This window comes from Cobetia sp. BL01 (assembly GCF_056493605.1).
Genome location: NZ_JBVBEE010000002.1, coordinates 403,035 through 460,705 on the forward strand (window position 1 = coordinate 403,035; position 57,671 = coordinate 460,705).

Consider the following 57,671-nt stretch of genomic DNA (forward strand, 5'->3'; position numbering starts at 1 on the left):
TCAAGGACACCCTCGAGATGCGGGATGGCGAGCTGTCGGCGCTGAATGCCCGCCTCGCCACCCTGTCCAGCCGACTGGGGCTCGATGCCAGTCAGGCGGGGGGCGTGATCGCACTGCAGCGTGATGCTCGCTACCAGGCGCTGCTGACGCAGGCAGCGGAGCAGGCGGCCAGTCTCGATGAAGCGCGCGGCAAGTGGGGCGAGCGCAACCCGGAAGTCATCAATCTGGCCGCGGGGCTCGCTTCACTGGAACGCTCGCTGGCCTCACGCATGCGGGAGTTGCTGCCCCGCCAGACCTCACGCAACCAGAATGCACTGCGGGCCGCCGCCGGCCATGCCAACCAGGACAGCCTGGTCGGTGAGCTGATCACCCTGGACACCCAGCGGCGCGGCGTGATCAGCGAGCTCGAGACCGGACGCGCCAATCTGGCAGCTCGCCAGCAACGACTGGACAACAGTGTCGCCAAGGCGGCCCAGCTGCAGGACCTGCTGCGCGAGCAACAGGTCGCCACGGCGGTCTACACCACGGCATTGGCCAAGATCGACATCGGCCAGATCGACCCCTTCGCCAGCTACCCGATGCTGCAGATCCTCGACCCGCCGCCACTGCCCGAGAAGGCTGACTCGCTGGGCATCAAGCTGGCCATCGTCGGTGCGCTGGCCGCGAGCGTCTTCAGCATCATCGGCCTGATCCTCCTGTGGGTCAGAAAACCCTACCTGCTGCGCTTGCAGCAAAGCGTGTGAGCCGCCGATGTTTTCCCTGAAGGCCGGGCCAGAGGCGGATGTCCGCCCCGAGACCCCGGAAGAGCGCATCATCTGGTTCTCGATCACCGCGACCTACCTGTTCTACCTGATCGGTGGACTCTACGTACTGGCCCCGGTGCTGGCCTGGTCTCTGGTGATGCGCGCCGCCTGGCTGCACCTCAAGGGCCGTCAACGCTTTCCGCGCCTCCCCTGGCCACTGTGGGTATGGATCATCGGCATGCTGGTGATGGAATTCTCGCTGCTGGCCGGCCATCTTATCGAGAATCTGGGCACCGGCAAGCTGATCAAGTCCTCCATCGGCTGGGCCAAGGGCTGGGCGCTGCTGGCGGTCTTCCCGATCATCGGCTGCCTGGCGATCCGCCCGGCGGTGATCATCCGCGCGGCCATGCACGTCTGCCTGCATACCATGCTGTTGCTGCCGGTGTTCGTCGGCGCCTGGCTGGCAGGGCTGCCCCAGGTGCCCTTCGTCTCGCCACTGCAGGCCATCGGGGGGCCGGGACCGGAATTCTTCGCCGTTTCCCTCTACGAGATCGACCCCGGCAGCGGCATGCCACGCTGGCGACTCTTCACCCCCTGGGCACCGGCGGTGGGCTTTGTCGCCAGCATCTATTTCGCCTGCGCCCTGCTGGAAAAGCACCCGATATGGAAGGCGATCGGCATCGGTGGCAGCGTGCTGATGATCCTGATGTCCGGCTCGCGCATGGCGCTGGTGTCGCTGGTGTTGATCAGCGCCGGGATGTTCCTGCTCAAGCGCCTGCACAAGCCGTGGCTGTGGTTCAGCTTCTCCGGCGCGAGTCTGATCGGCGGCTTTCTCGGCGCGCCGATTCTGGAAGCCATCGACAATTTCATCGCCGCCTTCAAGGGCTCACGGGCGGACTCGACCCGCGTGCGCGCCGCGCTGGGGCGCATCGCGGTGGACCGCTGGCGCAACGAGGCGCCGTGGTTCGGCCACGGCATCGTCGAGCGCGGCCCGCACCTGGTGGAGTACATGCCGATCGGCTCGCACCACAGCTGGTATGGACTGCTGTTCGTCAAGGGCATCTTCGGTCTGTTCGCGCTGTTGATTCCGATGCTGGTCAGCCTGCTGCATCTGCTGCGCTTCGTGGTCGGCCGGCCTGTCGTGCAGCTGGGACTGATCATGGTCGGGCTGCTGTTCGTCTACTCCTTCGGCGAGAACCTGGAGATCCTGGCCTATCTGATCTGGCCGGGGCTGATCCTGATCGGCAAGGCACACCAGCTGGCGAGCCTGCCCGCCAGTGAGGGGCATATCCACAACAGGGGGCCGGTGGATGTGGAGGCATCTCATCCCGAACCCGATGCCCACCCCGCCAGCGCAGGCAACGGTGATGCAGCGAAATGACCCGATAGTGGAACAGGACTGCGTCAGATCACGCCAATTCATCAGTCCATTGCGCTAGAGTGGCGACACAAGTCATCAATCCGCATGACTGACAAGATCAGATGCCTGCACAGGGCACGACAAGGCAGGGAGCCAGGCGATGGGAGTGATCACGCGACTCAGGACACGCCTGTCAGGTGGCGGAGAAGGCGGCAATGGCCAACTGATCCGCAACCTGGCATGGATGGGCATGTCGCAAGGGGTTCACCGCATCGCCCGACTGGGTGCCACCCTGGTGGCCGCACGCATGATCGCGCCGGAATCCTTCGGTATCGCCGCCATCGTGCTCACCGCACACGAGATCATGCACGCCATCTCCAATGCCGCCGTGGTGCCTGCCCTGGTACAGGCCGGTCGCGACGGGTATGAGCGTCTGTGCCGCGATGCCTACTGGTTCAATTGGGTGGTGTGCCTTGGCCTGATGGTGCTGCAGATGGCACTGGCCCCGCTGCTGGCCTACCTCTATGACGCTCCCGATCTGACCCTGCCGTTGATGGCGCTGGCGCTGATCTTCCCGATGCTGCCCCCCGCCGCCATCAACGCGGCGCGCATCCTGCGCAGCAACCGCCTGCACGTCACGGCCCGCATCGAGATGGGCCAGAGCATCGGCGAGGCACTCGGCGTGATGCTGCTGGCCGCCATGGGAGCCGGGTTCTGGGCCTTGATCCTGCCCAAGCTGATCGTGACGCCCATCTGGACATTGAGCTACCGCTGGTGCGAGTCATGGCGCATCGATGAGCGCCCCTCCACGCTGTGGTCGCGTCCGCTGATGCGCTTCGCGCGCCCGATGATGGGCGTCGAAGTGGTCTCGGTGCTACGTCAGCAGATGGATTACCTGCTGGTCGGCGCCCTGTTCGCCATGGACGTGCTCGGGGTCTACTTCTTCGCCTTCAATGCCGGACTCGGTATCAGCCTTGGCCTCCTGCGCGCCTACTCCACCGCCATCTTCCCGCAGCTGTGTGGCGACATGACCTCGCGTGAGCGACTGGCGCGCATGCACCACGGCATGCGCCTGTTCGCGCTGATCGCGGTGCCCGCCATCATCGCCCAGAGCCTGCTGGCGCCCTGGTACGTGCCGATCCTGTTCGGGGAGGCCTGGGTCGAGCGTGGTGCCCTGCCGATCCTGATCCTGATCTGCCTCTCGGCCCTGCCGCGCATTCTGCTCGACAGCTGCGGCCAGCTGCTGCGCGCCCAGGGCATGCCCGGGGCAGACCTCAAACTGCAGATCTTCATGACGCTGATGCTCGGCGCCGGCATGTTCGCTGGCGTGCCCTTCGGCATCAACGGCGTCGCGGCCGGCATTCTGGTCGGCATCAGCCTGGCCGCCCTGCCCGGCTATCTGTGGACACGCCGGCTGATCCTCACTCAGGACGGCTTGATGGCACATACATCGACCCGGCCACCAGACTCGCCAGACACACCTCACGCAGCATCCACCGCATCGCTTTCCCCAGACAGGGACGTCCAGGAGGCCAGACCATGACCCCGACCTTTTCGGTCATCATGCCGATCTACAACGTCGAACGTTTCGTCGCGGCCGCCATCGACAGCGTGCTGGCGCAGGAGGATGGCGATCTTGAACTGCTCATCATCGATGACTGCTCCCCCGATGGCAGCCGGGCGATCTGCGAAGCCTATGACGACCCGCGCATCACACTGATCTCTCATCCGGTCAATCGCGGGCTAGCCGGGGCCCGCAATACCGGCGTGCGCGCCGCACAGGGCCGTTATCTGGCCTTCCTCGACTCCGATGACATCTGGGAGCCCGCGAAACTTGCGCGCCACCGCGAGCACTTCGAGGCACGCCCCGAGGTAGGGTTGTCCTTCTCGCGCTCGGCCTTCATCGATATCGACGGCGCACCGCTGGACTACTTCCAGATGCCAAGCCTGACCGACATCACGCCGGGGCTGCTGTTCTGTCGCAACCCGGTGGGCAATGGCTCGGCGCCAGTCATCCGCGGCGAGATTCTCGAGGCCATCGCCTTCGACTGCGAGGTCAAGGGAGTTGGCGTGCTGCCCTGCTACTTCGATGAAAGCCTGCGTCAGAGCGAAGACATCGAGTGCTGGACACGCATCGCCCTCAAGACCGGCACCACGGTGGAAGGCATTCCCGAGCCGCTGACCCGCTACCGCCTCAATGAAGGCGGGCTTTCCGCACAGCTGGAGCGCCAGTACCAGAGCTGGCTGGCGATCGTCGAGCTGACACGCGCCTATGCGCCCGACTTCATCGAACAATGGTATCCCCGCGCCCAGGCCTACCAGCTGCGCTATCTGGCACGCCAGGCGATTCGACTGCGTGACGGCAAGGCCGCCTGGGATTATGTCCGCCGCGCCATCAAGGCCTGGCCAGGCATCTGGAAGGCCGAATTCGGCCGCACTGCGGCCACGGCAGGCGCCGCACTGATGCTGCGCGTGATGCCCGAGCGCCTTTATCTGCGCTGTGAAGGGCTCGCCCAGGGCATCATCGGCAAGGCCCAGAAGAAGAAGATCGACAATGATCCACGCCCACGGTCCGTCACGCCAGAACGCCAGCAGGACGCTCACGAAGCGGAGTCGCCATGATGAGTCAATCCATCGATCAGACGCTTTTCACCACTGAGCACGTCAGGACACTGCCACACGTCAAGGTGCTGGGCGTGCCCTTCGTCAACACCAGTCTCGAGACCTGTCTGCGCCTGCTCAAGAGCTGGATCAGCGACCCGCAGCCGCGCACGGTCAATTTCGTCAATGCGCACTGCCTGAACGTGGCACAGCATGATCGCTATTACCTGCAGGTACTGCATGACAGCGACCTGCTGCTGCCGGATGGCAGTGGCGTGAAACTGGCCTGCCGCATGCTCGACCAGGAGCTGGAAGCCAACCTCAATGGCACCGACCTGCTGCCGCATCTGTGCGACATGCTGGTCGCGGATGGCAAGCGGCTGTTTTTGCTCGGGGCCGCGCCAGGCGTCGCCGAGCGGATGGCGGAGAAACTCAAGGAGCGCTGGCCAGATCTGGAGATCAGTGGCGTGCACCATGGTTTCATCGGGCCGGAAATCATCGAGGACGTTCTGGCACAGATCAATCAGGGCACTGACCTGCTGCTGGTGGCGATGGGCGTGCCCGCTCAGGAAAAATGGATCGCTGCACACCGAGAGCGCCTCCAGGTGCCAGTGGTGATGGGCGTCGGCGGTCTGTTCGACTTCTATTCGCAACGCATTCCGCGTGCGCCAGGTGTCGTGCGCAAGCTTGGCATGGAGTGGGCCTGGCGTCTGCTGATGGAGCCACGCCGCATGTTCAAGCGCTATGTGCTTGGCAATCCGAGCTTCCTGCTGAGCGTGCGCAAGTATGGCGAGGAGGCCATCCCCGGCCGAGGCCTGTGGATGAAGTCACGCTCCAACTGGCGACATTTTCGATGGCGAGTGAGCAACTGGCTGACCCCACGCGCACGCCGCACGATGGACATCGTCGGCGCCATCGGTGTGCTGCTGGTGCTGTCACCGTTGCTGCTGGGCACTCTGCTGGCCATTCGCCTGGAATCCCCCGGGGCCATCCTGTTCGGACAGGAGCGCATCGGTCGGCATGGCAAGCCTTTCAAGCTGTGGAAGTTCCGCTCGATGTATATCGACGCGGAAGAGCGCCTGCGTGAACTGCAGGCCGCCAACGAGAGTGAGGGCGGTGTGCTGTTCAAGATGAAGCAGGACCCGCGGATCACGCGGGTGGGACGCGTGATCCGCAAGCTGTCCATCGATGAACTGCCGCAACTGTGGAACGTGCTGCGCGGCGAGATGGCGCTGGTGGGGCCGCGCCCCGCGCTCGCCCGCGAGGTGGCGTTGTATGAGGCTCGCGCCCGCATGCGCCTGGATGCCACCCCGGGGCTGACCGGCCTGTGGCAGGTGTCCGGACGCTCCGATCTGTCCTTCGAGCAACAGATTCATCTGGATCTCTTCTACCTGCACCGTCAGGGCATCAAGGAGGACATCAAGCTGCTGTTGCGCACGATTCCTGCCGTCCTGACCAGTCGCGGAGCCTATTGATGCGTGATACCCACCTCGCCACTCGCCCTGCAGCGCGTCACTCTCACGATGCATGCCAAGGAGGTCTGCGATGCATGTGATCCTGTTGGCAGACCGCCTCGGTCAGGAGATCGCGCCGATTGACCGCCGTTATTCTCCGGCCCTGCTGCCGATCGCCGGCCGCAGCGTGCTGGAACGCAATCTCGATCTGCTGGTCGGGCGCGGCGTGACGCATATCAGTCTGATCATCGCCCGTGACCCCGAATGGTTCCGGGCACGACTCGCCGATGGCTCACGCTGGGGGATCGAGCTCGACATCCTGCCGATGCCCGGGGAGCGCGACCCGCGTGAGCAGCTCAAGCGCCTCGGGGCCATGGCGGCCCTGCCTGCCCCGGTACTGCGCGCCGATGTACTGCTGATGCCGGAGTGGTTCATGCCCGACAGTCTGGACATCAGTGAGCTGGCCATGACGCTTGAGGCACCGCTTTGCCTGCCATCCTCTCTCAAGGACCCGGCCCTTGGCCGATTGCATTGGCGTGATGTGCGCGACAACTCCCGGCTGGGGCCAGCCCTGCTGGGCTCGCTGTCGCATTACCACGCCCTGGTGATGCAGGCTCTGGCGACCGACGACACACGCCTGTCACCCCATGGGGAGCGCGGTGTGCTGCCCGGCGAGCAGGACCTGCACCACGTCTATTATGCCGCCGGCGCGACGCGCCTGGATGAATCGCGCCTCAGCGGGGGCTTTGCCGGCATCACCACCCATGTGGAGCCCGGCGTGCTGCTGCAGGGACGCTGCTGTGTCGAGCAGGGCAGCTATGTGGAAGAAGGCGCCATGCTCGAGGACTGCGTCATCCTGCCCTTCACCCGTGTGCATGGTGGTCAACAGATGACCGCCGGCATCCTGTTTGAAGGGGAGGCACTCGATGAGCGCGCCCCCCACTGGTTCAAGGACCGACGCCAGGCGGGAGCAGCCTCTCAGCGTGGCGTGGCCTATCGCAACCCGGCACGCCCTCAATGGCAGGAACGTCTCCTGGCCGGCTTGATCAGCGTGGCGGTCCGGCCTCTGGGAGCGCGCCACAAGGCGCTCGTGCACCGTCTGCGCCAGGTACAGAACGGTCACATGCGCTTGCTGGGCATACTGCCGGAACATGCCCCGCCCCCACTGGACCGAGTCGGCGTCAGCAGCGCCGGGGCTCTCCAGCCTCCTGACTGGCGTGCCACGCCGGACGCCTTCGCCGCGACGCTGGAGGCCATTCAGGTCGGGCAGACCCCGGGCCTGCGCGCAGCCTTGCGGGAAGCCTGGCGGCTACGCCAGCAAGGCAAGCAGCAGTGATCGCCCCCCTACACGCATCCCCCTGAGCCCGCCTCACGATACGAGGCGAGGTACAAAAAACCCCCGCAGTGCCTAAGCACTGCGGGGGTTTTTCCTTCGGGCCTCGTCATACGGGACCTTGGCACACGAGGCCATGTCATGTGAGCGCTTGCGATCACTCGTCAGGCAGCATGAGCGACCCTTGACACCGGCTCAGCGGTGCTTGGCCAACCAGGCAAGCGCGCCTTCGCTGCGCTTCCACTGATCGCGCATCAGGGTGCGATACTGCCAGGCCTCGCCTCGCGTGCCGGGCTCCGGCGCTTCCACCGCCAGACTCACCGGTCGCGGGTGCTCCGCCACCAGCAGGCTGATCAGGTGGGAGTTGGCCTCGCGCACGATCACCAGTGCCTCTTCGGCATCCGCCTGACGTCCCAGACGATAGAGTGCCAGCACATGCCCCATCAGAATGCCCAGCAACGGCATTTCATCCTCGAGAGCACGGCGTGAGATATCGTGCTCCGCCAGGATGACGGCCTCATCATCGCGGCCTTCGCGCAGCAGCTGATCCAGCACCAGCTCGCGCAGACCGAGACTGTCTTCCTCGTCCAGCTTGAGCAGGCGCTCCGCCAGCTGACGTGAGCGCTCGCGCTCACCGCGCTCCATGCCGATCACCAGCCCCAGCCCACAACGCAGCAACTGGGCGTTGTCACCATCCTCCCAGCGCAGCAGGCCGCCGGCCTGTTCGATCTGGTCGAGCCAGCGCTCGAAACGACGCGCCAACGGCACGAAGAAGGTGTCCGACATCCACGGCAGACTGCCGAAACGACTGGCCAGCGCCAGGATCAATCCCTGACAGACCGCAGGAACATCCAGCCATTCGGGACTGGCACACAGCTGTTGCAGCCACTCGTTGGGGTCCTGGGTCTCCCACGGGTCGACATCCAGCGCCAGCGCTGCCTCTTCCTCGATCCGCGCCGGGAATACCGCTTCCCAGAGCCCCAGTGTCACCGCCTGCTCGGCATTCTGACGAAACAGCAGACTGCCGTCGTCCTGAGTCTCCAGCGCCAGACGCGACGGGTGCTCGATCACCTCGAACAACGCCTGCAGCGAGGCCAGTGAATCCGAGAGTGACTCGTCGGAATTGACCATCTGCTCGGCGAGCGTCGCACGCGGGTTCTCGGCCAGATCAGCCAGGAACTCCAGCTGCCCCGGTTCGATATCCTTCTGCTTGGAGAGACGCCGCCACCAGAAGCGCGCACGCTCCTGCGCCTCTTCCGGCTGCCCTTCATGCAGCAGCAGCATGGCTTCGATGTAGGCCAGCGTCGGCGAGTCCGGCAGGGTCTGCTGCGCGCGGACGAAGGCGGCTCGCGCCGAGCCGAGGTCATCACTGTCCAGGTGCAGCAGGCACTGATGCTCCAGTGCCACACCGCGCAGGAAGGCGGGACCACGCTCCAGCACCTCATCCAGCAACAGGGCCTTCTTGCGGGTGAAGCCGCGCTCCTGATAGAGATCCAGCAGCAGCTCGAAGCCAGGCTCGGCCTGCTCCGGAAGGCGCGACCAGTCACTGGTGTCAAACAACGCTTCCATGATCTGCTGGGCACGCCCGCGGCTACCGGCCTCGGCACTGATCAGTCCCGCCTCCAGCAGCGCCTGAGCCGGCGCGAGCCGCGAAGCCAATGCGGCCTTGAGCTGCTCGCCCTTGAACTCGCGCAGCGACAGCATCCACATCAGGTGCTCCGGTATCGGCGGCAACTGGACCTTGTCACAGCACTGCTTGTACTTGCGGCCGGAATCGCACCAGCAGGGCTCGTTGCGACCGGGCGGTGCCAGCGGCTCGCAGGCGAAATCGAGGCGTACCAGCGGCGTCTGGCTCCACAGCACCGGTGCCAGTGCTACCGCCAGCGCCTCATCACCACCGCTGTAATTCACCCCCTCCGAATGCGCCCACTGCATGAAGGCAGGAAAGGATTCATCAGAGCGGATGGCATCAAGTGCCCCACTGGCGTAACTCAAGAGCCGTTCGACCCACTCGGCAAGCATGGCATCTCCCTAGAAAAAACGTTTCACGGCCCCGCGGACATGGCGCCCGACGGGGCCTGCGAAGCAGGAGGCGGAGTCTATCACGATGATGCCTCACGCCTCATCGTTCACTCCCCCAGTCGGGAGACACAGCGATGACCGGCCGCCTTGAGCTGCTCGGACAGGCAGGCGATGTGCGCCGGACCGACCTCGCAGCAGCCGCCGACGATACGCAGTCCCCGCTGCACCCAGCCCAGCGCATGGGCAGCATACTGCTCAGGCCCGAGATCCTCGCGCGCCTTGAGGTCCTTGACGGTACCGCCGGGCTTGAGCGCCGCGATCGACGTGAAGCCGTTGGCATAGGCGCCCGCCGGCAGCGAACTGCCAAGCAGCGTGTCAAGGCTGCCCTGAATGGCCTCCGGCGCACTGCAGTTGATCAGAATGGCATCCACGCCGAGCGCTTCCAGCATGGCGACGGTGTCCGCCAGCGGCTCACCGCTGCGCAGGGTCGCATTCAGATCGTCCTTCACGGTCAACGAGACCCACACCGGCAGGCCACTTTCCAGCGCTGCAGTGGCGGCGGCCTGTGCCTCGTCATGCGAGGACAGCGCTTCGCAGAGCAGCACATCGACCAAGGGCGCCTGCAGCGCCACCAGGGTGCGATAACTGGCCAGCGATTCTTCCTGATCCGGTGCGACATCGGGCCGATAGGTCGCGACCAGTGGCGGCAGACAACCGGCCACGCGGATATCCGTCTCGCCACTCAGGGCGATGGCATCCCGCGCCGCCTTGCCAGCGGCCGCATGCACGGCGCCGATGGTCTCGCCGACTCCCGCCAGCGTCAGGCGTTGGGGCGTGGCCGTATAGGTATTGAGCGTGATGACCCGGGAGCCGGCACGAATGAAATCCAGATGCAGATCTCGCACCAGCTCGGGCTGATCCAGCATGACCTGGGAGGACCACAGCGGTGTCGGCTCACGACCGCTGCGACGCACCAGCTCCTGCCCCATGCCGCCGTCCAGCAGCACGACATCCCCGGCGCGCGCCCCTTCCCCTGCTGGCGCCCCCGTTACTGCGACTTGTTCCACACGACCTCCTGAGCGATTCGATGTCTCTGCAGCATCTGAACTGATGAACTGGCGGCCTACGCCTGGCTGTCAGCCGCGGCGAAATTCTAGCATGGTCAGGCGCGTGACGGCGTGCCGCTCACTGGAGCGAAATGGGTCGCCAGTGCTACTGTTAGCAGCGCCTTTCGCCAGCGATCCCTTGCGCTGCCCCTGCCTACCCCGCAAGCCCATGCCGCGTCCCGCGGACGTGCCCCATTGATTGAAGGAAGTCTGTCTTGTTGCTGCCGAGTCTCTTTCGTCCCCGCGCCAACCCTGCCAATGATGCACCCCAGGTGCGTCTTGAGCGTGAAGGCCGGGACGAGATTCGCCGCATCACCCAGGCCGTCGAGCGCGTGCCATGGTCAGTGAGCCTGATGCAGATCCTGTGGACGGCCGGCCCGGTGACGCTGATCGGTGCCTGGGGGGGCTATCTGCTCGGGTATGGCAAGGAACCCACCTTCGAGAACTACATCTTCTTCATCTCCTACACCGTCATCACCGGTGTCGCGGGGATCGTGGCCAACATCGCCCACAACCTGACCAGTTCTCGCCGCTATGACCGCACCGAGGCCAAGATCGAGCGCGTCATCGATACCGTGCCTGAGCTGATCCTCGCCACGCGCAACCTGATCGTCGAGAGCCTGGAAGGCGATGCCCGTCGCCGCGAAGCCGCTGCCATGCTGCTGCGCAAGCAGGATCTCGCACCGGAAGGCGTGGAGCTGGCGGCGCTGGAGCTGCTGGATGATCGTGACGCCGCCCGCATCATCAGTCAGATCGACGTCTATCGTCGCATCGGTCTGCACGCCCGTATCCGCGACATGAACACCCTGAACCGCGAATGGCTCGAGCCCCAGTTCAATGAGCTGGCGGAGCTGGCGCCCGAGGCCATCGGCCTGCTGCGTGAGCGCTTCGAGGGCCGTGCGCCAGACCTGCACAAGGGCGTGCCTCGTGACGAGAACTTCATCGAGCGTGTGCTGGCCGCCATCGAGCAGGACAACGACCTGCTGATGACGATGCAGGACGTGGAGGAGATGCTGATCCTGGCCTTCGAGTTGATCAGCGGACGCAAGATCCCGCTGCTGACCTTCGAATATCGTGGACGCTGGAAGCTGGCTCGCACGCTGGACAATCTCGAGCACGCCCGTTCCCGCTACCGCATCCGCCAGGCGACGGGGCTTTCACGCCTCAAGGCGCTGACGGTCTATCTGGCGGAGCAGTCCGGCACTCTGGTGGAAGATGCCGCCTCCGGGCTCAGGGCCGAGGTACTGCTGGAGCGCTCCACCCAGGCCATGGACGCGCTCGCCGAGCAGGTGACGCACCTGGCGATCGCCGTCAACGAGGGTGACCGTGAACATCGCAGCGCCCTGCGGACGCGCGCCGACATCCTCACCAACGCCATTCGCCTCTACAAGACGGTCACCAGTGCCTATGAGCAGGTCGGTCGCAGCCACGCCGTCTTCCTCAAGATGTCCAAGCGCTGGGAGAATATCTCCTCGCAGATGTCCGACGATGCCACCCGCCTGCGTGTCGGGCCGGGGCGGCGCGGTCTGCGCATCCAGGAAAAGACCATTGCGCTGGATGACGAGGCCAAGGCGGAGGTCTGCAAGCACCTGGCGGATCACCTCAGCAAGAGTCACATCAAGCGCGTCGACAGCGAGATCGCCTCTCAGGCCCGCGAGACGATCCTGCGCGTCGGCGTCGACAAGGCAAAGGCCATGGCGATCGAGATCGCCCTGGCGCTCGAACCGCACATCCACCTCTCACGCCCGGCCGTCCAGCGCGCCATCAATGGCTCGAATGCCGCCTACTTCGGCCAGCTGGAGCCCAACCAGTCCGCCGCCGCCAAGGCGGCCCTCGGCAGTGCCATGGTGCGCGAGATCGACGACGACCTGTCACGTACCGCCGAATCGCTGGCCATCGCGCTGGTGCGTCACTATCGCGTCGAACTGGAACCGCTGGCGATCGACTTCCTGCGCGACACCTTCGGGGCGCGGGAGGCGACGCTCAACATGCTCAGCAACTACCAGCCGGCGGATCACCACCCGATCAGCTACCTCTCCAACCGCCCGCCGCTGATCCAGACCGCCAACCGCGACTGGTATCGTGCGCTCGTTCAGGCACGCCGTGCCCTCGACGACGATTGATCCCCGCGCCGTGCCAGCGGCATACTGTATGGATCACCATGCAACGCGCCACTGACCGCCAGGATGACCGATGCGCCTGATCATCGCCGAAAAGCCCAGTCTCGCCCGCGCCATCGCCGAGGCCCTGCCCGGGCGCAGCAGCAAGCGCGACGGCTATATCGATGCCGGAGACACTCGCGTCACCTGGTGTATCGGCCACCTGCTCGAACAGGCGCCGCCGGACGACTATGACGAGCGCTTCAAGCGCTGGTCACTGGATCACCTGCCGATCATTCCAGCACAGTGGAAACTCAAGCCACGCAGTCAGGCACGCGGCCAGCTCAAGACCATTCGAGAACAGCTCAAGCTGGCTGACGAGGTGATACATGCCGGCGACCCGGATCGCGAAGGCCAGTTGCTGGTGCAGGAAGTGCTCGAGCACATGCGCTGGCGTGGGCCGGTCAAACGCCTGTTGATCAGCGACATGAACCGCCCCGCCGTCACGCGTGCCCTCAACAAGCTGGATGACAATCAGCGCTGGCAACCTCTGTACGAAGCCGCGCTGGCCCGCCAGCGCGCCGACTGGCTGTATGGCATGAATCTGACACGCGCCTGGACATTGACGGGCCGTCAGGCCGGCCATGATGGCGTGTTGTCGGTGGGGCGCGTGCAGACACCGCTGCTGGGGCTGGTGGTGCGTCGCGACGAGGAGATCGAGGCCTTCGAGCCGCGTGCCTTCTTCCCGTTGTGGATCGAGGCCGGCGTGGCGACCGGCAGCTTCAAGGCCTGGTGGCATGCCCCCAGCTCCCCGTGGCTGCAACGGCTCGCGGCCAAGGGCACTCAACTGCCACTGGATGACAAGGGCCGCCTGCTGGACAGCCGCCCCGCAGAGCGCCTCGCCCGCCATCTGGCGACACTGAAGACCCCGGGCGATGGTCACGTCGAGAGCGTCGAGGCCAGCGACAAGTCCCAGCCCGCGCCGCTGCCCTACTCGCTCTCGGCGCTTCAGGTCGATGCCGCTCGCCGCTATCGCCTGCCGGCCCAGAAGGTGCTCGACACCTGCCAGGCCCTCTACGAGCGACATCAGCTGATCACCTACCCGCGCTCCGATTGCCGCTACCTGCCGCGCGAGCATCATGCCGGCATGGCCAATCTGATGATCAGTGCCTGCAGTGGCGATGATGAGCTTGAGCGTTTCAGTGGCGGCGCGGATTTCAGCCTGCGCTCACGCGCCTTCAATGACGCCAAGGTCAGCGCCCACCATGCCCTGGCACCGACAGGGCGCGAGCCGGACTACGCACGCCTGTCGCGTGACGAAGCTAACCTCTACCGCATGATCACCCGCAACGTGCTGGCCCAGTTCTATCCGGCCTACCGCTATCGTGAGGTCAAGGTCGAGCTGCGTTTCGCCAAGGAGCCCTTCCGCGCCAGTGGCCGCAGCGTCATCGACGAAGGCTGGAAGGTGCTGTTCCAGCGCGCGGCACAGGCATCCGACGACAAGGCCCCGGCAGACGACAAGACCCCGCCTCCTCTGCCCGCCTTGCAGGAAGGCGAGCCGGCCTGCGTGCTCGACTGCGGTATCGAGGAGAAGGAGACCCGCCCGCCGGAGCCCTTCAATGATGCCAGTCTCATACAGGCGATGATGAACATCGCCCGCTACGTGGAAGATGATGCGGTACGCCGGACGCTACGTGATGTGGATGGCCTGGGCACCGAGGCGACACGTGCGGGCATGCTGGAGACACTGATCAATCGCGGCTACCTGGTGCGCGATGGCCAGGCCATGCGCTCCACGCGTATCGGTCGAGCCCTGATCCATGCGCTGCCGGACGCCGTCTCCCGCCCCGAACGTACCGCCCTGTGGGAGCAGCGCCTGAGCATGATTCACGAGCAGGGCGATCCGGCAGCGCCTTTTCTGAGCGAGCTGGTCGATGACCTGCGTGCCCTGCTGGCTGACAGCTCGGCCAGCCGCCTGAGCGCTGCACTGGCCAGTGTGGGTGGCGCGACACCGCGCAAGAATTCCGGGGCACGCAAGGGCAATGGTGCGCGGCGCAAGAGCGGAATCTCTCGACGCAGCAAGACCGGCACGAGCAAGACCAGTACGAGCAAGACCGGCACAAGCAAGGAAGCCGGCTCCGGTAGCACCCGACGCTCTAGCGGCACTCGCAAGCCGGCCGGCTCCCGCCGCAAATCCCCCAGCCAATGAGCCACTTCGCCTCTGTGCCCGCTCACCCATGATGGGAAATCACGCATGACGACTTCCACGCCGGCTGACGACAATCACACACTCTCGACGGCTTTCGATTCACTTTCCCAGCGTCCTGCCGCTGCAGGCGATTGGCTGTGGATCGTCGGCCCCGGGGCCATCGGTCGATTGCTGGCGGTCACGCTCGCTCACGCCCGCCTGCACGAAATGGCAACGCAGGGAAGGAGCACATTGCCAAACCTTCTGTTGGTGGGTCGCCGGGCATCCGTCAGCGAGATGGTGACGATCGATATGACCTCACCAGAAGGCCAAGCTGTTAGCGCAGAGATAACTTATGCCTCGATTGACCAGCTGAAAACCTCTCCATATCCGCCACCTGCCGCGATCTGGCTGACCACCAAGTCACATGCCATCGAGTCCGCCTGGGCACACGTCGCGCCGCTGATAGACTCACGGACACCGGTTACCTGTTGGCAAAACGGGCTGAGCGCACAACCCTGGTTGGGAGAGCAGCACCCTCAACTGCTGTGCGCCAGTACTACCGAGGGTGCCTGGATTCCGGAATCGACCGCGCTTGCCACGCACACTCTCCCAGAACGCCTGGCCGTGCAACACGCCGGCCATGGCCAGACCTGGCTGGGCACCTGGTCATCGCAGGCCGACCCGACATCCTCCTCCTCTGCCATGGCGGCCGCAGAAAGGCAGGTTGCCTGGCTGCAGGCGGCTGGCCGTGAGTGTGACCTCAGTGCCGACATCGGCACTCGCCTATGGCACAAGCTGGCGGTCAATGCCGCCATCAATCCACTCGTGGCACGCTTTCGGATTCGCAATGGACAGCTGCGTGATCGTCCCTTTTCCCTGATGGTGCGCCAGGCCGTCGACGAGATCACTCGTGTGCTGGAAGCCGAGGGTATCGCCCCGCCAACGAATGGCTGGCAGGCCCTGGTCGACCAGGTCATCCGTGCCACGGCGAACAACCGTGCCTCGATGCTTCAGGATGTGCTGGCAGGTCGCACCACGGAAGTGGAGGCCATCCTTGGCCCGTTGCGACACGCTGCCCTCCGTCACGGGCTGTCACTGACCGATGACCTGCCTTTGCTCGAGCAACTCCACACTCACCTGAGCAGTCAACAGCCCTGAGCGCTTAGCGCTGGATCCCCGCCCCCTCCTTAGCCATAGCCTCAGACCTGTGACTGCTGGCCCGCCTCGACGTCATTCTCTGGCATTCGGCCAAAAAAAGACCCGCCTCGCGAGAGACGGGTCACAAGCAACAGCCAAGCTGTCGAGAGAGAGCAGCAATGTTCGGTCTTGCGCGTCAGGCCACCGATTGCCGTATGGCAACCCGCTGACCTGACGAAAATCAGTGGTGGAAACGCTCGGACGCTTCGCGCGCCAGCTCACGAATGCCATCCCAGTCGCCTGCATCGATCAATTTCTGCGGCGCCACCCAGCTGCCGCCGACACACATCACGTTCTTGAGTGCCAGATAGTCACCGGCATTGTTGAGCGTGATGCCGCCGGTCGGGCAGAAGCGTGCTTCGCTGATCGGGCCACCGAAGGACTTGATGGCATTCACGCCACCCGCGGCCTCGGCCGGGAAGAACTTGAAGCGGCGGTAGCCGTACTGCCAGCCGGTCATCAATTCGGACACGGTCGCGACGCCCGGCAGCATCGGCACGCTGCTGGTCACGCCATACTGATAGAGCGCTTCGGTGGTACCCGGCGTGACCACGAAATCGACGCCCAGCTCTTCCACCTTGCGATACTGTTCCGGCGTGAGCACGGTGCCGGCACCGATGCTGGCATTGGGCAGCGCTTCACGCATGCGGCGAATCGCCTCGAGAGCGCAGTCAGTCCGCAGGGTGACCTCGAGAACGGTCAAGCCGCCTTCATAGAGCGCCTTGCCCAGCGGCACGGCGTCCTCGATGTGCTCGACGGCGATCACCGGCAGCACGGAAGCCTTCTGGCAGATGCTGTCGATCTCGGTCGTGCGCGTCGAGGGAAGTTGTTTTTCGAAGCTCATGGCGTTCTCCTTGCGCCGCAGCGCTGATGTTGTCTAGTACGCCACGGCGCTGATGTGGTTGATAGCGCCGTGGCCGATAGGATCAGGGGGCCCAGTACAGCGCCAGGGGCGCGGACAGGAAGGCGCGGATCGGCAACTCGCTGACGGCCTCGACATCGCCCAGTGCACGTGACAGCACGGCCTGCTTGTCGGTGCCCGTCAGATGCAGCACGGTACGGCGCGTCTGGCGCAAACGCTCGAGGCTCAGGGTGATGCGCGCCTGCGGGACGCTGGGGGCACGCATCGGCACACAGCAATCACGGCTGGTCAGCGCTTCCTGCAGGCGATCCCCATCCGGGAACAGCGAAGCCGTGTGACCATCGCCCCCCATGCCGAGAATCACCGCGGAGGCCGGCCAGGAGAGTGCCGCGATGCGAGCACTCACTTCGCCGCAACCCGCCTCTGGCTCTGCTTCGGCGTTGGTCAGCGGATGGAAGGTCGCGGCAGCGGCTGCGCCCTTCAACAGATGCTCACGCACGAAGCGGGCATTGCTGTCGTCGGCGTCTTCACTCACCCAACGCTCATCCGCGAGGGTGATGTCCACACGCGACCAGTCCAGCGGCTTGTCACGCAATGCGGCGAACAACGGCTTGGGCGTCGAGCCCCCGGAGACCACCAGCAGTGCGCGAGCCTCAGGCGACGCCGCCAGGTCAGCGGTCAGTGCTGCCGCGAGATACTCGGCCAGCGACTCGGCAGTCTGCTGGCGCGGATCCTGGGTGGCGTTCTGTGTCATGTCGACAGCCATCTCAATACTCCTCATACCAGCTGCGACCATCACGCGTGATCATCGCGATGGAGGAGACCGGCCCCCAGGAGCCCGCCGGATAACGACGCGGCGTGGCAGCGCGCGATTCCCAGCCATCGATGAGGGTGTCGACCCAACGCCAGGCGTGTTCGATCTCGTCACGACGCACGAACAGATACTGTTGGCCCTTGATGACCTCGAGCAGCAGACGTTCGTAAGCTTCCGGAATCCGGCGCTTGGGGAAGGCGCTGTTGAAGTCGAGATCCAGCGGACCCGGACGCAGGCGCATGCCCTTGTCGAGACCGGAGTCCTTGGTCAGCACCTGCAGCGAGATGCCTTCGGAGGGCTGGAGACGAATGATCAGCTTGTTGGCCGCCAGCGAGCGCTGGTCCGGATCGAAGATGTAGTGCGGCTGCTGACGGAAGTGGATCACGATCTGTGACAGCTTCTCGGGCATGCGCTTGCCGGTACGCAGATAGAACGGCACGCCGGCCCAGCGCCAGTTGGACACTTCGGTCTTGAAAGCCACGAAGGTCTCGGTGGAGGACTCGGTATTGGCGCCCTCTTCTTCCAGATACCCCGGCACGTGCTGACCATCGACGGCACCCGCGATGTACTGACCACGTACCAGATCAGTGTTCAGACGCTCACCGGTGATCGGGCGCAAGGCCTTGAGCACCTTGACCTTTTCATCGCGAATGGCATCGGCGTCCAGATTGGACGGCGGGTCCATCGCGATCAGGCACAGCAGCTGCAGCAGGTGATTCTGCACCATGTCACGCAGCTGACCCGCCTGATCGAAGTAGCCCCAGCGTCCCTCGATACCGACCTTCTCGGCCACGGTGATCTCGACGTGGGAGATGTGGTTCTGGTTCCACTGATTGCCGAACATCGGGTTGGCGAAGCGCAATGCAATCAGGTTCTGAACGGTTTCCTTGCCCAGATAGTGATCGATGCGATAGATCTGCGACTCGTGGAATACCGCGCCGATGGCATCGTTGATGACACCGGAGCTTTCCAGGTCGGAGCCGATCGGCTTCTCGACCACGACACGCGAGTTCTCATCCAGACAACCGGCGGCCTGCAGGTTGTTGCTGATGTCACCATAGATGCGTGACGGCACGGAGAGATAGATCATCAGCGGGCGCGGCGAAGGCTTGCCCTTGGCGTCAACCCGCCAGTCGGCGATGGCCGAGTAACCTTCCACCGTGCTGAAATCCAGCGCGGCGTAGCTGATACGGGCGAGGAAGCGCTCGATGGCAGTCTTCTCGAAATGCTCCGGCTTGACGCGCTCCTTGAGCGAGGCCTGCACGGTTTCCTTGAAGGATTCGAGGCTGACGTCCTGACGCGCCAGGCCGATCAGGCGAGTCGCCTTGTCGAGCAGACCATCGCGATCAAGGTGGTAGAGGGCTGGATACAGCTTGCGCTTGGCGAGGTCGCCCAAGGCGCCGAACAGGGCAATATCCACGCCCGGAATGGTGTCGGAACTCATGCAGCCGATTTCTCCCGTCGAAACTGCCCTGCATGCCTGGCTGGCCGATACGGTGGTGCCCTCCCTGAATCTCCGATGGCGCGACGCGAGGGGCGCAGCACGCAGGATTTCAAGAGGCATGTGGGACACCGGGACGGCTGTGGCGATACATGGCTGGTTATATTAACAACAAATGTAGCGATAACGTCGCGCTCTCTCAAGACAAATCGCCCAACAAGTAGGTAAACTTACCTAAAAGTGGTAGCCAGCGGACGTTTCACTGAGCTTGGAGCATCGTCCGAGGCAAAGGGATGCTTGGCCTGCCAGACGAGTGAGGCTAGGATGCCCAGATTACGTAGTTATTTCACTACACAATGGCAAGGTAATCGGCTAATGGCAGTACACGACCTCATCAACCGCATCCGCGAACGTCTCGACGACCTCAATCGTTCAGAGCGCAAGGTCGCTGACGTCATTCTGACAGATCCGTCGGCCGCCACGGGAATGAGCATCGCGGCACTCGCTCAGGCCTCGCTGGTCAGCGAGCCGACCGTCAACCGTTTCTGTCGCAATTTCGACGCCAAGGGCTTCCCGGACTTCAAGATCAAGCTGGCCCAGAGTCTGGCCGGTGGCACGCCCTATGTCTCGCGCAGCGTCGAGCAGAATGATGACGCCGAATCCTATGGCGACAAGATACTTGGCGCCACGGTTGCCGCTCTCGATGATGCGCGCCGCGCCCTTGATGCCAAGCGCATCGAACGTGCGGTGGATTATCTGAGCCAGGCCAAGCAGATCTGCTTCTTCGGCCTGGGGGCTTCCGGGCCGGTGGCGGCAGATGCCCAGCACAAGTTCTTCCGTTTCAATCTGCCCGTGATGGCCTATGAAGACGTGCTGATGCAGCGCATGGTCGCGGCCGCCTGCCATACCGGTGACGTGATCGTGATCATCTCCTATACCGGCCGCACGCGGGAACTGGTCGATATCGCCAGGCTGGCGCGCGGCAACGGTGCCGCCGTGCTCGGCATCACCGCGCCGGACTCTCCGCTGGCGCGCGAGTGTACCGAGGTGCTGGAAGTCATGGCACCGGAGGACACCGACATCTACATGCCGATGACTTCGCGCATGATCCATCTGGCTCTGATCGATGTGCTGGCGACCGGCGTGACGCTCAGGCGTGGCGTGGACTTCCAGCATCACCTCAAGAAGATCAAGGATAGCCTCAAGGACACCCGTTTTCCGCCGGAATCCTGACGGTTCAAGCAGCGGTGGACTTGCACCGATGCCGCCAAGGCACAACAATACGCGCCATGAACCTGCATGCGGCCGCTGGCTGCATGATCTCCCATGTCGTGAATGCCGAGGAAGCCCCCCATGCGCTGGTTGGCCACTGCTGCTCTGACCCTGTTCTCTGCCCTGCCTTTCAGCATCAGTCTGGCGCAAGCCGAGACCTTCAAGTTCACTGCCATTCCCGATGAAGATGAGTCGCGTCTGGTGGAGCGCTTCGACAAGGTCGCCGACTATCTGGAAGAGAAGCTCGGGGTGGATGTCGAGTACGTGCCGGTCAAGTCCTACAGCGCCGCGGTCAGTGCCTTCCGCAATGATCAGATCCAGATGGCATGGTTCGGCGGCCTCACCGGTGTCCAGGCCCGCCAGCTGGTGCCGGGCTCCCAGGCGATCGCCCAGGGTGTGGAAGATGCCGCCTTCCGCAGCTATTTCATCGCACGACGTGATCTCAAGCTGGCCGGCGATGCACAGACGCCGCTGGAGACGCTGCCCGAATCCGTGGAAGGCCACTCCTTCACCTTCGGTGCCAAGACCTCCACTTCCGGGCGCCTGATGCCGGAATACTATCTGCGCGAACAGTTCGATAACGCCCCCGAGAAGGTCTTCTCGCGCGTCGGCTTCTCCGGTGATCACTCACGCACCATCGCGCTGGTTGCCGCCGGCACCTACGACGTGGGCGCCGTGAACTACGCCGTGTGGGAAGCCGCCGTCAAGGATGGCAAGGTCGATCCCGCCAAGGTCCAGGTACTGTGGGAAACTCCGGCCTACCCCGACTATCAGTGGACAGTGCGCGGCGATGCCGACAGCCACTACGGTACGGACTTCACGCAGCACCTCACTCAGGCGCTGCTGGACATGAAGGATCCGGACCTGCTGGAAAGCTTCCCGCGCTCCGGCTTCATCCCGGCCAGCAATGATGACTACGACCCGATCAAGACGGTTGGCGAGCAACTCGGTCTGCTGCGCTGAGTCATGACCCAGGCAACACCCTCTCCCCTGCTGCACCTGTCACGACACCACCTCGGCCATGGCGCCGAGGTGGTGTTGCGCGATCTGGACGTTCAACTCGAGCATGGCGAGCGCGTCGCTCTGCTTGGCGCCAGCGGTGCGGGCAAGTCCACGCTGCTGGAAGCCTTGCGCAGCGCCCTGCACGAGCAGGGTACTCCTGCAGCCTGGTGCCCTCAGCGTCAAGGACTGGTGCCTCAGCTCTCCGTGTATCACAACATCTTCATGGGCAGGCTGGATCAGCAATCGTCGCTGACCAACCTGCTCAATCTGCTGCGCCCCAGGCCCGCTCATTGGCAGGCAGTCGCCGCCGTATGTGAACCTCTGGGCATCGCCGGCCTGATGGAGCGATCGGTCGAGGCGTTATCCGGTGGACAGCGTCAGCGGGTGGCCATCGCCAGGGCACTTTATCAGGGACATGATCTGTTTCTCGGGGACGAGCCCGTGGCGAGCGTGGACCCGCATCAGGCCAGCCAGCTGATCCACTGGATTCACTCTCGCCATGCCACCAGCGTGGTAGCGCTTCACCAGAAGGAGTTGGCACTCACTCACTTCACTCGTGTCATCGGTCTGGGCAAGGATGAGAACGGCAACGGCAAGGTACTGCTCGACGCCAATACCGACGACCTGAAGCCGCAGGACCTCGACTGCCTCTACCCTGCCGCCAGCAGTGAGCCACTTGATGTCGACTGATCCCGGCCTCGCGCTCTCCAGACTGCGCAAGCCGCCACGCTGGTGGCAGGCGCGCAGTGAAGGCTCACACCTGCTGCGGCTCGGTATCGGCCTGCTGGCTGCCATGCTGATACTGGCCCCCTTCGGTGATCTCTCCATTACCTCCCGGGAGCCCTGGCAGGAACTTGGCCGCATGCTGAATGGCCTGGTGAGGCCGACCCCCAGTGCACTGGAATCACCAGTGCATGCCTTGATCCTGACGGTGGCGTTCGCCCTGTGGGGGACGCTGCTGGGGGCGCTGCTGGGACTGCCCCTTGCGCTGCTCTACTCCCGCTCACGAGCATTGCGCGCTGTCTGCGCCGGTCTGCGGGCCGTGCATGAGCTGTTCTGGGCACTGCTGCTGCTGCAGGTATTCGGCCTGTCCGCCATCACGGCGCTGGCCGCGATCACCATCCCCTACGCGGCAACCTTCGCCAAGGTCTACGCCGAGATACTGGAACAGGTTCCCCAGGCACCGCGCCGCGCTCTGCCTGCCACCACATCACGCCTGATGTGCTTCGTGTATGCAGAACTCCCACTGGCATGGTCGCGAATGGCGAGCTATACCCGCTACCGTTTCGAGTGCGCGCTACGCGCCAGCGTCCTGCTGGGCTTCGTCGGCTTGCCGACGTTGGGCTTCTATCTGGAAAGTGCTTTCCGCGAAGGGCGCTACCATGAAGCCGGCGCTCTGCTGTGGATCTTCTACCTGCTGATCGCCACGCTGCCATGGTGGGGACATCGTCGCCTGCTGCCCTTTCTGGGAGTCGCCAGTCTCTGGTGGCTGGGGCCGTGGCCGGACGTGAATTCGACACTGCTGTGGCGCTTCCTCAGCCACGACATATGGCCAGCGCCGCTGGTCAATGCCAGCGTCGAATCACTGATCTCCGGCCAGCTACTTGCTGATCTGCTGGATTGGGCGAGCCATCTGCCCCACCTGCTGTCCGCGCTGGGCAACACCCTGCTGCTCGGCCTGCTGGGCACCGCAGGCAGCCTGCTGATCGCCATGCTGCTGTGGCCATTGGCCAGCCGACATGTGGGCAATCGTGTCTCCCGACAGGCCACTCAAGGGCTGATGATCTTCCTGCGCACCACCCCTGAGCTGATGCTGGCCTTCATTCTGCTGCTGCTGCTGGGCCCCTCGCTCCTGCCTGCCTGGCTGGCACTGTCCCTGCACAATGGCGCCATCATCGCCTTTCTATGTGCACGACATGCCAACCAGATCCAGCTGCCGCCCGGCAAGCCCCGCGGACGACTGGAAAGCTGGCTGTATGAGATCAACCCGAGAGTCGCGCCCGGCATGTTCTCACTGCTCTTCTATCGCGCCGAGACCATCATTCGCGAGACGGCGATTCTCGGCATGCTCGGCGTGGCAACGTTGGGCTTCCACATCGATTCGAGCTTCGAGTATCTGATGTTCGACCAGGCCTTTGCATTGCTGCTGCTGACCGCAATACTCAATATCGTCGTGGACAGCGTCGCGCGCCGTCTGCGTCCGACGCATGAAATCGCCGAAGACAGCTGCGTTCGCTGACCTCACTCCTTGCTGATCTGCATTCGATTCATGTGCAAGCAGTCACTTCCCTCACACCCGGCCTGCCGCGAGCTTCCCATGACGACATCCGCTCAGACGAAGACAGATTCTGCCGCACAGGCCAGACGTGAGGCGCAGCGCATCACCCTGATCGGCGCGGCGCTGGATGGGGTGGTGGGCATCGCCAAGCTGATCGTCGGGAAGCTGGTCGGCTCTCAAGCCTTGATCGCCGATGGCATCCATTCACTGTCAGACCTGGTGACGGATGCCTTCGTGTTGGTGGCCACTCACTTCGGTCGTCAGGCACCGGATCGCTCCCACCCCTGGGGGCATGAACGCATCGAGACGCTGGGCACCCTGGTGCTTGGCAGCTTGCTCATCGCCGTGGCGGGTGCAATCGGCTGGGAAGGCGTGCTGCGCAGCTGGGAGCTGATATTCGGCACCCTGAGCATTCCGCTGCCAGGGGCTCTGGGCATCGGCGTCGCGGTGATTTCCTTGATCGCCAAGGAAGCCATCTTTCGTGCAACGCTCAAGGTGGCTCGCAAACAGAAGTCCAGACTGCTGGAAGCCAATGCCTGGCACTCACGCAGCGATGCGCTCTCGACCGTCGCCGTGCTGGTGGGCTTGATCGGCACTCAGCTCGGGGCAGGCTGGATGGATGGAATAGCTGCCATCATCGTCGCGGTGATGGTCGGCAAGATCGGCGTATCGCTGGCGTGGGAAGCCTCACGGGAATTGATCGACACCGCTCTGCCACGCGAACAGCAACGCGCCATGAGTGAATGTTTGCTGTCATTGCCGGAAGTGCGTGGCGCACATGATCTTCGCAGTCGCACGCTCGCCGGCCGTATCGTGCTGGAAGTCCATCTGCTGGTCGCGCCACGCATCAGCGTCTCGGAAGGTCATGCCATCGGCCACCACGCCGTGGCACGCCTCAAGTCAGAATTCCCCCAGCTCAGCGATGTGCTCTATCACATCGACCCCGAAGACGATTCACATATCGGCCATGCGGATACGACACATCCCACACCCATGCAGCCACTGCCGCTGCGCAGCGAGATCATCACTGCACTTGATGTCTGCTGGCAGTCACACCCTGTATGGCAAGAACGCAGCGGGCTGATGCTTCACTATGTCAATCATGTCACCACACCCCCCTCTGCTCCCTCGAGTGCTCCACATGTCGATGTCCAATTGGAGGTTGCCGAACAGGCATTCACTTCGCTCAGCGAATGTAACCTGGCACCTTCCTCACGCAACACGACAGTCGATGAACTGCAACGCCTGGCGAAGGACATCCGCTGGCTGGGCACGGTAAGACTCAGCATCATTTCGCGTGCCCAAGACGCCGAAACGTGAGTTACACTTTGCGATACACAGCAGTCTGCGCGGCGGTGCAGTGCCTCAACGAACCCACTAGTGACGATGATGTTCGTCACCTTGCCCATCTTCAGTGATCACACAAACACCCAAGGAGCACGCCATGAGCAACGCATCCGGCGAAATGCACAAGACACGCATCATCAATGAACTGAAAGGTTTCATTCGCAAGCTGCTGCAAGACCCGAAGATTCTCGAGCAGTCACTGGTGGTGGCGCGAGCGCGCCTCAAGGAAGGGGCAGAACAAGGAAAAAGCGAGCAAGCGGTGTTGGCTATCATCGCCAACGAGATTTCTGACACTACCAGCATTCATATCCCGGAAGATCCGACAGAACATTCGGACGCGGACAAGCTATTCCTGGAACTGCTAAAGGATGTGGTTGAGGAAGAAGAAGCGCTTTATTAAGCCCCATAAAAAAACCGCCCCGAAGGGCGGTTTTTTTATCCACGGCAATTTTGTGGAACAACAGATTTATTGGTTGCTGACGTAGTACAAACCCAAGTAATTGACCCTGCTCCGTCTGTATCTGGAGTCAGCACCAAAGTGGCTGACTGAAGATCTTCAGCAACACCACTATCGTTCATAGTGGCAGTAATAACCCCGTCTGCTACTACTACTTTTTCGACATAGTTGCCAGCAGTATCTGTTCCTTCCTCAGCGTAGCCTAGATCCGTACTATTGGGGAGAGCACCTTCACTAGAGTAGTACTCAGCAACTTCAGTTTTTAGCCCGCTAGCCAAGTTCAAAGCTTCAGTAGCCTGTGCACGAGCAGTATAATCCTGATAACGCGGAATCGCGATGGCTGCCAGAATACCGATAATCGCGACCACGATCATCAGCTCGATCAATGTGAAACCTGCCTGTTGCTTGCGTGTCATGGTGTGACTCCCTTGCCTTTGCGTAGTGAGATCAGGTCGTACGTCCTGAAACCCCGGTTACTGTCCCTGAACATCAAACTGTTACTTAGGGTGACATGCCGTGTCGAGCGTTGCGACTCTGTATCAGCATTCCACCATTATTAGCATAACATTTTGATATCACGGGGTATCGACCGGACGGGACGATTGATACCACAGCCACAGTTCAGGTGCCATTGCCATGTCGCAAGTCGCTTTCAAGGCGGCGCTGACGGCTGCTTGTGAGTTACAATAGATTACACTCGGTCACATTGCAAGCAACACCATGAAATTCTTTCTGCCCATCAAACCAACGCAGCTCAATGCTCACTGCAACTGCTTGACTACATCAGACTTCCCCTCCTTGATGGCAGTCTGATGACAAGACGGCGTTCAAGGGCTTGTTTTGATCTCCCTGTTACCCTCCCTCTTTTGCACTGCAAGTCAGCCTCTCAAAACGCGTCATCAGCTGCCCCCCCCCTGCCGACTACCGCCCCATCATCGCCGAAGTCGCCTGAGAAACTGATGGTTGTTTCCAATTCTCTGGCTCGGGTACGGAGAAGTAAATTGAGGGTAGCGGCATTTCTGCCAAGTGCCAATCAGGCTACACTGGAGACAACATCAGCACTCTCGCAACTCACCACCATGGCGAGAGATTGCAACGGTATTGTGGGCTGTCAGGTATCGCGGCGCTCATCGACATGAGCCGCAGGACAGACTTTCAGATTCGCCACAGGACATTTCCATGCCCCAAAGTGATCAGACGTTGAAGGGATTTGCCGCTCGCCTGGTGGAATCAGGCTTGCTGGAGCCTCAGGCTGCCTTGCTGGCTGAGCAGGAGGCCAATGAGGCTGGCGAGAGTCTGCTGCTGCATGTCATCACTCATGGCCTAGCTTCGGCACGTGAGGCCACCTTGGTGGCAGCATGGGAATACGGGCTGCCCTATGTGGATCTCGATGCAATACGTATCGATTCACTCCCGAGCATTGATGAGCTGCCAGAGAAGGTACTGCGCAAGCTGGGTGTACTGCCGCTCTATCGACGCGAACATCGCCTGACCGTCGGCGTGCCCTCGCCATCGACACTGACTCACCTTGATGAATTGCAATTTGCCACCGGCCTGTCGATTGAAAGCGTGCTGGTTGCAGCCGATCAACTCGCACCTGCGCTAGAGCAATATCTGGAAGCCGGCGAAGAAAGCGCCATGGACATGCTGAGCGAAGATGGTGAGGCTCTGGATGGACTCGAATTCGAAGGCGAAGAAGACAACAACCATGATATGGCCATCACGGCCAATAGTGATGATGCGCCAGTCGTGCGATTCGTTCACAAGGTACTGTTGGATGCCATCAAACGTGGCGCCTCGGACATTCACTTTGAACCTTATGAATCCACGTACCGGATTCGCTTTCGTATCGATGGCATGCTGGTCGAGAATACTCGTCCGCCCTTCAACATGCGCAACCGTATCTCGGCGCGCTTGAAGGTGATGTCGCGCATGGATATCTCTGAGCGACGTCTGCCTCAAGATGGCGCCATCAAACTGCGCCTGTCCAAGTCACGCTCCATCGATTTTCGTGTCAACACCTTGCCAACCGTTTACGGGGAGAAGTTGGTACTGCGTATTCTTGACCCCAGTTCCGCCAAGATGGGCATCGAGGCACTGGGCTTCGAGCCCGAACAGCGTGCCATGTTCGAGAAGACACTTGGCGAGCCTCAGGGCATGATTCTGGTCACCGGCCCTACCGGTAGCGGCAAGACCGTCACCCTGTATACCGGCTTGAACATCCTCAATACGCCTGAGCGCAATATCTCGACCGCGGAAGACCCGGTCGAGCTCAAGGTAGAGGGTGTCAATCAGGTCAACGTTTTGCCCAAGATAGGGCTCGACTTCGCCTCGGCACTGCGCGCCTTCCTGCGCCAGGATCCCGACGTGGTGATGGTCGGGGAGATTCGGGACAAGGAAACCGCCGAAATTGCCGTCAAGGCCGCGCAGACAGGCCACCTGGTGCTCTCGACCCTGCATACCAATTCTGCCCCTGAAACGTTGACGCGCCTCAGCAACATGGGCATCGCGCCCTTCAACATCGCAAGCTCGGTTTCCTTGATCATCGCGCAACGTCTGGCGCGGCGTCTGTGTCCCCACTGTCGTCAACCTGCCGAGATCCCCCAGGAAGCCATGGCCTCGATGGGCTTCAGCGCAGAAAATGGCTTCAGTGAGGAAGATCTGGAAAATGCCACCATCTATCGCCCGACGGGTTGCAGCCAATGCACGCTGGGCTACAAGGGACGCGTCGGCATCTATGAAGTGATGCCCATCTCTGATGAGATGAGCCGCTTGATCATGCGGGAAGGCACCGCGATAGAACTGGCGGACCAGGCGCGCAAGGAAGGGTTGTCGGATCTGCGCCGCAGCGGCCTGCGCAAGGTCATGGCGGGCATGACCTCGCTGGAAGAAGTCAACCGTATCACCAAGGATTGATGACAACATGCTGGAGCGTTGACAGCGCCGATGTGAACAATCTTCACCAGCGCTGACTTTTGCTCAGTCATCAGGCACATTGAACATGGATTACCTCCCCCTGCGATGAGCAGGTCACTCATGCACTGACTGCCAGCAGTGTAAATCGCGGCATAGGGAGGGAGCAGCCACTGGCCTGCTCACGTGTAACATGAGTCTCGCGAGTCAAGACAGGGACTCTCATTCATCAGGGAATGACAACCGACATGGCGACGATCAGAACTGCCAAGAAAGACAAGAAGAAGGCGGGCATAGAAACCTGGCAATGGACGGGCAAGAATTCGCGTGGTGAAAAGGTCAAGGGCGAGTTGATGTCCGCCAATGTCGACCAGGTGAAGAATACGCTGGTCGGCCAGGGTATCGTCGTCAAGCGTTTGCGCAAGAAATCCGCCCTGTTTGGTGGCAGCAAGAAAGTCAGCGGCAAGGATGTCACCATGTTTGCCCGCCAGATGGCAACGATGATTCGCGCCGGCGTCCCCGTTCTGCAAGCCTTCGGTATCGTCGCCGAGAGCATGAAAAGCCCGGGCATGCGACACCTGGTGGAAGATCTGATGAATCAGGTCGGTGCGGGCGCCAGCTTCTCGGAAGCACTACGCAAGCACCCGCAACATTTTGACAATCTCTTCTCCAACCTGGTCGCCGCAGGTGAGCAGGCCGGTGCCCTCGACAAGATGCTGGACCGCGTCGCGACCTACAAGGAGAAGATCGATTCCCTCAAGGCTCGCGTGAAAAAAGCGCTCTACTACCCCATCGCCGTCATTGGTGTGGGTATCGGGGTAACGGCGATTCTGTTGATCAAGGTCGTTCCCCAATTCGAGAGCCTGTTCCAGGGCTTTGGTGCTGAACTACCCGCTTTTACTCAGCTGACCATCACTTTGTCGGAATACGCCCAGAATTATTGGTACATCGCTTTGGGTGCCGTGATTCTGGCAGTCATACTTGTCGCTCAAGGCATGAAGCGTTCCGACAAGTTCGCCTATGTCATGCATCGCTTCATGCTCAAGATTCCGGTGCTGGGTGATATTCTCGACAAGTCATCCGTGGCACGTTATTCACGCACTCTTGCCACCACCTTTCAAGCTGGCGTGCCGCTGGTAGAATCACTGGATACTGCGGCAGGCGCTTCCGGCAACAAGGTTTATGAACGCGCCATCGCCCAGATCAAGGAGGATGTCTCCACGGGTCAGCAGCTCAACTTTGCCATGCGCAATACTCAGCTGTTTCCCACACTGGCGGTGCAGATGGTGGCCATCGGAGAAGAAGCCGGCTCTCTGGATGCCATGCTCAACAAGGTCGCCGACTTCTATGAAGAGGACGTCGACAACAAGGTCGATGCCCTGACCTCGCTACTGGAACCCCTGATCATCGTGGTGCTGGGCACTCTGGTTGGCGGTCTGGTGGTGTCGATGTATCTGCCGATCTTCGAACTCGGCAACGCTATCTGATACTTCACGGTCAGATGCTTCATCATGACAGGCGGCCGCGACACCCGAAGGGGCGCGGCCGCCTCATTTCCAGTCCAGCTTTTCTGACAAGGATGTTCCGTGGATTCTCTCGCCTCCCTCTCCCCCGCTCTTCAGGCCTGCCTCGCGGGGATTTTCGGCCTGTTGATCGGCAGTTTTCTGAATGTAGTGATCACACGCCTGCCAGTGATGATGATGCGTCAGTGGCGTGCAGAAGCACGTGAAGCGCTGGAACTGGAGCCGGAAGCGTCGCCACGCTTCAATCTGTTGGTGCCTGCCTCACGCTGCCCTGGCTGCGACACCCCAATCAAATGGCATGACAATCTCCCTGTCATCGGCTGGCTGAAACGCCGCGGCCGCTGCGCGAGCTGCAATACCCGTATCAGTGCACAGTATCCACTGGTGGAGCTCGCCGGTGGCGCGCTCGGCGCTTCCATCGCGTTGATCTACGGCCTGGAAGCACAGAGCCTGTGGATCTTCGGCGCCTGTCTGACACTGCTGGTGTTGTCCGTGATCGATTTCCGCACCCAGCTGTTGCCTGATGCCATCACGCTACCGTTGCTGTGGGCCGGACTCGCCTACCAACTGCTTTTCCAGCCATTGATGCTGCCAAGTGCCGTGATTGGTGCCATGGCCGGCTATCTGGTGCTGTGGAGCTTCTACTGGCTGTTCAAGCTGGTGACTGGCAAGGAAGGCATGGGCTATGGCGATTTCAAGCTGTTGGCGGCACTGGGCGCCTGGCTGGGCTGGCAGTGGTTGCCACTGCTGTTGATCCTCTCTGCGGGACTCGGCGCAGTACTCGGCATCCTGTTGCAACTGCTGGTACCGCGCCTGCGGGGAGCCCCCATGCCATTCGGCCCTTATCTGGCCGTGGCAGGCTGGATCGCACTGCTGTTCGGCACCCCGCTGATGAGCCTCTACCTCAGCGTGATAGGTGCCTGATGACGACTGCGCTCAATCAAGGCCCCATCATCGGGGTGACGGGCGGTATTGGAAGCGGAAAATCCAGTGTGGCACGGATGTTCGGAGAGCTCGGCATCCAGTGGGTGGACGCCGATGATGTCGCACGCGAGATCGTGCGTCCCGGCGAAACCGCACTGGCCGAGATCATCGCCCACTTCGGCGAGTCGATCGTCACGGCGCAGGGCGAGCTTGATCGCGCCGCGCTGCGCGAGCGGATCTTTGCTGCCCCCGAGGAGCGTCAATGGCTGGAGCGCTGCACCCATCCGCGTATCCGGGAGCGCATCGTGCAACACCTGGCGGCCATGACCAGCCCCTACCGCCTGCTGGTCTCTCCCCTGCTGTTCGAGTCCGGCCAGGACAGCCTCGTCTCACGCACCCTGGTGGTGGATGTCAGCCAGGATGTTCAGCTGGCGCGTACGCTGAGCCGCGATGGTGTCAGCGAAGCGCAGGTACGCGCCATCCTCGCGGCCCAGCTGCCGCGCGAGACACGACTGGCCAAGGCCGACGATGTCATCGACAATAACGGCAATCAGGCGAGCTTGCGTGAGCAGGTCGTGGTCATGGATGTCCGCTATCGCTCGCTGGCCGCCTCCAATGCATCATTTCAGGAGCTTCCCGATGTCTGACTCAGCGTCCTCACAGCCCCACAAGGCGCCCTTGTCCGTTGCCTGCCCGCAATGTCGAACCCCCGTGGCATGGAGCGCCGCCAGCGAATTCCGCCCCTTCTGCAGCAAGCGCTGCCAGCTACTGGACCTCGGCGCCTGGGCTGATGAGTCCCACAGCATCGCCGGCGAGCCGGCCATGGACGAGACCAGCATCGACGAGATGGTGGCACGCATGGAGCGCGACATGAATCAGCAGTAGCGCTCGAGAGAGCCCTGCTGGTTCAGACTGGCTCAAGCTCGACGCTCAAGATGCTCGCCAAAAAAAGACCCTCGAGGCTGGCCTCGAGGGTCTTTTTCGTTCAGGCAACTGCCATCAACGCGCGATCATCACTTCCAGAAGTCACGGATCGATGCGATACCCTGGGCGCCGACGGCGCGCGCATGGTCACTGTCGTAGCGCGACATGCCCCCAAGGGCATAGACCGGCATGCAGGCCTGCTCGACCAGCTCCTGGAAGTCATGCCACCCCAGTGGCGCACGCTCAGGATGGGAAGGCGTGACACGCAGCGGTGAAAGGCTGACGAAATCACAGGTCACCCGTCCCGCCTGATCCAGCTGCGCCTGGTCATGCGTCGAGGCGGACAACCACTTGTTGGCCGCGATCGGACGCTCGCCCTTCTCTGCCAGCTCCGCCAGACGCACGCTGGTCAGGTGGATACCGTCCGCATCGACCTTGTCGAGCATGGAAGGCTCGGCATTGAGCAACAGACGCGCACCACGTGCATGACAGATCGCCAGCGCCTTCTCGGCCCGGGCAATGTACGCCGCCTCATCGAGTTCCTTGGCACGCAGCTGTACCAAGCGCACGCCATCTTCATCCAATGCACGGATCAAGCGTGTCTCGAAGATTCCCTCATCAGCCTCTTCCGGCGTGATCAGATACTCGCGTGGCAGCGAGACCGCGCGCAGAATCGGCAGATTCGCAGCCGGGAAGGCATATTTGTAAAGGTCCTCGATCTCGACCCAACGCACTGCCTGCCCTTCGCGGCCAAAGGGCTCGCCATTGAACTGACGCGTTTCCCACACATCCAGCAGGATATGCTTGTCCGGGTATTCGTGATGAATGCGGATCAGCGGCTGAGCACGCGTGATCTCGACACCCAGCTCTTCGCACAGCTCACGCTTGAGCGCTTCCAGACCGGTTTCGTAGGGCGCCAGCTTGCCACCCGGAAACTCCCATAAGCCGCCCTGATCCACCGTCGAGGGACGGCGTGCAATCAGGACCTGGCCCTGTTCGTTTAAGATGGCGGCAGCCGCCACGTGAACCCTTCGCTTCGGCATGATGCCTGTACCTTTGACTCGCGTTGTACATCCGACTCCACCCTGATGAGGCGAAGCCTGCGGGAGATGTTGCATTACCGTTTCAGCGTAAGCCTCTGCCCTCAGGCATCAGCTACGATAATCGGCATTGATCGAGACGTAATCGTGGGACAGATCCGATGTCCAGATACGCGCCTTCTGCTGGCCACGCCCCAGGCGGATACCGATCACCAGCTCTTCCTCGGCCATGGCAGCACTGCCGGCAGCCTCGGTATAGCTGGCGGCTCGTCCGCCCTGCTCGACGATGCTCACGCCGTTGAGCGTGATCGCAACGCCGTCAACCTCAAGATTTTCCAACGGCGCCCGTCCGACGGCCGCCAGAATTCGTCCCCAGTTGGCATCACTGGCGTAGAGAGCCGTCTTGACCAGTGGCGAGTGAGCCACGGTGAAGCCGACCGCACGCGCCTCTTCCACGGAGCGCGCTTCCTCCACCTCGAGGGTGACGAACTTGGTCGCCCCTTCACCATCACGGATGATGGCCTGCGCCAGCTCGAGCATGACGTCGGCCAGCGCAGCCTCGAAGGCGACCAGATCCTCACCCTCGACCCGAGCCGCCCTGGCCGTGACAGCCAGCATGCACGCATCATTGGTCGAGGTATCGGAATCCACCGTGATGCTGTTGAAGCTTCTGACCACGACCCGGCGCAGCATCTCATCCAGCGCAGACTGATCGATGCCGAGATCCGCGTCAGTGGCCACGAAGCCCAGCATGGTCGCCATGTTGGGGCAGATCATGCCAGAGCCCTTGGAAACCCCGGCAATGGTGACACACTCGCCATTGGCCAGCGTCACGCTACGCCAGCTGCCCTTGGGCCGGGTATCGGTGGTCATGATGCCGTGTGCCGCGTCGGACCAATCTCCCTTGCCCAATGCCGCGAAGGCCGTCGGCAGTGCGCCGGTCAGACGATCCATCGGCAAGGGCTCACCAATCACGCCGGTGGAGAACGGCAGAACGGCCTGTGCATCACAATCCGCGACATCGGCCAGGAACTCACAGGTAGCAAGCGCGTCTGTCATGCCCTGCTCACCTGTCCCCGCGTTGGCGTTGCCGGTGTTGATCACCAGATAGCGCGGCCCATCGATCTCGGCCTTGAGATGTCGACGCGCGACATGCACCGGTGCCGCACAGAAGGCATTGCGCGTGAAGGTTCCCGCGAGACGCGATCCTGCATCGAGCGCCATGATCACCAGATCACGTCGCCCCGGCTTCTTGATACCGGCTTCAGCAACCCCGATCTGCAGGCCGGAAATTTCCGGCATGTCTGCGGGGAAAGTGGAAGGCCCTACCGCCATCGTTCACGTCTCCAGTCGCGTTGTCCTGTCACTACACGGCATCGCGGGACAGACGGTGCTGCTCCGCGATGCATTCGATGCTCAATACTGAAAAGCTATGCTCAACGCTGAAATCTCAGCTCAGCTTGCCATGGCACTGCTTGTACTTCTTGCCGGAACCGCAGGGGCACGGATCATTGCGGCCAACCTTGGGGACATCACGGCGCATCGGCTCATTGTCGCCCTGCGCCTGCGGTGCCGCACCGTACTGCGCCTCGACGATCTCCTCGGCAGCCTGAACGCTCTCATCGCTGACGGTGTCATCTTCCACGCGACGCGTCTCGGCACTGGCCTGCTCGCGCTCGAGATTGGCACGCCGCTCCTCTTCCAGCGTGTCGACCTCTTCCTGACGACGTACCTGGACGTGACTCAGAATGCGCACCACGTCAGCCTTGATGTTGACCAGCAATGACTGGAACTGTTCGAACGCCTCGCGCTTGTATTCTTGCTTGGGATTCTTCTGAGCGTAGCCACGCAGGTGGATACCGCGTCGCAGGTTGTCCATCGCCTGAAGATGCTCTTTCCAACGCGTATCGAGCACCTGCAGCATGACCTGCTTCTCGAAGCGGCGCATCAGCTCGGGACCGACAGCCTCTACCTTACCGGCATAGAGTTCCTCGTGAGCCGTCTGCAGTCGTTCGCGCAGAGTCTCTTCATGGAAGTGCTCATCCTCTTCCGCCCATTGCACGAGCGGCAGGTCGAGGTTGAAGTCCGTCTTGAGGTCATTCTCGAGCCCCGGAAGATCCCACTGCTCCGGCAGGCTCTGCGGCGGCACGCGCATGGAAATGGCGTCGTCCAGCACTTCACGGCGGATGCCGGCGATGTTCTCGGCGATCTCGTCGGCTTCCAGAATGTCGTTGCGCTGCTCGTAGATCACGCTGCGCTGATCGTTGGCGACATCATCGTACTCAAGCAGCTGCTTGCGCACGTCGAAGTTGCGACCCTCGACCTTCTTCTGCGCGCGCTCGACGGCATTGGAGACCATCTTGTGCTCGATCGCTTCGCCCTTCTCGAGCCCCAGCGCGCCCATGAGGCGCTGCACGCGATCGGAGCCGAACAGGCGCATCAGGCTGTCTTCCAGCGACAGGAAGAAGCGCGTGGAGCCCGGGTCACCCTGGCGACCGGCACGACCGCGCAGCTGGTTGTCGATACGACGCGATTCGTGACGCTCGGAGCCGATCACGTGCAGACCGCCCGCCGCCAGCACGGCTTCGTGACGCTCCTGCCAGCCATGCTTGATCTCGTTGATCTGCTCTTCGGTCGGCGCTTCCAGCTCGGCAAGCTCGGCTTCCCAGTTGCCGCCCAGCATGATGTCGGTACCACGACCCGCCATGTTGGTCGCGATGGTCACCGCGCCCGGACGACCCGCCTGGGCGATGATGGCAGCCTCACTGACGTGTTGCTTGGCATTCAGGACGTGATGCTTCACGCCAGCCTTGTGCATCATCTGGGACAGCAGTTCCGACGTCTCGACTGACGCCGTACCGACCAGCACCGGACGGCCTTCGGCGACCTTCTCGCGGGCATCCTCGATGATGGCGTTGAACTTCTCTTCCGCGGTCAGATAGACCAGATCATTCATGTCCTTGCGCGCGATGGGCTTGTTGGTGGGGATCACCATCACGTCGAGGTTGTAAATTTGACGGAATTCGAAGGCCTCGGTATCGGCGGTACCGGTCATGCCGGCCAGCTTCTCGTAGAGACGGAAGTAGTTCTGGAAGGTGGTCGAGGCCAGCGTCTGGCTTTCCTTCTGGATCGCCACGCCTTCCTTGGCCTCGACGGCCTGATGCAGGCCCTCGGACCAACGACGACCTACCATGGTGCGGCCGGTATGCTCGTCGACGATCACCACCTCGCCGTTGTGGACGATGTAGTCGACGTCCCGCACGAACAGATTCTGGGCACGCAGCGCGGAGTGCACATGATGCAGCAGACTCAGGTTCTGGGCGGCGTAAAGAGAGTCTTCCTCGCCGAGCAATTCCTGGGCACGCAGCAGTGACTCGACCTTCTGATGGCCCTGCTCGGTCAGCTCGACCTGCTTCTGCTTCTCATCGAGAGTGAAATCGCCACTCTCCGGATCTTCTTCGTCGGTGCATTGCACGAGCTCACGCGCCATGCGATCGATGATCTTGTAGAGGTCGGTATTCTCCTCCACCGGACCGGAAATGATCAGCGGCGTGCGCGCCTCATCGATCAGGATGGAGTCGACCTCATCGATGATGGCGTAGTGCAGCTTGCGCTGGACCTTGTCTTCCAGCGCGAATGCCATGTTGTCGCGCAGGTAATCGAAACCGTATTCATTGTTGGTGCCGTAGGTGATGTCGGCCTGGTAGGCGGCACGCTTGTCCTCGTTGTTCTGGCCGGAGAAGATGACGCCCACGCTCAGCCCGAGGAATTCATACAGCGGACGCATCCAGTTGGCATCACGCGTGGCCAGGTAATCATTGACCGTCACCACGTGAACGCCTTCACCAGCCAGGGCATTCAGGTAAACGGCGAGTGTCCCCACCAGCGTCTTGCCTTCGCCTGTCTTCATCTCGGCGATGCGCCCTTCATGCAGCGCGATGCCGCCTACCATCTGGGTATCGAAGTGACGCATGCCCATGATGCGCTTGCTGGCCTCACGCACGGTGGCGAAGGCCTCCGGCAACAGCTTGTCGAGGTTCTCGCCTTGCGCAAGGCGCTCACGGAATTCAGCCGTCTTGCCCGTCAGCGCCTCATCCGACAGTGATTCGAGACTTTCCTCGAGGGCATTGACGGCATTGACCCGCTTGCGCAGTCGCTTCACCTCACGGTCGTTCTTGGAGCCCACTACCTTGGTCAGAAATTTACCCAGCATCATCTATCCCTGTCCGTGCCCGGTGGGCACGCCTTCTAGAATCTTGAGATATACGCGTGCGCTTCACGCGCCAGAAGCATCCCGCAGATGGCAACTGGCAAACGGCACACGCGAAAAGGAAACGACATCACCATCACCGGCGCCGAGGGCCAGGTGACGGACAGATTCTCTCAGGACACCAGAGGTGGTGCGCGCGGGGACATGGCATTCGCCAATCCGCGCAGCAGTACGCGAGCACAGGAGACAAAGCGTCGTTGACGCGAAAGATTGGGACTTCTCTGAGCACCGGGACGGATGAGTCGGCGCAGTGAACGCAGGCTCTGACGGCGGCTCTCGGCGCGAATCACGCCCGGCGCCAGCAATTGGATGCTGGCCAGGGTCAGATTGACGCGCTCGACCTGCGCGGCGCTCAAGCCAGCGGGGAACAGACAGCTGATCAGCAGGCCAGCCAGCAGCCAGCGCGGTGCCGTGCGCACCGACCAGCGACGCGCGCTGCCGCTACCGGAAGCCGGCAACGGTCTCGAGCGTGCTATGGCGTCGTCATGGCTCATGCTGTTGCCGGACTCCTGCTCATGATAGATTGCCGGAAACCACTGAACCGGCATGCAAGCCCATGAGTATAAAGGCTAAGCGTTTCCGCGCCCAGCCCGCGGCGCGCCTCTTGAACGGCAAGGGCCAGCTTGGCAATGTCATGCGCCAAGCGCGAATGCTGGAGCAGGCCCAGTGGCATCTGCGTGAGGCCCTGCCCACGGACATGCAGGAGCAGGTCTTCGTCGGGGGCTATCACGAAGGAACCCTGACACTGATCACCAATCGTGCCTCCTGGCTGACCTGGCTACGTTATGAGCAGCGCAGGCTGATCAGCGTCCTGCGCGAGATTCCCGAGCTTGCCGCACTCACGCGCCTCAACTTCAAGGTACGTCCCGTTCGTCCCGTCTTCGTACCGGCTCAACAGCCCAGGCATCTCCCTGCTGCGGCAGCGGAGCATCTGTTGGACTGTGCCTCCCACACCCGGGATGAACACCTGCGCCGCTCGCTTGAGCGTCTGGCAGCACATGCTGATGATCTGCAGGACACCCCGTCTGGCGACGATTGATGGTGGTGCGACATCCCTCTCTCTTGCGGGCGACCGTCGCGCCGGCGCTATTTCATGAAGACAAACAAGCGCGCCGCCCATGAGGGCGGCGCGCTTGTGATCGTTTCCATGCTTCGGCTGGCAAGGACCGAAGTCTGACATCAGGCTGGACGGGCTAGGTCACAGTCAACTTTCTTCAGGTCGTGCTTGTCACCATCTCGTGATCAGACGGCAAGTGCCGGTGAGGCGTAGGAAATCGGCATCGCTTCGGCATTGTCGAAGGTCACGATCTCGTAGCTGTCTGCATTCTCGAGCAGGGCACGGCACAGCAGGTTGTTCAGGCCGTGGCCTGACTTGTAGCCACGGAATTCCCCGATCAGGCTGTGGCCCAGCTGATACAGGTCGCCGATGGCATCCAGCACCTTGTGCTTGACGAACTCATCGTCATAACGCAGACCTTCGTCGTTGAGGATGCGGTAATCATCCACCACGATGGCGTTGTCGAGGCTGCCGCCCAGCGCGAGGTTCTGGGAGCGCAGGAATTCAAGATCACGCATGAAACCGAAAGTACGAGCGCGAGACACTTCCTTGACGAAGGAGGTCGTGGAGAAGTCGACCGTGGTGGTCTGCTTCTGCTGCTCGAACACCGGGTGATCGAAGTCGATGGTGAAGGACACCTTGAAGCCGTTGTGCGGCAGGAAGGTCGCGACCTTGTCGCCATCACGCACTTCGATCTCGCGCTTGATGCGGATGAACTTCTTGAGCGCGGACTGCTCCTGGATACCAGCGGACTGGATAAGGAAGACGAACGGACCGGCGCTGCCGTCCATGATCGGCACTTCCTGCGCGGAGAGCTCGACGAAGCAGTTGTCGATCCCGAGACCGGCGAAGGCGGACATCAGGTGCTCGACAGTCATCACCTTGTCCTGACCGTTGGAAACGGCAGTACACATGGTGGTGTCACGCACGCCCGTGGCATCGGCACGGATGTGTGCATGCGGCTCGAGGTCGGTACGCACGAAGACGATACCCGTGTTGACCGGAGCCGGGCGCAGGGTCAGATAGACCTTGTCACCGGAGTGCAGACCAACGCCTGTTGCGCGGATCGTATTCTGAAGCGTTTTTTGTCGAATCATAGGAGATAGCCAGTCAGCCTGAATTTGGAAACAGTGTTCATGATAACAGCAAAGCAGGTATTCAACAAATTGTCACCTACCGCTGATAGGGAAATTCAACATTGCCACGGGGGCACCATTCAACCCTTCAAGACGCTGACTGGAGCCATGTTGACTATGAACGCGCAAACCCAAAACAGTTCTCACTCTCAGCGACATCAATCGATAATCAATGTGCAAGAACTGTCAGGTTCCTCCCTCTCTTACGCAGGCAACCGCCGTGGCGGATGCATGCCTTTCCTCTTCAGCCTGACTGTCATGCTGTCCATCTGAATCGCCTGCAATGCCTTTTCGCGCCTCCCAGAACTACTTCACCCACCCGGGTCGCCCCGGGTGGGTGAAGAAAGGCAAAGCGCCTCTATCTGACCGCGCTGTCACCAGAAGATGTCATGGACACCCTGTCGACGTGCGCTTACCTTTCAATCCGCCTGACGGCGCAGGAAGGCAGGAATGTCGAGATAGTCATCCATGTCACGATTCTTGCGCGGTTCTGGCTTCTTGGCTGCGGCCTGCTGCTGCTCTTCCTTGGCCTGACGGGTGACCGTCGGCGTCTGGAGGCTGCGATAATCAGCCGGCTTCTCCACCGTGCGCTTGGCCGGTGCGGTTTCACGCGCAGCCGGCTTCTCGACACGGCCATCGAGACCCGCCGCCACGACGGTGACACGCAGCTCGTCGCTCATGTCCATGTCGATGGAGGTACCCACCACGATGGTCGCGTCCGGAGAAGCGAACTCCTGCACGGTGGCACCGACATCGTTGAACTCACCGATGGAGAGATCCGGGCCTGCCGTGATGTTGACCAGGATGCCGCGCGCGCCGTGAAGATCGATATCCTCAAGCAGCGGGCTGCGAATGGCCTTCTCGGCCGCCTCGCGAGCGCGGTTCTCACCGACGGCATCACCGGTTCCCATCATGGCCATGCCCATCTCGGACATGACGGTGCGCACGTCGGCAAAGTCGACGTTGATGATGCCCGGGCTGGTGATCAGCTCAGCGATGCCCTGGACAGCGCCCAGCAGTACATCGTTGGCCGCACTGAAGGCACTCAGCAGGCTGGCGCTCTTGCCGAGGACCGAGAGCAGCTTCTCGTTGGGGATGGTGATCAGGGAATCGACATGCTCGGACAACTCCTTCATGCCCTGCTCGGCCGCCTTCTGACGACGCGGCCCCTCAAACGGGAAGGGACGCGTCACGACCGCGACCGTCAGGATGCCCAGCTCCTTGGCTACCTGTGCCACGACAGGAGCGCCCCCGGTACCGGTACCACCCCCCATGCCTGCGGTGATGAAGACCATGTCGGCGCCTTGCAGCAGCTCGACGATACGCTCGCGATCTTCCATCGCCGCCTGACGACCCACTTCCGGGTTGGCGCCAGCGCCGAGACCCTTGGTGATCTCGCTGCCGAGCTGAAGGACTGTCTTGGCGGCCACGCGCTTGAGCGCTTGAGCATCGGTATTGGCGCAGATGAATTCGACGCCTTCGATATTGCTCTCGACCATGTGATTGACGGCGTTACCACCGCCGCCACCAACACCGATCACCTTGATGACCGCGCTGCTGGAGGGTGCGTTATCTACCAGTTCGAACATATGCCCTGTCTCCTGGATCACAGTCTTTCTGTAATCCCTGTCAGAAATTTCCCTTGAACCAGCCCTTGATCCGCTCCAGCGTGGAGGTGTCGTGCTCATGGCCGTGAACGCGTCGTGCGGCAGATTCCTCCCTGCGCACCGCGACCGCAGTCGAGGATGGCGTATGCCGCTCCTGTTTCATCCCGTAATGTAGCAAACCCACACCCGTGGAATAAATCGGATTACGGACCACATCTGCCAGTCCACGCACATTCTGCGGGCAGGCAATGCGAACCGGCATGTGGAAGATCTCCTCCGCCAGTTCCACCACACCTTCCATGCGTGATGTACCGCCCGTCAGTACCACACCCGCTGCCACGAGATCTTCATAACCACTGCGACGCAGCTCATCGCGGACCAGGGTGAAGAGTTCCTCATACCTGGGCTCGACCACTTCCGCCAACGCCTGGCGGGACAGATCACGGGCCGGTCGATCACCGACACTGGGCACCTTGATCGTCTCGTCGCTGGACGCCAGCTGTGTCAGAGCACAGGCATACTTGACCTTTATTTCTTCAGCGTACTGGGTCGGCGTACGGAGTGCCATCGCGATATCATTCGTTACCTGATCTCCCGCGATGGGAATCACGGCCGTATGACGAATGGCACCTTCGGTGAACACCGCGATGTCGGTCGTCCCGCCACCGATATCCACCATGCAGACTCCCAGCTCGCGCTCATCCTCGGTCAATACCGCATGACTCGAGGCGAGCTGTTCGAGAATGATATCGTCGACTTCAAGACCACAACGACGAACGCATTTCTCGATATTCTGTACGGCATTCAACGCCGCCGTGACCAGATGCACCCGCGCTTCAAGGCGCACACCGGACATCCCGAGCGGTTCACGAATACCTTCCTGACGATCAATGGCATATTCCTGCGGCAGCACATGTAGAATCCGCTGCCCCTCGGAGATTGCCCGTGCACGCGCCGAATCGATGACTCGTTCGATATCGGACGGTGTCACTTCACGATCCTTGATCGCGACCACACCATCGGAGTTCATCGAACTGATATGACTGCCGGCAATCCCCACGTATACCGAGTGGATATCGCAGCCCGCCATCAATTCAGCTTCCTCCACCGCGCGCTGGATCGATTGCACGGTCGACTCGATATTGATGACGACACCCTTCTTCATGCCGCGTGAAGGATGTGAACCGATACCCGCAATTTCGATGCCACCATCGTCGGTCGGTTGCCCCACGATCGCGACCACCTTGGAGGTTCCGATGTCCAGCCCGACCACCATATCCTGTGATTTGGAATGTCCTGCCATAGGTCGGGCCAGCTCCTTGATTCTGGTTCGTCATGAAAAAAATAGCGCGATCGGCGGCGGCGAGAATGCCAGAAACCACCCAGTCAGGTTAACGCTCCGTTTAACCCGAAGATGAATTTGCCTTCATAGTATAGAAGTCACCACTAACGGCACACCAGCCTGAAAATACCAGGAGGCGCAAATCCCCGCTAGAATAGGCGGGATTGTCCCGAAATGAAACTGGAGATAACTCCATTTCACTAATATCAGCGCCTCAAGACCTTCGTTCTGAAGTGTCGCCGATTCTCCCTCAACCGTTGCTTTCTTCCAGTGCTGTCGTCTCGCCATGCCACGCCACGGCTACGCCGTTGGGATAGCGGAGGTCAATGTAGCGAATCTGCGACGCCTGACCACCCAATTGACGCTGCCAGGCTGCCATGAAGCGAGCCAGACGGGCCTCCCTGTCATTGCGACCCAGCATGACCCAGACGCTGTCATTGACCTGAAAACGCCAGGCGCCACGTGGCTCGAGACGCAACTGGGAGACATTGAGCCCCAGACCGCCCAACTGGCTCTGCAGCGCGTCCAGCTCGGCCAGCACCTCGGAACCGCTACCCTTGGGGCCTGCCAGATTCGGCAGATTTCCCAGCTGGGTGACAGGGGCTGCCTTGAAGGCCTCGCCTCTCACGTTGATCAACTCACCGTCATTCCAGTAGGCCACCGGCTGCTGCTCGAACAGCTCGAATTCGAGTGTATCCGGCCAGCGACGCGAAATGCTCACCTCACTCAGCCAGTCGATCGCCAGAGCGCGACGCCGAACTTCCCCCAGCGGGACAGAGAGCCAGCTTTGTCCGCGAATCAACGGCGCGATATGGCGCTGAAGATAGGCGGCGCTCACGTGTTCGAAGTCACCCTTGATGGTGACTCGCTCGATGGGGCGGTCCAGCCAGGTCCACAATGCCTGGCCACCCGCCACCATCAGTGCCGCTCCCAGCACCAGGCCGAACAGTGCACCTGCAGAGCTACGCGCCGCCATGGGTCAGTGTTCGCTCTGTGGGCAGGCGGACGCGGCGACGTCATGACGCTCGGTCAGCGTCGTGTCGAGAATCCGCAGTACCAGCGCCGTGAAATCCAGCCCCACATGCGCGGCTGCCTGTGGCACGAGGCTGTGATCGGTCATGCCCGGCGAGGTGTTGACTTCCAGCAGCCAGAAGGCGCCGTCCGCATCTTCCATCACATCGACACGCCCCCAGCCCTCGCAGCCCAGCACGTTGAATGCCTTGAGCGAGAGAGTCGCCAGTTCGGCTTCGCGCGCAGCCTCCAGACCGCAGGGCAGCAGGTAGCGAGTGGTATCGGTCAGGTACTTGGCATCGTAATCGTAGAAACCGCTGTCCGCTTCGATGCGAATGGCCGGCAACACCTCGCCGTCCAGCACCGAGACCGTATATTCCGGCCCCTTGATGAACTGCTCGGCCATGACGACACCATCGAAACGACAGGCATCCTGCCAGGCGGCCTTGAGAGCGCCAGCCTCCTCGACGATATGGATGCCCAGCGTCGAGCCTTCGTGCACCGGCTTGACCACCACCGGCGTACCGAGCGTCTCGAGCACATTCTGCCAGTCAGTGTCCGCCGCCAGCCGACAGGAGCGTGGCGTCGGCAAGCCTTCGACATCCCATAGCTTCTTGGTGCGCAGCTTGTCCATCCCCAGCGCGGAGGCCAGCACGCCACTCCCCGTATAGGGGATGCCCAGAAGCTCAAGCGCCCCCTGCAGAGTGCCATCCTCGCCACCACGTCCATGCATGGCGATGAAGACGCGGTCTGCGCGCAGCGCCTCCAGACCGGCCAGGCCATGGGCCATGTCGTACCCCTGCACATCGAGGCCAGCCCCTTCCAGGGCCGCGAGCACCGCAGCACCACTCTTCAGCGATACCTCACGCTCGGCACTCACGCCACCGAACAGCACCACGACGCGACCATAGCGTGTCGCCATTTCCGGCTTCACCGCGGTCATAGCGCCACCTCGGAAAGCTTGAGATCCGCACCGGCCAGTGACAGGGCGATGCCGCCGACATCACCCGCCCCCTGGGTGATCAGAATATCGCCCGGGCGCAGCACATTGTTGAGCAGACTCGGCAACGCACGCTTGTGCTCGACGAACAGCGGATCCACCTGCCCACGCTGACGGATCGAGCCGGCCAGAGAGCGGCCGTCGGCTCCCGGAATCATCGCCTCTCCTGCGCTGTAGACATCCAGCAGCAGCAGGGTATCGACCTCGGACAGCACCCGCACGAAATCCTCGTAGAGATCATGGGTGCGCGAGTAACGGTGAGGCTGATAGGCCATCACCAACCGACGCTCCGGCCAGCCGGCACGCACGGCACGGATCACCATTTCCACTTCTCGCGGGTGATGGCCATAGTCATCGACCAGCATCACGCTCTGCTCGCCATTGGGTGCCGCGAATTCACCATGCACCTGGAAGCGACGCCCCACACCGGCGAAGCTGGCCAGCGCACGCGCTATCGCGTCATCGCTTACGCCGACATCGGTGGCGATCGCGATGGCCGCCAGAGCGTTGAGCGCGTTGTGCTCACCCGGCATGGCCAGCGTGATCTCCAGTGGCGCATGCCCCTCCGGACGCAGCGCAGTGAAGCTCAGCTGACCGCCGCCCTGGCGGAAGTCGCTGATGCGATAATCGGCATCCTCGCTGAAGCCATAGGTCACGAACTGGCGCTGCACGCGCGGCAGCAGCTCGCGGACATTGGCGTCATCGAGACACAGCACCGCCAGGCCGTAGAACGGCAGGTTGTGCAGGAACTCGATGAAGGTGTCCTTGAGGCGATTGAAGTCACCCTCATAGGTCGCCATGTGGTCGGCATCGATGTTGGTGACCACCGAGATCAGCGGCTGCAGGTGCAGGAAGGAGGCGTCGGACTCATCCGCCTCGGCCACGAGGTATTCCCCTTCCCCCAGGCGTGCATTCGTACCGGCGCTGGTCAACTTGCCACCGATGACGAAGGTCGGATCCATGCCGCCCTCCGCGAGCAGCGTGGCCGTCAGGCTGGTCGTGGTGGTCTTGCCATGCGTGCCGGCAATCGCGATCCCCTGGCGGAATCGCATCAGCTCCGCCAGCATCTCGGCACGACGTACCACCGGCACCCGATGGTCGCGCGCCCAGGCCACTTCCGGGTTGCTGGTATCCACTGCCGTCGAGACCACCACCACATCGCTGCCTTCCGCGTTGACAGCCGCATGACCGATCGCCACGCGCACACCACAATCCCGCAGGTGCGCCGTCACGGTGGACTCCTTGAGGTCACTGCCGCTGACCTCATACCCCATGTTGCTCAGTACTTCAGCGATACCACACATGCCCACGCCGCCGATGCCGACGAAGTGGATGCGACGGATGCGGCGCATGCCGACACCACGATCAGAATTCCTAGCGTTCAAGGCGAGTCTCCATGCAGCCTGCCAGCATGGTCGCTACCGCGTCGAGTTCCGCACTTTCGCGGGCGCGAGCGGCCATGCCAGTGAGTATCTTGGGATCCAGCAATTCCCCCAGCGTCTCGGCGAGACGCTGGGCATTCAGCGTATTCTGGGGAATCAGACGCGCCGCGCCGGCCGTGACCATCACCGCCGCATTGACGGTCTGGTGATCATCCACGGCATGCGGGAACGGCACGAAGATGGCGGGTCGTCCGGCAGCGGCAAGCTCAGCGACCGTCAAGGCGCCCGAGCGACACACCACCAGATCCGCCCAGGCATAGGCCTCGGCCATGTCGGTGATGAACTCGCTGACCTCGGCCGTGACACTGGCGGCCTGATAGGCGGCAACGGTCGCCTCCTCTTTGTCACGCCCGGCCTGATGGCGCACCAGGGGGCGCGAGGACTCCGGCAACAGTGCCAGCGCCGGCGCCAGCTGCTCGTTGAGTGCCTGGGCGCCCAGCGAGCCCCCCATCACCAGCAGGTGAAGCGGTCGCGCGCGCATGGCCTGCTCCCGGGAAGCGCCCTCGGTGTCTGCCGTCTGACCGACGGCGGCGATCTCGTCGCGCACCGGATTGCCCACCACCTGCGCAGCGATGGCGGCAGGGAAGGCGCCGGGAAAGGCGGCGTAGACCCGCGTTGCCATCCGAGCCAGCACCTTGTTGGTCAGTCCGGCGATGGCATTCTGCTCATGGATCACCAGCGGAATGCCCTCCAGGCGTGCCGCCAGTCCGCCAGGACCGCTGGCAAAGCCTCCCAGCCCGACGACCAGCACCGGCTTGAGTTCACGGATGATGCGTCGCGCCTGCAGAACGGCGCGGGTCAGGCGAAACGGAATCGCCGCATAGCCGGCAAGCCCCTTGCCACGCAGCCCAGCCACTTCCACTCGATGCAGCGGATACCCCGCCTCCGGAACCAGTCGGTTCTCGATGCCACGCGGACTGCCCAGCCAGTGGATTTCATGACCCTGGCTGGCGAGAGCACGCGCCAGCGACAACGCCGGTATCACATGCCCCCCCGTCCCTCCAGCCATCATCAGCACGATGCCGGCAGAGGGCGTGTCAGCAGGGGCGTCAGAGGTCTCGGGTCGCGAGGCATCAGCCGCAGGCACTGCAGAAGAAGATGACGTCATGCCTTGGCTCCTTGCGTGGTCTCGGGCGACTTGCCGGTCTTGCGCCGCGCGGGACTCTTGCCGCGCGTCAGCAGACGAACTTCCGTATCGATTCGCATCAGAATGGCGATCTGTATGCAGCTGACGATCAAGCTGGAGCCCCCGTAGCTCATCAGCGGCAGCGTCAGCCCCTTCGTCGGCAGCAATCCACTGGCGACCCCGATGTTGATGAAGGCCTGGGCCCCCAGCACGAGGGCGATACCGTAGCCGAGGTAGGCGCTGAACGGCAAGCCGGCAAGCTCGGCACGTCGGGCGATCTTGAAGGCCCGATAGATCAGGAGCGCGAACAGCCCGACGACCGCCGTGGCACCGATCAATCCCAGTTCCTCGGCCAGTACCGCGAACACGAAATCGGTATGCGCTTCGGGCAGATAGAAGAGCTTCTGCACGCTGTTGCCCAGCCCCATGCCGCTCAGGTGTCCTCGCCCGAAGGCGATCAGGGCCTGGGTCAGCTGATAGCCGCTGTCGTACATGTTCGCCCACGGGTCGGTATAGGTGGTCAGGCGCTCCCAGCGATAGGGTTCGGCGATCGCCAGCGACCAACCACCGCCGATGGCCGCTGCCAGCAGGACGATGAAGCCCCACCAGGCGACCCCCGCCAGCAGCAGCATGCCCATCACCGCACCGCCCATCACCACGATGGACCCGAAGTCAGGCTCCAGTGCCAGCAAGAGAATCATCAGCATCAAGGGCATGCAGGGCAGCACGAGACCATTGACGACACTGGCGCGCACCTTGTCGAGACGCCGATCCAGATACCCCGCCAGCCACATCATCAGGCACAACTTGGCGACCTCGGAGGCCTGCACCCCGCCGATCACCGGCAAGGGAATCCAGCGCTTGGCGCCGTTGATCTCACGCCCGACCACCAGCACGACCACCAGCAACACGAACCCCAGCATCAGCATCGCGAAACTGCGTTGCTGCCAGGCCGACATCGGTATGCGCAGCGTGCAATAGGCCGCCACCAGCCCGATCAGAATGAAGATGCCGTGACGCATGCTGTAATAGAAGGCGTTGCCGTCAAAGCGCTCACTGGAGATCTCGCTGGAAGCCGAGGTGACCATCACCCAGCCGATACACAGAATCGCCAATGCCGCGAAGACCAGCCAGCCATCCACTGGCTGCTGCTCGGTACTCATCGCCTGACGCACTCGACTGGCCTTGTCACCCATCCGCTTCGCCCTCGTTGCCCGCGTCCATCACATGCTCCGACACCCAGTCACGAAACGCATCGCCGCGCACCATGTAATTGGGGAACTGATCGAGACTGGCGCAGGCAGGTGACAGCAGCACGCAATCTCCCGGCCGAGCGACTCGCTGAGCATGCGCCATGCCTTCCGTCAGCGTCGCGACCCGGCTGACGCGAAGGCTATCCTCCAGCGCCAGCGACAGGCGTTCTGCATCCTGTCCGAAAAGCACCGCCTCACGCGCAAAGCGTGCCAGCGGCGCGGCCAACGGCGTGAAGTCCGCGCCCTTGCCCTGCCCACCGGCCAGCAGAATCAGCTTGCCATCGAGTGTCGGACCGAGACCGGCGATCGCCGCCAGCGTCGCGCCGACGTTGGTGCCTTTGGAATCGTTGATCCAGCGCACGCCTGCCACGTCAGCGATCAGCTCGCCCCGGTGCGGCAGCCCCGCGAAGTGCTCGAGCTCGGCCACCATGGCCTCCTGCGCGAGACCGATCGCCGTGCCCATCGCCAGCGCCGCCAGCGCGTTGGCCTGATTGTGACGCCCGGCCAGACGCACCTGCGCGGCAGGCATCACGCCATGCAGGCCTTCGGATGCCACGTGACACAGCATGAGCGTGCCGTCCTGCTCTGCCAGACGCCATTCAGCCCCTTCACTCAACTCTTCGCTGTCATCACCAGAGTCGCCCTCATCCAGGTGTACGCTGAAGCTTGCGCGCGCTACTGCATCCTTCTCGGCCGGCCAGCTCCAGGCATCGTCGGCATTGATGACCGCCAGGCCCGCCCCGCGGAAGATGGCACGCTTGGCGGCCTGATAGCCGCGCATGCCGTCATGGCGATCGAGATGGTCTTCGGAGAGATTCAGGAAGCAGGCGACATCTGCCTTGAGCTCGGGCGTGGTCTCGAGCTGAAAGGATGACAGTTCCAGCACATACAGTTCGGCATCGGGCTGCTCACGCAGCAGCGTCAGCGCGGCGGTGCCCAGATTGCCACCGACCGCCACGTCACGGTCTGCCCGCTCGGCCATCCTCGCCACCAGCGTGGTGACGGTGGACTTGGCGTTCGAACCGGTGATGGCGACCAGCGTCGGCCGCCTGCCCTGCGCATCCCGGGCCTGGCGTTCATCGAGTGCCCGCACGAACAGCGCGATCTCGCCGACCAGGCGCTCGCGTACCGGGTCAAATACGGCCTGACGCGGGTCGATGCCCGGACTGAGCACCACCTCACCAAAGCGTGACAGATCCAGCGCTTCCAGCGGCCCGAGATGGACCTCGGCCTGCGGTGCATGCTCGCGCAGATTCTCGAGCCCCGGCGGTGCACTGCGGGTATCGGCGACGGCAAAATCGATGCCACGATCACTCAGATGGCGAGCGATCGCCTGTCCGGAGACACCAAGACCGACCACCAGGGTCGGTCCTTCGGCAGGCACCGGCGAGGCCGGTGCGTGGGAGGTGACAGAGAGGGTCATCGCGAAAGCGTCCTCAGCGAACCTTGAGTGTGGCCAGGCCAAGCAGCACCAGCACGACGGTGATGATCCAGAAGCGCACGATGACGCGCGGCTCCGGCCAGCCCTTGAGTTCGAAGTGGTGATGCAGCGGCGCCATGCGGAAGATGCGTCGTCCGGTCAGCTTGTAGGAGCCGACCTGCAGGATGACCGAGACGGTCTCCATCACGAAGACACCCCCCATGATGAACAGCACGATTTCCTGACGCACGATGACCGCGACCACGCCCAGTGCCGCTCCGAGAGCCAAGGCGCCCACATCGCCCATGAAGACCTGGGCGGGATAGGTGTTGAACCACAGAAAGCCCAGGCCGGCGCCCGCGATGGTGGCACAGAACACCGCCAGCTCGCCGGAACCGGCGATGAACGGAATGTGCAGATACTCCGCGAACTTCAGGTTGCCCGAGGCGTAGGCGAAGATCGCAAGCCCCATGGCCACCAGCACGGTCGGCATGATCGCCAGCCCATCGAGGCCATCGGTCAGATTGACGGCATTGGAGCTGCCGACGATCACGAAATAGGTCAGCACCATGTAGAAGATGCCCAGCGGGACGACGACATCCTTGAAGAACGGCACCAGCAGTGCTGTCTCGGCAGGCGTGGAAGCCGTCAGGTACAGCACCACGGCCGCCCCGATGCCCACCACCGACTGCCAGAAATACTTCCAGCGCGCCGGCAGGCCACGGGGATTCTTCTCCACCACCTTGCGGTAGTCATCCACCCAGCCGACCGCACCGAAGCCCAATGTGACCGCCAGCACCACCCAGACGTACAGATTGGTCAGGTCGCCCCACAGCAGGGTCGAGACGGCCATTGACAGCAGGATCATCACGCCGCCCATGGTCGGCGTACCGGCCTTGGACAGGTGGGACTGAGGGCCATCATCACGCACGGCCTGGCCGATCTGGCCATCCACCAGCTTGCGGATGACCCAGGGGCCGAGCCACAGGCACAGCAACAAGGCCGTCAGCGTGGCCAGCACCACACGCAGGGTCAGATAATTGAAAACCGTAAAGGCGCCATTGAATTGGGCCAGAAACTCAGCAAGCAGCAGCAGCATGACTCACATTCACCTTGATGCGTCGACCTTGAGCGCGGCAACGACATGTTCCATGCCTGCGCTACGAGACCCCTTGACCAGAACACTGGCCCCGGTGGGTAGATGGGTACGGGCGTAAGCTTCAAGCTCCGCCCGCTCCTTGAAATGCATGCCACCTGCGCCGAAGGCCTCGGCAGTCGCTCTGGCCTTTTCACCACAGGTGGCAACGAAATCGATACCGAGCTTGCGGGCGTAGGCGCCCACCTCGGCGTGCAGCCGCTCGGCGTCCTCGCCCAGCTCGCCCATGGCGCCCATCAGGCACCAGCGCGGAGCAGGAAGGCTCGCCAACAGCTCCAGCGCGGCCAGCATGGCCCCGGGGTTGGCGTTGTAGCTGTCATCGAGCAGACGAGCCCCATTTTGTCCTTCCACGACCCCCAGGCGGCCCGGAACGCTCTCGGCGCTCTCGAGCCCCTCGATGACCAGCTGGCTGTCCACGCCCAGCGCCAGACAGGCAGCGGCTGCCGCCAACGCATTGGCGACATTGTGCCGTCCCAGCAGGGCAAGCTGGACCCGCCCCAGCGAGTGGCCGTCAAACGTCAGTTCGAAAGCATAACGCCCGAGCTCATCCGCGCCTAGCTTGCGTGCCTGCAGGCGTGCCGAACTCTCCGCCAGGTCCGCGACGCTGAAGTCGATGATATCCACTGCCTGCCCCGTCACTGCCAGCGCCTGCCAGAGCGTGAAATAGACATCATCACGATTGAGTACCGCCACCGGACGGCGCCCCCCCAGCGGACTGAGTCCGGCAAGAATCTCGCCCTTGGCCTGGGCTATCTGCCCCATGCCACCGAATTCCCCGACGTGAGCACCGGTGACATTGGTGATGACCGCCACCTGTGGCCGTGCCAGCGCGGTGGTCCAGGCGATCTCACCGAGATGATTGGCGCCCAGCTCGACGACGCCATGCTGATGCGCATCGTTCAGGCGCAGCAGCGTCATCGGCAGACCATAGTCATTGTTGAGGTTGCCCTGTGTGGCAAGGCTCTCGGCGTCGAAGCGCGCGGCATCACGCACCAGGATGGCATGCACCAGTCCCTTGACGCTGGTCTTGCCGCTGTTGCCGGTCACGGCGATCAACGGCCGCCCCCAGGCTCGCCGACGTGCCGCCGCCAGCAGACCGAAGGCGAGCCGCGTGTCAGGCACCACGATCTGCGGCAACGGGTCATCCACCGGATGCTCGACCAGCGCCGCGATCGCGCCATTGTCACGAGCCTGAGCCAGGAAGTCATGGGCATCGAAACGCTCGCCCTTCAGCGCCACGAAAAGCGGCGACCGCTGGCTGGACAGCTTGCGGGTATCCGTCTCGATGGCCCCCAACGACCGGCCGACCAGCACCGAAGGCAGCCGAGCCGAGAGCACCTGAGCCACCTCATCGAAGCACTCCAGGCCAGGAGACTGCACTGACGCACTCATGCGTCGCTCTCCAGACCTTCCTGAGTGGAGAGCGCACGACGCTCGAGCGCCGCCACCGCATGTGCGACATCCGAGAACGGCAGACGCTCGCCCGCCACTTCCTGGTAATCCTCGTGGCCCTTGCCGGCGATGAGAATCACGTCATGTTCGCCTGCATCACGGATGACCTGGGCGATAGCCTCGGCGCGCCCGGCGATTTCCCGGGCGCGCTCCCGGGCCTGGATGCCATCCATCATCTGCTGACGAATGACAGCAGCCTCTTCACTGCGCGGGTTGTCATCGGTGATGACGACGCGATCGGCGCCCTGCTCGGCGGCCGTCGCCATCAGCGGGCGCTTGCCGGTATCGCGATCACCGCCACAGCCGAGTACGCACCACAGGCGCGCATCATCACGCGCCGGCAGATGGGCACGCAGTGCCGTCAGCGCGGTCTCGACCGCCTCCGGGGTGTGGGCATAGTCCACCACCACCACGGGCGCGCCCTCGCGGGTCAGGCGCTGCATGCGTCCCGGCACCGGCGTCAGACGCGGTGCCGCCGCGAACAGGTCCGCCAGCGAATGGCCGAGACCATGCAGGATCAGCATCGCCAGCAGGGCATTGTCGAGGTTGAAGCGCCCCATCAGATTGAGGCCGAGCTCACGCTCACCGTCAGGCGTCGCGATCACGGCCACCTGCCCCAGCGGCTCGGGGAAGACGTCCAGCACGCGCAGGGTGGCCACCTCGTCACGCCCCATCGCCAACACGCGCACACCGCGCTGCATGCCGGCCAGCATCAGACGCGCCAGCGCATCATCGGCATTGAGCACCGCAAGCTTGAGTTCCGGTCGCTTGAAGAGCTTGGCCTTGGCCGCGGCATATGCCGCCATGCTGCCGTGGTAATCCAGATGATCACGCGACAGATTGGTATAGCCCGCCACCGTGAAGCGGCAGCCGTTGACACGGTCCTGGTCCAGCGCATGGGAAGAGACTTCCATCGCGACCAGTTCCGTACCGGCCATGCTCAGGCCCTTGAGCGCCGCCTGGACGGCGAGTGCATCCGGCGTGGTGCGCTCACCGGCGACCAGCGCGCCAGGGCGGCCGATCCCCAGCGTGCCGATCATGCCGGAGGGGATGCCGAGCGCCTCGGCAAACTCGGCAATGTAATGGGTCACGGAGGACTTGCCGTTGGTGCCGGTCACGCCGACCAGCGTCAGTGACTCCGGCACGCCAAAGGCCTGTCGTCCCAGCTCGCCGAGCTGCGCGCCGAGCCCCTCGAGCCAGACGACACGCTCGTCTGCGTGAGACTCAGGCGAGGCTTCCCCCTCGGAAGACTGCTGTGCCACTACCAGCGCCGCGCCCTTCTCGAGGGCGGAGGCAATGTAATCGCGACCATCGCTGCCGATACCGGGTACCGCGATGAACAGCGACCCCGGCGTCACGTGGCGACTGTCGATCGTCAGATGCCAGTCGTCTTGCGCCATCACGAGTGCGGTCAGGCGACTATCGCTGAACACGCCGGGCCACAGCGCCATGAGCGCGCCAAGCAGCTCGCTGGCTGTCGCCAGTGGCCGTGCCAGAAATTCGCCCAGCGGCTCTGCCGAGGCCTGCTCGGCCAGATCTTGCGATGAAGTCATGCTGGAAGACCTTCCTTGTTGCTGAAGCTGGGACGTATTCGCTACACGAAAGAAATGGATGTCACGCGCCGTGTCCGGCATGCATGGCGGCAGATGTCACCGCTCACTCGCCGACGGCGCTGTCAGGTGGCACATCCAGAAGACGCAGCGCCTTGCCGACCACGCGACCGAACACCGGAGCCGCGACTAGGCCCCCGTAGTATTCCTCGCCCTTGGGATTCTCGATCATCACCACGGTCACGATGCGCGGGTCGGACACCGGCGCAATGCCGGCGAACAAGGAGCGATAGGCCGTCTTCTGATAGCCACCGGAGGTCACCTTACGCACCGTACCCGTCTTGCCCGCGATACGGTAGCCCTCGACCACGGCACGCTTGGCGGGACCATTGGGCTGGACGATCTTCTCCATCATCCCGAGCAGGGCATGGGAATTCTCGGGCGAGATGATCTGATCCCCCACCGGCGGGGTATTCACCTTGAGCAGCGACGGCGCCAGCCGGCGACCATCATTGGCCAGCGCGGTGTAGGCGCTGGCCAGCTGCAAGGCCGAGACACTGATCCCGTACCCGTAGGACATGGAGGCCCGCTTGCTGCGCGACCAGTTGGTCGGGGCCGGCAGAACTCCTGTCGTCTCGCCCGGGAAGCCGGTGCCCGGTGCCTGCCCCAGACCCAGCTCATAATAGCGATTCCATACCGCGTCATCCTCGAGGCTCAGCGCCATGCGGCTCATGCCAATGTTGGAGGAGTGATAGAGAATGCCGGCCATGTCGAGCTTGCCGTAATTGCGGAAATCGCGAATCGTGAAGCGGTCGACCCGCATGTAACCCGGCGTGGTGTCGATCACCGAGTCCGGCTGATACTTGCCGGAGGCCAGACCTGCACTCATCGCCAGAGGCTTCATGACCGAGCCCGGCTCGAAGGCATCGGTGATCGCACGGTTGCGCAGACCGGCAGGGTCAAGCCCCGCACGATTGTTGGGGTTGTAGGACTTCTGATTGACCATCGCCAGCACTTCTCCCGTGCGCGCGTCCATCATCACCAGGGTGCCACCGTCGGCACGGTGCTCGGCCACGGCGGCCTTCAGCTCACGGTAGGCCATGTACTGAAGACGCAGGTCGATGGAGAGGGTCAAATCACCACCAGGCTTGGCTTCGCTGATCAGGTGCAGGTCACGCACCAGGCGCCCCTTGCGGTCCTTGAGCACGCGACGCTTGCCCGGCGTACCGGAGAGGTAGGAATTGTAGGCAAGCTCAAGCCCCTCCTGGCCCTTGTCATCGACATTGGTCACGCCGACCAGCTGTGCGGAGACCTCGCCCGAGGGGTAGTAACGCTTGTATTCCTGCTTGTGGTGGACACCCGGAACATCCAGGTCGATGGCGGGTTGCGCCTGAGGAGGGGTCATCTGACGCTTGATGTACATGAAGCCCTTGCCGGCATCACGATATTGGCGCACACGGCGGATCAGGTCGTCAGGCTGCTGGCCGAGCGCGCGTGCCAGCAGTGACAGGCGCACCGGATCATCCGGCACCAGACGCGGGTCCGCCCACAGCGTGATGACCGGCGTCGAGATGGCCAGCGGCTCGCCACTGCGATCGGTGATCATGCCACGGTGCGCGTTGATACTGTCGACGCGCAGAGTGCGCGCATCCCCTTGATCCTGAAGGAACTGCTGATCGAAGAGCTGCAGATAGCCGATACGCCCCACCAGGGCCAGGAGCCCTGCGAACACGATACCCAGCATGATGCGATAGCGGGCGGACCCCATGGGCCCACGCGCACTCTTGCGTGCCCCGGCGGCAGCAGAACCAGCCGTCTTGCCGCGACTGGCCGCGCCGGGTGGCGCAGTGCGTGCGCCGCGGGAGCGAGGGGCCTTGGGGTCCGAGGAAGGAGGTCGACGTGTAGCCATCAGCGAATGACCTCGACATCGTGGACATCCGGTACGCGCATCTCGAGACGCTCGGTACTGATGCTCTCGATACGCGCAGGGGCGGACCAGGCACTTTCCTCAAGCAGCAGGCGTCCCCAGCGAGCACGCGCATCATCACGCGCCGCCTCGAGCTTCTGGAGTTGCGCGTATTGGCCGCGCGAGAGATGGGAGCTTACGACGACAGCAGCGGCGGATCCCAGCAGGCAGATCATCAGCACCACGAAGCACAGATGACGCCAACGCATCTGGAACCTGATCGGCCAGTTCCCTCTCCAGCTGCCCTGCTGCTTGCGTCCCGCCATGCTGACTCCCTTATCACTCTGAACGCGGTGATCTGCACCACGATTTATCCCTGCGGGACGACCCGTCAATCCATGCATGTCAGGCATGCAACACCCGATGGCTGACGGCTTGTCCTGTTCATCGCCGCAACATGCCGGCCACACATCACTCGTGATGACCAGCGGTACCATCAGGCGACGACCGGCGCATTATGTCAGCTTGTGGCGTTGGTCGTTAAGCGTTGCGAGGCACCGACACACATGTCGCACAACACTACGTCCCCTTGCGAGCGCGCCTGCCAAAAGGCAGGCGCTGGGATGACCACGATACACGCCACGAACCGGGCGTTATTTCAGCTTCTCGGCGATGCGCATCACGGCGCTGCGTGAGCGTACGTTCGCCTGCACCTCGCTTTCGGAGGCCTTCTGAGCCTTGCCGACCAGCTTGAGGCGCTTGTTGAGCTGATCTTCGCGAATGGGCATGCCACGCGGCGCCTGATCGCCACGCGCCTTGTCGCGCATGAAGCGTTTGACGATACGGTCTTCCAGCGAATGGAAGCTGATCACCACCAGCCTTCCCCCCGGCTTCAGGGCTTCCAGGCCCGCATCCAGCGCGCGGGTCAGCTCATCCAGCTCGCCGTTGACATGGATGCGGATCGCCTGGAAGACACGCGTCGCCGGGTGCTTGTGCTTCTCCCAGTTGGGATGCGCGTCCTTGATCAGGCTGGCGAAGTCACCGGTCCGCGTGATGGGACGCTCGGCGCGACGCTCGACCACCGCACGTGCAAGACGCTTGGCATAGCGCTCCTCACCATAGGTCTTGAAGACCCACGCCATGTCCTCGGCACTGGCACGTGACAACCACTCAGCGGCACTCTCGCCACTGGTGGGGTCCATGCGCATGTCCAGCGGACCATCATTCATGAAGCTGAAGCCACGCTCGGCATCATCCAGCTGCGGCGAGGACACGCCGATATCCAGCAGAATGCCATCGAGCTGACCATGCACGCCTTCCCGCTCGGCATATTCGCCCAGGCGGGCAAATTCACCGGCATGAATGGAAAAACGGGAATCCTCGATGGTGGCGGCTTCCGCCAATGCCTGGGGGTCGCGATCACAGGCGATCAGACGTCCACCGTCATCGAGACGCGACAGGATCAGGCGTGAGTGACCGCCGCGCCCGAAAGTACCGTCGAAATAGACACCGGAGACGTCCTGAATCAGCCCATCCACCGCGCCATCGAGCATGACACTGACATGCGCGAAGCGATCCGCAGCTTCGGATTCGGCGGCTGACATGGCAGCGGCTGATTCGGGAACGGAGGGAGCGCTGGGCTTGGACATGACGAAATTCGGGACCTTGGCACGCGTTGCGGGCAGTAAAGGCGGACGCCAGTCGTCTGGCGGTAGACCGCAGGAAAGCAGAGACATTCGCATGATTATCGAGGGCACAATCGACAACCGGCGCCGGTCACGACTTCATGTCCGCCGCCATTGCAAATGGCCAGCCACGGAGCACGGAGCGGACGGCGCCGGTCATGCGGTGTCACATGTCAGCCCTGAACTGCGCGTTTCGCATCACAGGGCTGACATCTTCAATATTAGGCGGGAGACGGCCGATAAGCCGGGTCTTGTCGTGGACAGTCATTCATCTAGGCCCTGAATCACTTCAGGGCTCAAGCAACCAACCCGCCCCCACTGCGGGCAGCAGCATAGGGGGCCTATTTGGTCTTGC

General features: G+C 62.7%; 46 protein-coding genes and 1 other RNA gene (2 of these 47 cut by a window edge). 21 read left to right on the top strand and 26 right to left on the bottom strand.

Annotated elements, in window-relative coordinates:
* From ACZYGA_RS05445 to ACZYGA_RS05470, 6 genes are all read left to right on the top strand, one after another.
* Positions 1–743: the 3' portion of a GumC family protein gene (locus tag ACZYGA_RS05445; protein ID WP_479398546.1), read on the top strand. The gene continues 712 nt to the left of window position 1, outside the view; the window shows 743 of its 1,455 coding nt (coding positions 713–1,455); its start codon lies off the left edge, out of view; it ends in the stop codon at positions 741–743.
* Positions 744–750: 7 nt separating this feature from the next.
* On the top strand, positions 751–2,124 hold the full coding sequence (locus ACZYGA_RS05450; RefSeq protein ID WP_205700463.1) for an O-antigen ligase family protein: 1,374 nt from the start codon (positions 751–753) through the stop codon (positions 2,122–2,124).
* A gap of 139 nt (positions 2,125–2,263) precedes the next feature.
* Positions 2,264–3,646 carry an oligosaccharide flippase family protein gene (locus ACZYGA_RS05455; RefSeq protein ID WP_479398548.1) on the top strand — a complete coding sequence of 461 codons (1,383 nt, stop codon included), beginning with the start codon at positions 2,264–2,266 and terminating at the stop codon, positions 3,644–3,646.
* Entirely contained in the window at positions 3,643–4,725 is a 1,083-nt protein-coding gene (locus ACZYGA_RS05460; protein ID WP_479398550.1) for a glycosyltransferase family 2 protein, read from the top strand. The genes ACZYGA_RS05455 and ACZYGA_RS05460 overlap by 4 nt, the downstream gene beginning before the upstream one ends.
* Complete coding sequence (locus ACZYGA_RS05465; protein WP_479398552.1) at positions 4,722–6,179, top strand: WecB/TagA/CpsF family glycosyltransferase; 1,458 nt, start codon at positions 4,722–4,724, stop codon at positions 6,177–6,179. Before ACZYGA_RS05460 ends, ACZYGA_RS05465 begins: the two co-directional genes overlap by 4 nt.
* Positions 6,180–6,249: 70 nt before the next feature.
* A complete protein-coding gene (locus ACZYGA_RS05470; protein ID WP_279874240.1) occupies positions 6,250–7,494 on the top strand; it encodes a glycosyltransferase family protein in 1,245 nt (414 codons plus the stop codon).
* A gap of 192 nt (positions 7,495–7,686) precedes the next feature.
* On the opposite strand, the gene ACZYGA_RS05475 is transcribed toward ACZYGA_RS05470, so the two are convergent.
* Positions 7,687–9,513 (bottom strand): SEC-C metal-binding domain-containing protein, encoded by a 1,827-nt coding sequence (locus ACZYGA_RS05475; protein ID WP_479398554.1) that lies wholly within the window; start codon positions 9,511–9,513, stop codon positions 7,687–7,689.
* A 107-nt stretch (positions 9,514–9,620) separates the two neighbouring features.
* A complete protein-coding gene (locus ACZYGA_RS05480; protein ID WP_240499581.1) occupies positions 9,621–10,580 on the bottom strand; it encodes a homocysteine S-methyltransferase family protein in 960 nt (319 codons plus the stop codon).
* A 254-nt stretch (positions 10,581–10,834) separates the two neighbouring features.
* On the opposite strand from ACZYGA_RS05480, the gene ACZYGA_RS05485 reads away from it, so the two are divergent.
* From ACZYGA_RS05485 to ACZYGA_RS05495, 3 genes are all read left to right on the top strand, one after another.
* The gene (locus ACZYGA_RS05485) at positions 10,835–12,742 is read left to right on the top strand and encodes a hypothetical protein (RefSeq protein WP_077371752.1); all 1,908 of its coding nucleotides are present in this window, start codon (positions 10,835–10,837) and stop codon (positions 12,740–12,742) included.
* A gap of 70 nt (positions 12,743–12,812) precedes the next feature.
* Positions 12,813–14,927: a DNA topoisomerase III gene (locus ACZYGA_RS05490; RefSeq protein ID WP_479398555.1), complete on the top strand. Its 2,115-nt coding sequence runs from the start codon at positions 12,813–12,815 to the stop codon at positions 14,925–14,927.
* Positions 14,928–14,972: 45 nt separating this feature from the next.
* Positions 14,973–16,067, top strand: a complete 1,095-nt coding sequence (locus ACZYGA_RS05495) for a ketopantoate reductase family protein (protein WP_479398557.1) — start codon at positions 14,973–14,975, stop codon at positions 16,065–16,067.
* A 220-nt stretch (positions 16,068–16,287) separates the two neighbouring features.
* On the opposite strand, the gene ACZYGA_RS05500 is transcribed toward ACZYGA_RS05495, so the two are convergent.
* The 3 genes from ACZYGA_RS05500 to zwf form a co-directional block, all read right to left on the bottom strand.
* Positions 16,288–16,950: a bifunctional 4-hydroxy-2-oxoglutarate aldolase/2-dehydro-3-deoxy-phosphogluconate aldolase gene (locus ACZYGA_RS05500; RefSeq protein WP_479398558.1), complete on the bottom strand. Its 663-nt coding sequence runs from the start codon at positions 16,948–16,950 to the stop codon at positions 16,288–16,290.
* Positions 16,951–17,032: 82 nt separating this feature from the next.
* On the bottom strand, positions 17,033–17,734 hold the full coding sequence (gene pgl, locus ACZYGA_RS05505) for a 6-phosphogluconolactonase (RefSeq protein ID WP_271302628.1): 702 nt from the start codon (positions 17,732–17,734) through the stop codon (positions 17,033–17,035).
* Between the two features lies 1 nt (position 17,735).
* Positions 17,736–19,226 (bottom strand): glucose-6-phosphate dehydrogenase, encoded by a 1,491-nt coding sequence (gene zwf, locus ACZYGA_RS05510; protein WP_479398559.1) that lies wholly within the window; start codon positions 19,224–19,226, stop codon positions 17,736–17,738.
* A 372-nt stretch (positions 19,227–19,598) separates the two neighbouring features.
* Here zwf and ACZYGA_RS05515 point away from each other — a divergent pair, with 372 nt between their 5' ends.
* The 6 genes from ACZYGA_RS05515 to ACZYGA_RS05540 all read left to right on the top strand — a co-directional run bounded on the left by ACZYGA_RS05515 (position 19,599) and on the right by ACZYGA_RS05540 (position 25,522).
* A complete protein-coding gene (locus tag ACZYGA_RS05515) occupies positions 19,599–20,456 on the top strand; it encodes a MurR/RpiR family transcriptional regulator (RefSeq protein ID WP_077371737.1) in 858 nt (285 codons plus the stop codon).
* A gap of 120 nt (positions 20,457–20,576) precedes the next feature.
* Positions 20,577–21,458, top strand: coding sequence for a putative selenate ABC transporter substrate-binding protein (locus tag ACZYGA_RS05520; protein ID WP_479398561.1), 882 nt, complete (start codon positions 20,577–20,579; stop codon positions 21,456–21,458).
* 3 nt (positions 21,459–21,461) lie between these two features.
* Positions 21,462–22,187: an ATP-binding cassette domain-containing protein gene (locus ACZYGA_RS05525; protein WP_077371734.1), complete on the top strand. Its 726-nt coding sequence runs from the start codon at positions 21,462–21,464 to the stop codon at positions 22,185–22,187.
* Positions 22,177–23,736, top strand: a complete 1,560-nt coding sequence (locus ACZYGA_RS05530; protein ID WP_479398563.1) for a PhnE/PtxC family ABC transporter permease — start codon at positions 22,177–22,179, stop codon at positions 23,734–23,736. Before ACZYGA_RS05525 ends, ACZYGA_RS05530 begins: the two co-directional genes overlap by 11 nt.
* 78 nt (positions 23,737–23,814) lie before the next feature.
* A complete protein-coding gene (locus ACZYGA_RS05535; protein WP_479398565.1) occupies positions 23,815–25,095 on the top strand; it encodes a cation diffusion facilitator family transporter in 1,281 nt (426 codons plus the stop codon).
* A gap of 124 nt (positions 25,096–25,219) precedes the next feature.
* Positions 25,220–25,522 carry a hypothetical protein gene (locus ACZYGA_RS05540; protein WP_341542660.1) on the top strand — a complete coding sequence of 101 codons (303 nt, stop codon included), beginning with the start codon at positions 25,220–25,222 and terminating at the stop codon, positions 25,520–25,522.
* A gap of 35 nt (positions 25,523–25,557) precedes the next feature.
* On the opposite strand, the gene ACZYGA_RS05545 is transcribed toward ACZYGA_RS05540, so the two are convergent.
* Complete coding sequence (locus ACZYGA_RS05545; RefSeq protein WP_341542659.1) at positions 25,558–25,995, bottom strand: pilin; 438 nt, start codon at positions 25,993–25,995, stop codon at positions 25,558–25,560.
* A gap of 763 nt (positions 25,996–26,758) precedes the next feature.
* Between ACZYGA_RS05545 and pilB the strand changes: the two genes are divergently transcribed.
* From pilB to yacG, 5 genes are all read left to right on the top strand, one after another.
* Positions 26,759–28,495, top strand: a complete 1,737-nt coding sequence (pilB, locus tag ACZYGA_RS05550) for a type IV-A pilus assembly ATPase PilB (protein WP_176492894.1) — start codon at positions 26,759–26,761, stop codon at positions 28,493–28,495.
* Between the two features lie 245 nt (positions 28,496–28,740).
* A complete protein-coding gene (locus tag ACZYGA_RS05555) occupies positions 28,741–29,979 on the top strand; it encodes a type II secretion system F family protein (protein WP_479398567.1) in 1,239 nt (412 codons plus the stop codon).
* Positions 29,980–30,078: 99 nt separating this feature from the next.
* Positions 30,079–30,939 (top strand): prepilin peptidase, encoded by an 861-nt coding sequence (locus tag ACZYGA_RS05560; protein WP_084209205.1) that lies wholly within the window; start codon positions 30,079–30,081, stop codon positions 30,937–30,939.
* Positions 30,939–31,586 (top strand): dephospho-CoA kinase, encoded by a 648-nt coding sequence (gene coaE, locus ACZYGA_RS05565; RefSeq protein WP_404624847.1) that lies wholly within the window; start codon positions 30,939–30,941, stop codon positions 31,584–31,586. The genes ACZYGA_RS05560 and coaE overlap by 1 nt, the downstream gene beginning before the upstream one ends.
* Positions 31,579–31,824, top strand: coding sequence for a DNA gyrase inhibitor YacG (gene yacG, locus ACZYGA_RS05570; RefSeq protein WP_141392184.1), 246 nt, complete (start codon positions 31,579–31,581; stop codon positions 31,822–31,824). Before coaE ends, yacG begins: the two co-directional genes overlap by 8 nt.
* Positions 31,825–31,952: 128 nt before the next feature.
* Here yacG and ACZYGA_RS05575 read toward each other — a convergent pair whose 3' ends face one another.
* The 4 genes from ACZYGA_RS05575 to ACZYGA_RS05590 form a co-directional block, all read right to left on the bottom strand.
* Positions 31,953–32,906 (bottom strand): Nudix family hydrolase, encoded by a 954-nt coding sequence (locus ACZYGA_RS05575; RefSeq protein WP_077371708.1) that lies wholly within the window; start codon positions 32,904–32,906, stop codon positions 31,953–31,955.
* 108 nt (positions 32,907–33,014) lie between these two features.
* Positions 33,015–34,238 carry a bifunctional glutamate N-acetyltransferase/amino-acid acetyltransferase ArgJ gene (gene argJ / locus ACZYGA_RS05580; protein WP_479398568.1) on the bottom strand — a complete coding sequence of 408 codons (1,224 nt, stop codon included), beginning with the start codon at positions 34,236–34,238 and terminating at the stop codon, positions 33,015–33,017.
* Between the two features lie 115 nt (positions 34,239–34,353).
* Entirely contained in the window at positions 34,354–37,116 is a 2,763-nt protein-coding gene (secA, locus tag ACZYGA_RS05585) for a preprotein translocase subunit SecA (RefSeq protein ID WP_084209793.1), read from the bottom strand.
* Between the two features lie 170 nt (positions 37,117–37,286).
* Positions 37,287–37,667, bottom strand: a complete 381-nt coding sequence (locus tag ACZYGA_RS05590; protein ID WP_127736140.1) for a hypothetical protein — start codon at positions 37,665–37,667, stop codon at positions 37,287–37,289.
* 62 nt (positions 37,668–37,729) lie between these two features.
* On the opposite strand from ACZYGA_RS05590, the gene ACZYGA_RS05595 reads away from it, so the two are divergent.
* Complete coding sequence (locus ACZYGA_RS05595) at positions 37,730–38,212, top strand: DUF721 domain-containing protein (protein WP_077371700.1); 483 nt, start codon at positions 37,730–37,732, stop codon at positions 38,210–38,212.
* Positions 38,213–38,415: 203 nt separating this feature from the next.
* Here ACZYGA_RS05595 and lpxC read toward each other — a convergent pair whose 3' ends face one another.
* The 16 genes from lpxC to rnpB all read right to left on the bottom strand — a co-directional run.
* The gene (gene lpxC, locus ACZYGA_RS05600; RefSeq protein WP_065392615.1) at positions 38,416–39,327 is read right to left on the bottom strand and encodes a UDP-3-O-acyl-N-acetylglucosamine deacetylase; all 912 of its coding nucleotides are present in this window, start codon (positions 39,325–39,327) and stop codon (positions 38,416–38,418) included.
* Between the two features lie 458 nt (positions 39,328–39,785).
* The gene (ftsZ, locus tag ACZYGA_RS05605) at positions 39,786–40,955 is read right to left on the bottom strand and encodes a cell division protein FtsZ (RefSeq protein ID WP_077371697.1); all 1,170 of its coding nucleotides are present in this window, start codon (positions 40,953–40,955) and stop codon (positions 39,786–39,788) included.
* Between the two features lie 40 nt (positions 40,956–40,995).
* Positions 40,996–42,276: a cell division protein FtsA gene (gene ftsA / locus ACZYGA_RS05610; RefSeq protein ID WP_077371694.1), complete on the bottom strand. Its 1,281-nt coding sequence runs from the start codon at positions 42,274–42,276 to the stop codon at positions 40,996–40,998.
* Between the two features lie 289 nt (positions 42,277–42,565).
* A complete protein-coding gene (locus ACZYGA_RS05615; RefSeq protein WP_077371691.1) occupies positions 42,566–43,291 on the bottom strand; it encodes a cell division protein FtsQ/DivIB in 726 nt (241 codons plus the stop codon).
* A 3-nt stretch (positions 43,292–43,294) separates the two neighbouring features.
* Positions 43,295–44,269, bottom strand: a complete 975-nt coding sequence (locus ACZYGA_RS05620) for a D-alanine--D-alanine ligase (RefSeq protein WP_240704185.1) — start codon at positions 44,267–44,269, stop codon at positions 43,295–43,297.
* Positions 44,266–45,678 (bottom strand): UDP-N-acetylmuramate--L-alanine ligase, encoded by a 1,413-nt coding sequence (gene murC / locus ACZYGA_RS05625; protein ID WP_084209210.1) that lies wholly within the window; start codon positions 45,676–45,678, stop codon positions 44,266–44,268. Before murC ends, ACZYGA_RS05620 begins: the two co-directional genes overlap by 4 nt.
* 22 nt (positions 45,679–45,700) lie before the next feature.
* On the bottom strand, positions 45,701–46,777 hold the full coding sequence (murG, locus tag ACZYGA_RS05630; RefSeq protein WP_479398626.1) for an undecaprenyldiphospho-muramoylpentapeptide beta-N-acetylglucosaminyltransferase: 1,077 nt from the start codon (positions 46,775–46,777) through the stop codon (positions 45,701–45,703).
* Positions 46,778–46,872: 95 nt separating this feature from the next.
* On the bottom strand, positions 46,873–48,090 hold the full coding sequence (gene ftsW, locus ACZYGA_RS05635; RefSeq protein ID WP_077371685.1) for a putative lipid II flippase FtsW: 1,218 nt from the start codon (positions 48,088–48,090) through the stop codon (positions 46,873–46,875).
* Entirely contained in the window at positions 48,083–49,570 is a 1,488-nt protein-coding gene (murD, locus tag ACZYGA_RS05640; protein ID WP_479398570.1) for a UDP-N-acetylmuramoyl-L-alanine--D-glutamate ligase, read from the bottom strand. Before murD ends, ftsW begins: the two co-directional genes overlap by 8 nt.
* Before the next feature lie 13 nt (positions 49,571–49,583).
* The gene (mraY, locus tag ACZYGA_RS05645; protein WP_176502825.1) at positions 49,584–50,666 is read right to left on the bottom strand and encodes a phospho-N-acetylmuramoyl-pentapeptide-transferase; all 1,083 of its coding nucleotides are present in this window, start codon (positions 50,664–50,666) and stop codon (positions 49,584–49,586) included.
* A gap of 9 nt (positions 50,667–50,675) precedes the next feature.
* Positions 50,676–52,115, bottom strand: coding sequence for a UDP-N-acetylmuramoyl-tripeptide--D-alanyl-D-alanine ligase (locus ACZYGA_RS05650; RefSeq protein WP_479398571.1), 1,440 nt, complete (start codon positions 52,113–52,115; stop codon positions 50,676–50,678).
* Entirely contained in the window at positions 52,112–53,626 is a 1,515-nt protein-coding gene (locus tag ACZYGA_RS05655) for a UDP-N-acetylmuramoyl-L-alanyl-D-glutamate--2,6-diaminopimelate ligase (RefSeq protein ID WP_479398628.1), read from the bottom strand. Before ACZYGA_RS05655 ends, ACZYGA_RS05650 begins: the two co-directional genes overlap by 4 nt.
* 205 nt (positions 53,627–53,831) lie before the next feature.
* Positions 53,832–55,493 (bottom strand): peptidoglycan D,D-transpeptidase FtsI family protein, encoded by a 1,662-nt coding sequence (locus tag ACZYGA_RS05660; RefSeq protein WP_077371671.1) that lies wholly within the window; start codon positions 55,491–55,493, stop codon positions 53,832–53,834.
* A 140-nt stretch (positions 55,494–55,633) separates the two neighbouring features.
* The gene (gene ftsL / locus ACZYGA_RS05665) at positions 55,634–55,957 is read right to left on the bottom strand and encodes a cell division protein FtsL (protein WP_077371668.1); all 324 of its coding nucleotides are present in this window, start codon (positions 55,955–55,957) and stop codon (positions 55,634–55,636) included.
* 327 nt (positions 55,958–56,284) lie between these two features.
* Positions 56,285–57,235, bottom strand: a complete 951-nt coding sequence (gene rsmH, locus ACZYGA_RS05670) for a 16S rRNA (cytosine(1402)-N(4))-methyltransferase RsmH (RefSeq protein ID WP_077371665.1) — start codon at positions 57,233–57,235, stop codon at positions 56,285–56,287.
* Positions 57,236–57,540: 305 nt separating this feature from the next.
* An RNA gene (gene rnpB / locus ACZYGA_RS05675) (RNase P RNA component class A) lies at positions 57,541–57,671 on the bottom strand (it continues 222 nt past the right edge of the window).

Coding starts and splice junctions, on each gene's coding strand:
- ACZYGA_RS05450 (WP_205700463.1), top strand. CDS start 751: ATGTTTTCCCTGAAGGCCGGGCCAGAGGCGGATGTCCGCCCCGAGACC.
- ACZYGA_RS05455 (WP_479398548.1), top strand. CDS start 2,264: ATGGGAGTGATCACGCGACTCAGGACACGCCTGTCAGGTGGCGGAGAA.
- ACZYGA_RS05460 (WP_479398550.1), top strand. CDS start 3,643: ATGACCCCGACCTTTTCGGTCATCATGCCGATCTACAACGTCGAACGT.
- ACZYGA_RS05465 (WP_479398552.1), top strand. CDS start 4,722: ATGATGAGTCAATCCATCGATCAGACGCTTTTCACCACTGAGCACGTC.
- ACZYGA_RS05470 (WP_279874240.1), top strand. CDS start 6,250: ATGCATGTGATCCTGTTGGCAGACCGCCTCGGTCAGGAGATCGCGCCG.
- ACZYGA_RS05475 (WP_479398554.1), bottom strand. CDS start 9,513: ATGCTTGCCGAGTGGGTCGAACGGCTCTTGAGTTACGCCAGTGGGGCA.
- ACZYGA_RS05490 (WP_479398555.1), top strand. CDS start 12,813: ATGCGCCTGATCATCGCCGAAAAGCCCAGTCTCGCCCGCGCCATCGCC.
- ACZYGA_RS05495 (WP_479398557.1), top strand. CDS start 14,973: ATGACGACTTCCACGCCGGCTGACGACAATCACACACTCTCGACGGCT.
- ACZYGA_RS05500 (WP_479398558.1), bottom strand. CDS start 16,950: ATGAGCTTCGAAAAACAACTTCCCTCGACGCGCACGACCGAGATCGAC.
- pgl (WP_271302628.1), bottom strand. CDS start 17,734: ATGGCTGTCGACATGACACAGAACGCCACCCAGGATCCGCGCCAGCAG.
- zwf (WP_479398559.1), bottom strand. CDS start 19,226: ATGAGTTCCGACACCATTCCGGGCGTGGATATTGCCCTGTTCGGCGCC.
- ACZYGA_RS05515 (WP_077371737.1), top strand. CDS start 19,599: ATGGCAGTACACGACCTCATCAACCGCATCCGCGAACGTCTCGACGAC.
- ACZYGA_RS05520 (WP_479398561.1), top strand. CDS start 20,577: ATGCGCTGGTTGGCCACTGCTGCTCTGACCCTGTTCTCTGCCCTGCCT.
- ACZYGA_RS05525 (WP_077371734.1), top strand. CDS start 21,462: ATGACCCAGGCAACACCCTCTCCCCTGCTGCACCTGTCACGACACCAC.
- ACZYGA_RS05530 (WP_479398563.1), top strand. CDS start 22,177: ATGTCGACTGATCCCGGCCTCGCGCTCTCCAGACTGCGCAAGCCGCCA.
- ACZYGA_RS05535 (WP_479398565.1), top strand. CDS start 23,815: ATGACGACATCCGCTCAGACGAAGACAGATTCTGCCGCACAGGCCAGA.
- ACZYGA_RS05540 (WP_341542660.1), top strand. CDS start 25,220: ATGAGCAACGCATCCGGCGAAATGCACAAGACACGCATCATCAATGAA.
- ACZYGA_RS05545 (WP_341542659.1), bottom strand. CDS start 25,995: ATGACACGCAAGCAACAGGCAGGTTTCACATTGATCGAGCTGATGATC.
- pilB (WP_176492894.1), top strand. CDS start 26,759: ATGCCCCAAAGTGATCAGACGTTGAAGGGATTTGCCGCTCGCCTGGTG.
- ACZYGA_RS05555 (WP_479398567.1), top strand. CDS start 28,741: ATGGCGACGATCAGAACTGCCAAGAAAGACAAGAAGAAGGCGGGCATA.
- coaE (WP_404624847.1), top strand. CDS start 30,939: ATGACGACTGCGCTCAATCAAGGCCCCATCATCGGGGTGACGGGCGGT.
- yacG (WP_141392184.1), top strand. CDS start 31,579: ATGTCTGACTCAGCGTCCTCACAGCCCCACAAGGCGCCCTTGTCCGTT.
- ACZYGA_RS05575 (WP_077371708.1), bottom strand. CDS start 32,906: ATGCCGAAGCGAAGGGTTCACGTGGCGGCTGCCGCCATCTTAAACGAA.
- argJ (WP_479398568.1), bottom strand. CDS start 34,238: ATGGCGGTAGGGCCTTCCACTTTCCCCGCAGACATGCCGGAAATTTCC.
- secA (WP_084209793.1), bottom strand. CDS start 37,116: ATGCTGGGTAAATTTCTGACCAAGGTAGTGGGCTCCAAGAACGACCGT.
- ACZYGA_RS05590 (WP_127736140.1), bottom strand. CDS start 37,667: ATGAGCCATGACGACGCCATAGCACGCTCGAGACCGTTGCCGGCTTCC.
- ACZYGA_RS05595 (WP_077371700.1), top strand. CDS start 37,730: ATGAGTATAAAGGCTAAGCGTTTCCGCGCCCAGCCCGCGGCGCGCCTC.
- lpxC (WP_065392615.1), bottom strand. CDS start 39,327: ATGATTCGACAAAAAACGCTTCAGAATACGATCCGCGCAACAGGCGTT.
- ftsZ (WP_077371697.1), bottom strand. CDS start 40,955: ATGTTCGAACTGGTAGATAACGCACCCTCCAGCAGCGCGGTCATCAAG.
- ftsA (WP_077371694.1), bottom strand. CDS start 42,276: ATGGCAGGACATTCCAAATCACAGGATATGGTGGTCGGGCTGGACATC.
- ACZYGA_RS05615 (WP_077371691.1), bottom strand. CDS start 43,291: ATGGCGGCGCGTAGCTCTGCAGGTGCACTGTTCGGCCTGGTGCTGGGA.
- ACZYGA_RS05620 (WP_240704185.1), bottom strand. CDS start 44,269: ATGACCGCGGTGAAGCCGGAAATGGCGACACGCTATGGTCGCGTCGTG.
- murC (WP_084209210.1), bottom strand. CDS start 45,678: ATGCGCCGCATCCGTCGCATCCACTTCGTCGGCATCGGCGGCGTGGGC.
- murG (WP_479398626.1), bottom strand. CDS start 46,777: ATGGCTGGAGGGACGGGGGGGCATGTGATACCGGCGTTGTCGCTGGCG.
- ftsW (WP_077371685.1), bottom strand. CDS start 48,090: ATGGGTGACAAGGCCAGTCGAGTGCGTCAGGCGATGAGTACCGAGCAG.
- murD (WP_479398570.1), bottom strand. CDS start 49,570: ATGACCCTCTCTGTCACCTCCCACGCACCGGCCTCGCCGGTGCCTGCC.
- mraY (WP_176502825.1), bottom strand. CDS start 50,666: ATGCTGCTGCTGCTTGCTGAGTTTCTGGCCCAATTCAATGGCGCCTTT.
- ACZYGA_RS05650 (WP_479398571.1), bottom strand. CDS start 52,115: ATGAGTGCGTCAGTGCAGTCTCCTGGCCTGGAGTGCTTCGATGAGGTG.
- ACZYGA_RS05655 (WP_479398628.1), bottom strand. CDS start 53,626: ATGGCGCTGTGGCCCGGCGTGTTCAGCGATAGTCGCCTGACCGCACTC.
- ACZYGA_RS05660 (WP_077371671.1), bottom strand. CDS start 55,493: ATGGGGTCCGCCCGCTATCGCATCATGCTGGGTATCGTGTTCGCAGGG.
- ftsL (WP_077371668.1), bottom strand. CDS start 55,957: ATGGCGGGACGCAAGCAGCAGGGCAGCTGGAGAGGGAACTGGCCGATC.
- rsmH (WP_077371665.1), bottom strand. CDS start 57,235: ATGTCAGCCGCCGAATCCGAAGCTGCGGATCGCTTCGCGCATGTCAGT.